General features: G+C 60.5%; 57 protein-coding genes (1 of these 57 running past the window's edge). 11 read left to right on the top strand and 46 right to left on the bottom strand.

Annotation, left to right across the window (positions count from 1 at the left end):
- Together B9Z49_RS17790 and B9Z49_RS17785 are read left to right on the top strand one after the other, a co-directional pair.
- Positions 1-984 carry the 3' portion of a D-amino acid dehydrogenase gene (locus B9Z49_RS17790; protein ID WP_108354779.1) on the top strand. The gene continues 276 nt to the left of window position 1, outside the view, so the window shows 984 of its 1,260 coding nt (coding positions 277-1,260); the start codon falls outside the window, past its left edge; the stop codon is at positions 982-984.
- 2 nt (positions 985-986) lie between these two features.
- Positions 987-1,469, top strand: coding sequence for a GNAT family N-acetyltransferase (locus B9Z49_RS17785; protein WP_108354778.1), 483 nt, complete (start codon positions 987-989; stop codon positions 1,467-1,469).
- Here the strand turns inward: B9Z49_RS17785 and B9Z49_RS17780 are convergent.
- Entirely contained in the window at positions 1,450-2,667 is a 1,218-nt protein-coding gene (locus B9Z49_RS17780) for a hypothetical protein (protein WP_233254697.1), read from the bottom strand. The two genes, B9Z49_RS17785 and B9Z49_RS17780, sit on opposite strands and share 20 nt — an antisense overlap.
- 98 nt (positions 2,668-2,765) lie before the next feature.
- Here B9Z49_RS17780 and B9Z49_RS17775 point away from each other — a divergent pair, with 98 nt between their 5' ends.
- Positions 2,766-4,691 carry a radical SAM protein gene (locus B9Z49_RS17775; protein WP_108354777.1) on the top strand — a complete coding sequence of 642 codons (1,926 nt, stop codon included), beginning with the start codon at positions 2,766-2,768 and terminating at the stop codon, positions 4,689-4,691.
- A 23-nt stretch (positions 4,692-4,714) separates the two neighbouring features.
- On the opposite strand, the gene B9Z49_RS17770 is transcribed toward B9Z49_RS17775, so the two are convergent.
- The 5 genes from B9Z49_RS17770 to B9Z49_RS17750 are packed head-to-tail and all read right to left on the bottom strand — an operon-like array spanning position 4,715 to position 7,881.
- Positions 4,715-5,410 (bottom strand): SDR family NAD(P)-dependent oxidoreductase, encoded by a 696-nt coding sequence (locus B9Z49_RS17770; RefSeq protein WP_199225099.1) that lies wholly within the window; start codon positions 5,408-5,410, stop codon positions 4,715-4,717.
- Positions 5,410-6,186: a formylglycine-generating enzyme family protein gene (locus tag B9Z49_RS17765; RefSeq protein ID WP_108354775.1), complete on the bottom strand. Its 777-nt coding sequence runs from the start codon at positions 6,184-6,186 to the stop codon at positions 5,410-5,412. The genes B9Z49_RS17770 and B9Z49_RS17765 overlap by 1 nt, the downstream gene beginning before the upstream one ends.
- On the bottom strand, positions 6,186-6,569 hold the full coding sequence (locus B9Z49_RS17760; RefSeq protein WP_108354774.1) for a thiol-disulfide oxidoreductase DCC family protein: 384 nt from the start codon (positions 6,567-6,569) through the stop codon (positions 6,186-6,188). Before B9Z49_RS17760 ends, B9Z49_RS17765 begins: the two co-directional genes overlap by 1 nt.
- Positions 6,566-7,210, bottom strand: a complete 645-nt coding sequence (locus tag B9Z49_RS17755; protein ID WP_108354773.1) for a histidine phosphatase family protein — start codon at positions 7,208-7,210, stop codon at positions 6,566-6,568. The genes B9Z49_RS17760 and B9Z49_RS17755 overlap by 4 nt, the downstream gene beginning before the upstream one ends.
- A gap of 14 nt (positions 7,211-7,224) precedes the next feature.
- The gene (locus B9Z49_RS17750; protein ID WP_108354772.1) at positions 7,225-7,881 is read right to left on the bottom strand and encodes a DsbA family protein; all 657 of its coding nucleotides are present in this window, start codon (positions 7,879-7,881) and stop codon (positions 7,225-7,227) included.
- Between the two features lie 122 nt (positions 7,882-8,003).
- On the opposite strand from B9Z49_RS17750, the gene aroQ reads away from it, so the two are divergent.
- Complete coding sequence (aroQ, locus tag B9Z49_RS17745) at positions 8,004-8,441, top strand: type II 3-dehydroquinate dehydratase (protein WP_108354771.1); 438 nt, start codon at positions 8,004-8,006, stop codon at positions 8,439-8,441.
- A gap of 40 nt (positions 8,442-8,481) precedes the next feature.
- On the opposite strand, the gene B9Z49_RS17740 is transcribed toward aroQ, so the two are convergent.
- Entirely contained in the window at positions 8,482-10,065 is a 1,584-nt protein-coding gene (locus B9Z49_RS17740) for a glycerol-3-phosphate dehydrogenase/oxidase (protein WP_233254696.1), read from the bottom strand.
- 134 nt (positions 10,066-10,199) lie between these two features.
- On the opposite strand from B9Z49_RS17740, the gene B9Z49_RS17735 reads away from it, so the two are divergent.
- Positions 10,200-11,000 (top strand): DeoR/GlpR family DNA-binding transcription regulator, encoded by an 801-nt coding sequence (locus B9Z49_RS17735; protein WP_108354770.1) that lies wholly within the window; start codon positions 10,200-10,202, stop codon positions 10,998-11,000.
- 49 nt (positions 11,001-11,049) lie between these two features.
- Here the strand turns inward: B9Z49_RS17735 and B9Z49_RS17730 are convergent, their stop codons facing one another.
- The 6 genes from B9Z49_RS17730 to B9Z49_RS17705 form a co-directional block, all read right to left on the bottom strand.
- Complete coding sequence (locus B9Z49_RS17730; protein ID WP_233254695.1) at positions 11,050-11,676, bottom strand: AAA family ATPase; 627 nt, start codon at positions 11,674-11,676, stop codon at positions 11,050-11,052.
- Between the two features lie 13 nt (positions 11,677-11,689).
- Positions 11,690-12,028, bottom strand: coding sequence for a hypothetical protein (locus B9Z49_RS17725; RefSeq protein WP_108354769.1), 339 nt, complete (start codon positions 12,026-12,028; stop codon positions 11,690-11,692).
- 245 nt (positions 12,029-12,273) lie between these two features.
- Positions 12,274-14,679 (bottom strand): YgiQ family radical SAM protein, encoded by a 2,406-nt coding sequence (locus tag B9Z49_RS17720; RefSeq protein ID WP_108354768.1) that lies wholly within the window; start codon positions 14,677-14,679, stop codon positions 12,274-12,276.
- A 106-nt stretch (positions 14,680-14,785) separates the two neighbouring features.
- Entirely contained in the window at positions 14,786-14,977 is a 192-nt protein-coding gene (locus B9Z49_RS17715) for a DUF2783 domain-containing protein (protein ID WP_108354767.1), read from the bottom strand.
- Positions 14,974-16,704 (bottom strand): FAD-dependent monooxygenase, encoded by a 1,731-nt coding sequence (locus B9Z49_RS17710; RefSeq protein ID WP_108354766.1) that lies wholly within the window; start codon positions 16,702-16,704, stop codon positions 14,974-14,976. The genes B9Z49_RS17715 and B9Z49_RS17710 overlap by 4 nt, the downstream gene beginning before the upstream one ends.
- Before the next feature lie 72 nt (positions 16,705-16,776).
- Entirely contained in the window at positions 16,777-17,640 is an 864-nt protein-coding gene (locus B9Z49_RS17705) for a helix-turn-helix transcriptional regulator (protein WP_233254694.1), read from the bottom strand.
- A gap of 124 nt (positions 17,641-17,764) precedes the next feature.
- Between B9Z49_RS17705 and B9Z49_RS17700 the strand changes: the two genes are divergently transcribed.
- The 3 genes from B9Z49_RS17700 to B9Z49_RS17690 are packed head-to-tail and all read left to right on the top strand — an operon-like array spanning position 17,765 to position 19,584.
- Positions 17,765-18,364: a YigZ family protein gene (locus B9Z49_RS17700; protein ID WP_108354764.1), complete on the top strand. Its 600-nt coding sequence runs from the start codon at positions 17,765-17,767 to the stop codon at positions 18,362-18,364.
- 24 nt (positions 18,365-18,388) lie between these two features.
- Positions 18,389-18,985 carry a chromate transporter gene (locus B9Z49_RS17695; protein WP_108354763.1) on the top strand — a complete coding sequence of 199 codons (597 nt, stop codon included), beginning with the start codon at positions 18,389-18,391 and terminating at the stop codon, positions 18,983-18,985.
- A complete protein-coding gene (locus B9Z49_RS17690) occupies positions 18,982-19,584 on the top strand; it encodes a chromate transporter (RefSeq protein ID WP_108354762.1) in 603 nt (200 codons plus the stop codon). The genes B9Z49_RS17695 and B9Z49_RS17690 overlap by 4 nt, the downstream gene beginning before the upstream one ends.
- A gap of 22 nt (positions 19,585-19,606) precedes the next feature.
- On the opposite strand, the gene B9Z49_RS17685 is transcribed toward B9Z49_RS17690, so the two are convergent.
- The 3 genes from B9Z49_RS17685 to B9Z49_RS17675 all read right to left on the bottom strand — a co-directional run bounded on the left by B9Z49_RS17685 (position 19,607) and on the right by B9Z49_RS17675 (position 21,702).
- The gene (locus tag B9Z49_RS17685) at positions 19,607-19,957 is read right to left on the bottom strand and encodes a hypothetical protein (RefSeq protein WP_108354761.1); all 351 of its coding nucleotides are present in this window, start codon (positions 19,955-19,957) and stop codon (positions 19,607-19,609) included.
- 42 nt (positions 19,958-19,999) lie between these two features.
- Positions 20,000-20,734 carry a 23S rRNA (guanosine(2251)-2'-O)-methyltransferase RlmB gene (gene rlmB / locus B9Z49_RS17680; RefSeq protein ID WP_108354760.1) on the bottom strand — a complete coding sequence of 245 codons (735 nt, stop codon included), beginning with the start codon at positions 20,732-20,734 and terminating at the stop codon, positions 20,000-20,002.
- A gap of 278 nt (positions 20,735-21,012) precedes the next feature.
- Positions 21,013-21,702 (bottom strand): ABC transporter ATP-binding protein, encoded by a 690-nt coding sequence (locus tag B9Z49_RS17675; RefSeq protein ID WP_108354759.1) that lies wholly within the window; start codon positions 21,700-21,702, stop codon positions 21,013-21,015.
- Between B9Z49_RS17675 and B9Z49_RS17670 the strand changes: the two genes are divergently transcribed.
- Both B9Z49_RS17670 and mnmH read left to right on the top strand, forming a co-directional pair.
- Complete coding sequence (locus B9Z49_RS17670; protein ID WP_108354800.1) at positions 21,701-22,351, top strand: arylesterase; 651 nt, start codon at positions 21,701-21,703, stop codon at positions 22,349-22,351. The two genes, B9Z49_RS17675 and B9Z49_RS17670, sit on opposite strands and share 2 nt — an antisense overlap.
- Positions 22,348-23,403, top strand: coding sequence for a tRNA 2-selenouridine(34) synthase MnmH (gene mnmH, locus B9Z49_RS17665; RefSeq protein ID WP_108354758.1), 1,056 nt, complete (start codon positions 22,348-22,350; stop codon positions 23,401-23,403). Before B9Z49_RS17670 ends, mnmH begins: the two co-directional genes overlap by 4 nt.
- Positions 23,404-23,418: 15 nt before the next feature.
- Here mnmH and B9Z49_RS17660 read toward each other — a convergent pair whose 3' ends face one another.
- The 22 genes from B9Z49_RS17660 to B9Z49_RS17555 form a co-directional block, all read right to left on the bottom strand.
- Positions 23,419-23,640 (bottom strand): hypothetical protein, encoded by a 222-nt coding sequence (locus B9Z49_RS17660; RefSeq protein ID WP_108354757.1) that lies wholly within the window; start codon positions 23,638-23,640, stop codon positions 23,419-23,421.
- A gap of 10 nt (positions 23,641-23,650) precedes the next feature.
- Positions 23,651-24,520 (bottom strand): DUF2189 domain-containing protein, encoded by an 870-nt coding sequence (locus tag B9Z49_RS17655; protein WP_369913777.1) that lies wholly within the window; start codon positions 24,518-24,520, stop codon positions 23,651-23,653.
- A gap of 126 nt (positions 24,521-24,646) precedes the next feature.
- Positions 24,647-25,903, bottom strand: coding sequence for a PLP-dependent transferase (locus B9Z49_RS17650; protein ID WP_108354756.1), 1,257 nt, complete (start codon positions 25,901-25,903; stop codon positions 24,647-24,649).
- 72 nt (positions 25,904-25,975) lie between these two features.
- Entirely contained in the window at positions 25,976-26,500 is a 525-nt protein-coding gene (locus tag B9Z49_RS17645) for a phosphoribosyltransferase (protein ID WP_108354755.1), read from the bottom strand.
- A 56-nt stretch (positions 26,501-26,556) separates the two neighbouring features.
- Positions 26,557-27,885, bottom strand: a complete 1,329-nt coding sequence (locus B9Z49_RS17640; RefSeq protein WP_108354754.1) for an adenylosuccinate synthase — start codon at positions 27,883-27,885, stop codon at positions 26,557-26,559.
- A 17-nt stretch (positions 27,886-27,902) separates the two neighbouring features.
- Positions 27,903-29,063, bottom strand: coding sequence for an ATP phosphoribosyltransferase regulatory subunit (locus tag B9Z49_RS17635; RefSeq protein WP_108354753.1), 1,161 nt, complete (start codon positions 29,061-29,063; stop codon positions 27,903-27,905).
- Between the two features lie 142 nt (positions 29,064-29,205).
- Positions 29,206-29,391, bottom strand: a complete 186-nt coding sequence (locus B9Z49_RS17630; RefSeq protein WP_108354752.1) for a DUF2065 domain-containing protein — start codon at positions 29,389-29,391, stop codon at positions 29,206-29,208.
- Between the two features lie 3 nt (positions 29,392-29,394).
- Positions 29,395-30,294 carry a protease modulator HflC gene (gene hflC / locus B9Z49_RS17625; RefSeq protein ID WP_108354751.1) on the bottom strand — a complete coding sequence of 300 codons (900 nt, stop codon included), beginning with the start codon at positions 30,292-30,294 and terminating at the stop codon, positions 29,395-29,397.
- 11 nt (positions 30,295-30,305) lie between these two features.
- Positions 30,306-31,685 (bottom strand): FtsH protease activity modulator HflK, encoded by a 1,380-nt coding sequence (gene hflK / locus B9Z49_RS17620; RefSeq protein WP_108354750.1) that lies wholly within the window; start codon positions 31,683-31,685, stop codon positions 30,306-30,308.
- Between the two features lie 56 nt (positions 31,686-31,741).
- Positions 31,742-32,935, bottom strand: coding sequence for a GTPase HflX (gene hflX, locus B9Z49_RS17615; RefSeq protein ID WP_108354798.1), 1,194 nt, complete (start codon positions 32,933-32,935; stop codon positions 31,742-31,744).
- 46 nt (positions 32,936-32,981) lie between these two features.
- The gene (gene hfq / locus B9Z49_RS17610) at positions 32,982-33,245 is read right to left on the bottom strand and encodes an RNA chaperone Hfq (protein WP_040506060.1); all 264 of its coding nucleotides are present in this window, start codon (positions 33,243-33,245) and stop codon (positions 32,982-32,984) included.
- A 70-nt stretch (positions 33,246-33,315) separates the two neighbouring features.
- Positions 33,316-34,656 (bottom strand): ribosome biogenesis GTPase Der, encoded by a 1,341-nt coding sequence (gene der, locus B9Z49_RS17605; RefSeq protein ID WP_108354749.1) that lies wholly within the window; start codon positions 34,654-34,656, stop codon positions 33,316-33,318.
- Between the two features lie 19 nt (positions 34,657-34,675).
- Positions 34,676-35,800, bottom strand: a complete 1,125-nt coding sequence (bamB, locus tag B9Z49_RS17600) for an outer membrane protein assembly factor BamB (RefSeq protein ID WP_108354797.1) — start codon at positions 35,798-35,800, stop codon at positions 34,676-34,678.
- Between the two features lie 5 nt (positions 35,801-35,805).
- Positions 35,806-36,486: a tetratricopeptide repeat protein gene (locus tag B9Z49_RS17595; protein WP_108354748.1), complete on the bottom strand. Its 681-nt coding sequence runs from the start codon at positions 36,484-36,486 to the stop codon at positions 35,806-35,808.
- Between the two features lie 24 nt (positions 36,487-36,510).
- Complete coding sequence (gene hisS, locus B9Z49_RS17590; protein WP_108354747.1) at positions 36,511-37,848, bottom strand: histidine--tRNA ligase; 1,338 nt, start codon at positions 37,846-37,848, stop codon at positions 36,511-36,513.
- Positions 37,845-39,134, bottom strand: a complete 1,290-nt coding sequence (gene ispG / locus B9Z49_RS17585) for a flavodoxin-dependent (E)-4-hydroxy-3-methylbut-2-enyl-diphosphate synthase (protein ID WP_108354746.1) — start codon at positions 39,132-39,134, stop codon at positions 37,845-37,847. The genes hisS and ispG overlap by 4 nt, the downstream gene beginning before the upstream one ends.
- A 2-nt stretch (positions 39,135-39,136) precedes the next feature.
- Positions 39,137-40,114: a helix-turn-helix domain-containing protein gene (locus B9Z49_RS17580; RefSeq protein ID WP_108354745.1), complete on the bottom strand. Its 978-nt coding sequence runs from the start codon at positions 40,112-40,114 to the stop codon at positions 39,137-39,139.
- Entirely contained in the window at positions 40,092-41,258 is a 1,167-nt protein-coding gene (gene rlmN / locus B9Z49_RS17575; protein ID WP_108354744.1) for a 23S rRNA (adenine(2503)-C(2))-methyltransferase RlmN, read from the bottom strand. Before rlmN ends, B9Z49_RS17580 begins: the two co-directional genes overlap by 23 nt.
- 39 nt (positions 41,259-41,297) lie before the next feature.
- Entirely contained in the window at positions 41,298-41,723 is a 426-nt protein-coding gene (gene ndk / locus B9Z49_RS17570; protein WP_108354743.1) for a nucleoside-diphosphate kinase, read from the bottom strand.
- A gap of 161 nt (positions 41,724-41,884) precedes the next feature.
- Positions 41,885-43,090 (bottom strand): pseudouridine synthase, encoded by a 1,206-nt coding sequence (locus B9Z49_RS17565; RefSeq protein ID WP_108354742.1) that lies wholly within the window; start codon positions 43,088-43,090, stop codon positions 41,885-41,887.
- Positions 43,087-43,881, bottom strand: coding sequence for an SMC-Scp complex subunit ScpB (scpB, locus tag B9Z49_RS17560; protein WP_108354741.1), 795 nt, complete (start codon positions 43,879-43,881; stop codon positions 43,087-43,089). Before scpB ends, B9Z49_RS17565 begins: the two co-directional genes overlap by 4 nt.
- Before the next feature lie 104 nt (positions 43,882-43,985).
- The gene (locus B9Z49_RS17555; RefSeq protein WP_108354740.1) at positions 43,986-45,017 is read right to left on the bottom strand and encodes an RluA family pseudouridine synthase; all 1,032 of its coding nucleotides are present in this window, start codon (positions 45,015-45,017) and stop codon (positions 43,986-43,988) included.
- Between the two features lie 98 nt (positions 45,018-45,115).
- On the opposite strand from B9Z49_RS17555, the gene B9Z49_RS17550 reads away from it, so the two are divergent.
- Entirely contained in the window at positions 45,116-45,877 is a 762-nt protein-coding gene (locus tag B9Z49_RS17550) for an outer membrane protein assembly factor BamD (protein WP_369913776.1), read from the top strand.
- Here the strand turns inward: B9Z49_RS17550 and B9Z49_RS17545 are convergent.
- The 8 genes from B9Z49_RS17545 to B9Z49_RS22285 all read right to left on the bottom strand — a co-directional run.
- Positions 45,846-47,981 carry an ATP-dependent DNA helicase gene (locus tag B9Z49_RS17545; protein WP_108354738.1) on the bottom strand — a complete coding sequence of 712 codons (2,136 nt, stop codon included), beginning with the start codon at positions 47,979-47,981 and terminating at the stop codon, positions 45,846-45,848. The genes B9Z49_RS17550 and B9Z49_RS17545 overlap by 32 nt on opposite strands.
- On the bottom strand, positions 47,978-48,220 hold the full coding sequence (locus tag B9Z49_RS17540) for a DUF465 domain-containing protein (protein WP_108354737.1): 243 nt from the start codon (positions 48,218-48,220) through the stop codon (positions 47,978-47,980). Before B9Z49_RS17540 ends, B9Z49_RS17545 begins: the two co-directional genes overlap by 4 nt.
- Positions 48,217-48,657 (bottom strand): hypothetical protein, encoded by a 441-nt coding sequence (locus B9Z49_RS17535; protein WP_146188556.1) that lies wholly within the window; start codon positions 48,655-48,657, stop codon positions 48,217-48,219. The genes B9Z49_RS17540 and B9Z49_RS17535 overlap by 4 nt, the downstream gene beginning before the upstream one ends.
- On the bottom strand, positions 48,654-49,751 hold the full coding sequence (gene zapE, locus B9Z49_RS17530) for a cell division protein ZapE (RefSeq protein ID WP_108354735.1): 1,098 nt from the start codon (positions 49,749-49,751) through the stop codon (positions 48,654-48,656). The genes B9Z49_RS17535 and zapE overlap by 4 nt, the downstream gene beginning before the upstream one ends.
- A gap of 112 nt (positions 49,752-49,863) precedes the next feature.
- Positions 49,864-51,291 (bottom strand): dihydrolipoyl dehydrogenase, encoded by a 1,428-nt coding sequence (gene lpdA / locus B9Z49_RS17525; protein ID WP_108354734.1) that lies wholly within the window; start codon positions 51,289-51,291, stop codon positions 49,864-49,866.
- Positions 51,292-51,351: 60 nt separating this feature from the next.
- Positions 51,352-52,596 carry a 2-oxoglutarate dehydrogenase complex dihydrolipoyllysine-residue succinyltransferase gene (gene odhB, locus B9Z49_RS17520; RefSeq protein ID WP_108354733.1) on the bottom strand — a complete coding sequence of 415 codons (1,245 nt, stop codon included), beginning with the start codon at positions 52,594-52,596 and terminating at the stop codon, positions 51,352-51,354.
- Positions 52,597-52,687: 91 nt separating this feature from the next.
- Positions 52,688-55,555, bottom strand: coding sequence for a 2-oxoglutarate dehydrogenase E1 component (locus tag B9Z49_RS17515; RefSeq protein ID WP_108354732.1), 2,868 nt, complete (start codon positions 55,553-55,555; stop codon positions 52,688-52,690).
- A partial coding sequence (locus tag B9Z49_RS22285) for a hypothetical protein (RefSeq protein WP_233254691.1) occupies positions 55,542-55,931 on the bottom strand: 390 nt, incomplete at its 5' end. The genes B9Z49_RS17515 and B9Z49_RS22285, both read right to left, overlap by 14 nt.

The raw sequence follows: 55,931 nt of genomic DNA, 5'->3' as shown, positions 1-55,931 counted from the left end.
GAGTTTGTGGCGGCTATTCCCCGGTACAAACACAACACCATCGCCACCGCCCGGCTGGCCATCGAATCGCGCGAGCACCACTTTGCTTGGGCCAAGGCCGAGGGCATTGACTTTGACCATAAGCGCGAAGGCATTCTGCACATTTACCGCGACAAAAAAGGCTTTGACCACGCGGGCGAAGTATCCAAGCTGCTGGCCCAGGGTGGCCTGCCACGCCGCGCCGTGACGCCCGACGAGATGAAGGCCATTGAGCCGACGCTGCAAGGCCAGTACTACGGCGGCTACTTCACTGAGAGCGACTCCACCGGCGACATCCACAAGTTCACCGTTGGCCTGGCCAAAGCCTGCGAGCGCCTGGGCGTGAAGATCCTGACCGAGCATCAGGTTCTGAATGTCGCATCGAACGGCCAAACCGCCACCGTGCAAGTTCAGCACGCGGGCCAGACCGAGACGCTGAGCTTTGACGGCATCGTGATATGCGCCGGCGTGCATGGCCGCCGCTTGGCCGCGCAGCTGGGTGACCGCCTGAACATCTACCCCGTCAAGGGCTATTCGATCACCGTGAACCTGCCCGATGGTGCGAGCCAGGCTGCCGCGCCGCAGGTCAGCCTGCTCGACGACGAGACCAAGCTCGTCACCAGCCGCTTGGGCGATGACCGCTTCCGCGTCGCGGGCACAGCCGAATTCAACGGCATCAACCTGGACATCCGCGCTGACCGCATCCAGCCCTTGATTAAGTGGGTCAACCAGTGCTTCCCTGACATCGATACCCGCAAGGTCGTCCCTTGGGCGGGTCTGCGCCCCATGATGCCCACCATGCTGCCGCGCGTGGGTGCGGGCAAGAAGGCCAATGTGTTCTACAACACCGGCCACGGCCACCTCGGCTGGACGCTCTCAGCCATCACGGCACACCAATTGGCGGGCCATGTGATGGCCGGGATGCAGGACAATGTGCGCTCCTTCTTGACCCCTGCCACCGCCTGACCATGACGCTTCACATCCTGCCCGTTGACTACCAAAACCCAGTCCACCGCTCTGCACTGGTGATGCTGCTGGACGCCTACGCCCAAGACCCGATGGGCGGGGGCGAAGCGCTGGCGCAGGATGTGAAAGCGCGCTTGTGCGATGACCTGGCCGCACGCACCGATGCGGCCAGCTTCATCGCCTGGCTGGGTAATGCGCCTGTTGGACTGGTCAACTGCATCGAGGGGTATTCGACCTTCAAAGCGCAGCCCCTGATGAACATCCATGACATCGCAGTGCTGCCGGGACACCGGGGCGCAGGGGTGGGTCAGGCCTTGCTGGCGGCAGCCGAGCAACACGCCAAAGAGCGCGGCTGCTGCAAACTGACCTTGGAAGTGCTGACGGGCAATGGCCGCGCCCTCAAAAGCTACTTGGGCTTTGGTTTTGAGCCCTATGCGCTTGACCCGGCAGCGGGACAAGCCAGCTTCATGCAGAAGTGGCTTTAGCCAGCTGCCACTGCTCTTTGAGCCAGCGCTTGAGTTCAGCGTCGTTCTGAATGCGGCGTAAATCGGCCGCCAGGCTATCGGCGCTGTGCCGCTGATCGGCCTGGATGCGCTGCAGTGACTGGCTGAGGGCGGCTTCATCGGCATCCGCGCGAACCGGCACACACAGCTCGCGGCTCAGGCGGCTTTCCAACTGGTCCAGGTCTTCTTCCAAAGCAACCACCTGCTCCTTGAGCAACAAAGACATGGCGATCAACTTGTCGTCGGCCATGTGTGTCGTGCCTGCGGTGTTTTTGGGGTTGCCCTGCGACACCTGCATTTGCAAACGCAGCAGCGTGGTCAGGTCGTTTTTTTCATAAGCGGCGTTAACCTCGCTCATCAAGCCGGTTTTGCGCAGGCGTTCTTGTTCATCCGGTTCACGGTCCGGGTGCAAGGCGCTGGCCAGTTGCCGAAAGATGGTGCGGATGGCGCTCTTGGCGTCCAGCTCGCGTATCAGCGCAGCGGGCACTTCGCCTTTTTCTGCGGCAGCACTTTTCTTTTGCGCCTGTTTTCCCGCTTTTCGGGCCGCGCGCTTGGCGTTCTTTTTAGCCTCATTGGCCTCTTGTTGTTGTTGCCACTGGCGCATGCCCGCTGCCATCATCTCTTCAGGCGTCTGGTATTGGTTGGGTTTGTTGAGCGGCTGGCCCAGCGCTTCTTCGATGCGCTCACGCAGCGCCTGTGCTGCTTCGGCCTGCTCCTCGGCGGCTTCTTGCTCGTCTTCTTCGCACACATACATGTCACCCAGGGCCTGAACCTGTGGGTCGTGGGTGGCGGCCAAATGCGCCATCAAACCCCGCACAAGCCCTCGGGCCATGCGCTGCTGCCGATCGGAGAAATCTGCTGTTTGCAGGCGTTCATGTACGAAAAGCAATAGGCTTTTGCGGTGTGACTGCGACAACTGCACCGACTCGCGCAGGGCCTGAATGTGCGCATAACGGTGCTTGTCTGACCAGGCTTCCAGGCGCTCTATCTGCCCCGAAAGCCGCTCGATTTGGGCCAGCAAGTCGTTAAAGCGCTGTTGTGCGGGGGTGAGTTTTTCTTGCACCGAGGCCTGGACCATCAGGGCAGACAAGGAAGGCGCGGATTCTGGTGGTGTTTCGGGCAAAGCAGGCGATGGAGGCATCGGAGAGAAATCGTGGGTGGCCAAAGGGTGCAGGCGCATGTTAACGCCTACCTCATCGAAGGTCGCTCCTGCGACCCAATGCTGCAGGCGCAGCAGCCGTTGATAATCCCCCATCTGACCCGACAAGCCACCGCCTGATGCCCAGCCCCATCCCGTTCAAAGTGCTCAGCCTCATCCCGCCGATGACGCAGCTCAATACGCCCTACCCGTCTACGGCCTACCTGACGGGTTTTTTGCGTTCGCGGGGGTTTGATGCGGTGCAAGAAGACCTTGCGCTGGCCACGGTGCTGGCTTTGCTGAACAAAAAAGGCCTGACCGATTTGCGTGATGTGGCGCTGGCTTTGCCTGTTGAAGAACGCTCCAGCCCCGTGAATTTTTTCCTCGACCACTTCAACGATTACGCCATCAGCATCGACCCGGTGATCGCCTTCTTGCAGGGCCGCGACAGTACCCTGAGCCACCGCATCGCTGGCCGGGGCTTTTTGCCCGAAGGCCCGCGCTTTGCCGCGCTCGACGCTTATGAAGACGATGGCACAGGTGACCCGATTGGTTGGGCCTTTGGCGCTTTGGGCCAAACCGACCGCGCCCGGCACCTGGCCACGCTTTACCTGAACGACCTGGCCGATGTGCTGCGCGATGCCGTCGATGAAGGCTTTGAGTTCGTGCGATACGCCGAGCGCCTGGCCGCGAGCCAACCCAGCTTTGACGCACTGGCCGAGGCGCTGGCCCAGCCCCCCAATTTGATCGACACCACGCTGGAGCGATTGGCAATGGAGGCGGTGGAGCGCCACCAGCCCACACTGGTGTTGCAGTCGGTGCCCTTCCCCGGCTCGGTCTATGCGGCCTTTCGCATCGCCCAGTGCATCAAGCGGGGTCACCCGCACATCCGCATTGGCTTGGGCGGCGGTTTTGTGAACACCGAGCTGCGCGAACTCAAAGACGCCCGCGTGTTTGACCATGTGGATTTCGTCACGCTCGACGGCGGCGAGCGCCCGCTGTTGAGCCTGATCGAGCACCTGCAGGGCCAGCGCAGCTTGCAACGACTGCAGCGCACCTTTATCAAGAACGACGCAGGCCAAGTGCAGTACATCAATATGCAAGAGCCCGACATCGCTTTTGAAGAGGTGGGCACGGCCACTTGGGATGGTTTGCCGCTGCATCAATACCTGTCATTGCTGGACATGCTCAACCCGATGAACCGGCTGTGGAGCGACGGGCGCTGGAACAAGCTCACCGTGGCGCACGGCTGCTACTGGAAAAAATGCAGCTTTTGTGACGTGAGCCTGGACTACATCAGCCGCTACGAAACCGCGCAGGCCAGCACCCTGGTAGACCGCATCGAGCAGATCGTGGCCGAGACGGGCCAGACCGGCTTTCACTTTGTGGACGAGGCCGCGCCCCCGAAAGCCCTGAAAGCACTGGCCGAAGAGCTGCTGCGCCGGGGCGTGCAAATCTCGTGGTGGGGCAACATCCGTTTTGAGAAAACCTTCACGCCAGAGCTTTGCGAACTGCTGGCACAAAGCGGCTGCATCGCCATGTCGGGTGGCCTCGAAGTCGCGTCTGACCGCTTGCTCAACCTCATGAAAAAAGGCGTCTCGGTCGAGCAGGTGGCGCAAGTGACCAAAGGCTTTGCCGACGCGGGCGTGATGGTGCATGCCTACCTGATGTATGGCTTTCCCACGCAGACCGTGCAAGATACGGTGGACGCGCTCGAATACGTGCGCCAGCTGTTTGAAAACGGCTGCATCCACAGCGGCTTTTTCCACCGCTTTGTGTGCACCGTGCATTCGCCGGTAGGCAAAAATCCAGAGGCTTACGGCGTGACGCTTTTGCCCCTGCCCGAAGGGACGTTTGCCAAAAATGATGTGGGCTTTGTCGACCCGACGCCCATGCCTGCGGGCGTGGACCACGACCTGCTGGGCCAAGGCCTGAAAAAAGCCATCTACAACTTCATGCACGGGGTAGGCGTGGAGAACGATGTGCGCCAGTGGTTTGAGCTGCCCAAGGGACAGTGCCCCAAAACCACGGTGCCGCGCCACAAGATTGCCAAGGCACTGGGCTGATCAACGCCCTATGCTTGGGCACATCACCAAGGGATGTGCTGCCCCTGATGGTCCACAAACTGCGCACGCCCGGTGGGCAGCAAGCCATCGAGCGTGGCCAACAAGCGCTGGGCTGACTCGGTTGGGTGCAGGGCATCTTGGCCGACAAACGGCTGACTCAATGACGATTGCACCGTGCCCGGCTGTAAAGCGGCCACCACCGCCAATGGCCTGCGCCGCGCGATTTCGATGGACGCTGTTTGCAGCAGCATGTTGAGCGCGGCCTTGGCCGCCCGGTAACCGTACCAACCACCTTTGCGGTTGTCTTCGATGCTGCCCACCCGCGCCGACAATTTGCCCCAAATGACCCGCTCACCCGAGGCCAACAAAGGCGAGAAGTGCTTGAGCAACAAAGACGGCCCGACAGCGTTCAGGTGCAAGGCGTGAAGTAAATGCGCTGCGTCCAGTTCGTCCAGTCGCTTTTCGGGGCCCCGCCCGTTCAAGGTCAGCGCACCTGTGGCGTCCAGCACCAAATGAAAAGGCCCCTGCGCGGCCAAATCTTGGGCGCAAGTGGCCATGCTGGACTCGTCCAGCAAGTCCAAGCCAGGCAAGCTTTGACGCGAAACGCCGCACACCTTGGCGCAACGTGGGTCACTTTGCAAGGCTTGCACAAAAGCTTGGCCAATCGCACCACTGGCGCCGAACACCAAAGCCCGGTAGCCCTCGGGCAAGGACAGCATCATGAGGGTGCCTTGCTCGGGTTGGCGCCTTTTGGCGTAAGGTCATAAGCACAGCGAAAGCCGAGGTAGACCACATAAACGTCAGGGGCTTTGAAGGCCTGCACATCGGCCTTCATGTTGAACGCACCGTACCACCAGGAACCACCCACGGTGCGCCGCTGGCCGCCCTGCTCATCGGTGGTCCACTCCCACACATTGGCGCCCATGTCGTACAAGCCATTCACGCCTTGGCGCGTGGCGCCCGCAGGGGCTGCGCGGGGCCAGGGGTCTGGGTCGCTGGTGTTGGCGCCTTGCGGGCTGTCACCCGTGCTCCAGGGATAAGTTTTGCCTTTCACCCAAGGCGCTGGGGGGGTGTCACGCAACTCGGTGAACCCCGCCTTTTGCCATTCCGCGCCTGTGGGCAAGCGGCCCCCTGCCCAGCGGCAGTAAGCCTGCGCCTCGGCAAAGTCCAGGTGCACAGCAGGCAAATCGGCACTTGCAGGTACGCCATCCGGTAAGCGCCAAGACCAGCCGGGACGGCGTACCCATCCGCCCACATACTCAAAACCACCGCCCTCTTTTTCGGCGCGGGTCACGGTGCCGGTGGCTCGCACGTAGCGCTCAAACTGGCCGATGGTGACTTCGGTGCGGTCGATGGCCCAAGGGCCCAAAGTCACCTTCTCGCCAACTGGGCTGGGTGCTTGCGCAAGGGCATGGGGCAGACCCAACACAGCCAAAGCGCCAAACAGACCCAACCCCACCCATACGGGCAAAGCGCCCGACAAGCTTCTGGTCATCACGATTTCTCCTCACCCAAGCTGCGCCTGACCCACTTTTGCAAAGTGGGTCGCAACGGCAAAAACAAACGGTATGCGGCCTCGAACAGCCAAGACAGCGGAGGCCAGGCCGACAGCCAACCCAGCCAACGCCAGCCCGGAAACATGCGCCACATTTGCGAGAACGCTGCCGCGCCGCTGTACAAGCGCCCGAGGCTGTCGCGCACATGGAAACGGGCCATCGCCTGCGCGCAGCTGAGCGAAGCGCCCAATTCGGCCCCAGCACTCACATCCACCCAATCGATGGCAGCAGACTCTGGCAAACGCCGGTAAATGGCAATCTCGCGTCGGCACATGGGGCACGAGCCGTCAAAGTACACCGTCAAACTGTGCAGACCGCTCATGGGGCTAGCTCCGCTCGGGCCAGCAAACGGCCTTGTCGGTCCACCAAAAACCCCTCGCCCATGCTGGGGTAGGCCCCTGTGAGGCCGGTCATGTTCACTTGGTGTGTGACCCACACCTCGGTGCGTCCTTGAGGCAATACCCGCAAACGGGCCAACAAGGCCTTTTGCTGCGCAGCCGGATCGCCTTGTCCGGCGAAGGTGCTGTTCAATGCTGGCCAGTCTTCGAACTGGCCAAAAGCCAGTCGCGCCGTGTCTTGGCAGCGACACCACTGGCTGCTCAGCACCGCATCGGGCTTAAAGTTTTGCGCTTGCAGCCAGGCCCCAAATACCTGAGAGGCTTGTTTGCCCGCATCGCTCAAATTGCGTTGGGTGCGGCACTGTCCCAAAGTGAATCCGGCCGGGTCGCCCAGGCCCGATTCGGTCGCGGCATGGCGAATCAGCAGCGCACCACCACTTTGCCGCCACAGGCGCAAAAGTTCAGCTGCGGCAGCCTTGCGCTCAGGCTGAGCCCGCACACCAACCGACATGCCCATCAGGGCCAAGGCCGCCGCCGCAGGCCACTGGCCCAAAAGTCTGCGCCGAGAGGTGCAGACCTTCGGCGTCTCGGGGTTTGCAGCTGGCTGCTTGAACTGAGGGTTCATTTGCAAGGCTCCGTTCAACCCACTTCGCCCAAGGCGATTCGCCGAAGCGCCTGCTCGAAAACCTCGACCGGCTGGCCGCCCGAGATCAGATGCTTGTCGTTGATGATGACCGCTGGCACCGAACGGATGCCCGCCTGGGTGTAAAACAGCTGGCGTTCGCGCACTTCGGCGGTGTGGGCGTCGCTTTGCAACACCGCGCTGGCAGCCGACACATCCAAGCCTGCGGCGGCCACGCTGGCCAACAAAACCTGCGGGTCTTCCACGCACTCGGCGCGGCCTTGGTAAGCCTCCAGCAGGGATTTTTTCAGGGCATGTTGTGCCCCGTCGCCTTGCCCTTCGGCCCAGTGAAGCAAGCGGTGCGCGTCAAAGGTGTTGTAAACCCGGCCGCGCCCGTTGGGGTTGAACACAAAGCCCACCTCGGCCCCACGTTCGGTGATCGTCTGGCGAATCTGGGCTTGTTGCTCAGGGGTAGAACCGTATTTTTCGGTCAAATGTTCGCCCAAGTCTTGGCCACCTAGCGGCATGTGCGGGTTCAGCTCGAAAGGCTGAAAATGCAGCTTGGCCTGCACCTCGCCTTGCAAGCGCTCCAGCGCTTGCTCCAGCCCGCCCAAACCCACTGCGCACCAAGGGCAGGCGATGTCGGACACAAAATCAATTTTCAAAGGGGTCATGGTCAACTTTCGGAGAAAACGTGCCGCTCAAGGCGGCAGACGCATGATCTTGCCGCATATCACCGACAATCGCAGATCTTGGCCCCAATTCCCACGATCCTTAGAGCAATAGAGCCTTTACCATGAACATCCTTGTCCTGCACGGCATCAACCTGAACATGTTCGGCAAACGTGACCCGGCCCAATACGGCACCACCACGCTGGACGAAATCAACACCCAATTGACCGCCCTGGGCCTTGAACTGGGCGCGCAGGTCGAGTGCTACCAAACCAATTACGAGGGCGAAATGGCCGAGCGCATCCACCGCGCCCACGGCGATGGCGTGCAGGCCGTGGTCATCAACGCTGGGGCTTGGACGCATTACAGCTACGGCATCCGCGACGCACTGGCCATCCTGAAGTGCCCCATCATCGAAGTGCACATGTCCAACATCCACGCCCGCGAAGAGTTTCGCCACCACTCGGTGATCGCCGACATCGCCAAAGGCCAAATCGCAGGTTTTGGTGTGGACAGTTACCTGCTGGGCCTGCGGGCCGCTGTGTCGGCCACCCGAAGCTGATTTGGCTGATCTGGCTAATTTGACCAAATCAGTGTCTACATCAATCGCCCATCGTGTAACGCTGGCACAGCGCCAAAAATTCGTCCAAACGGGGCTCTAGCCCGGTCTCTTCTTGCAGCAAAGCGGCCACGGCCGGGGCCATGGTCGCGGCCTGGCGCGCATCCAGAAACAACGCCCGCCAACGCCTGGCGAGCATGTCTTCTACTGTAAAAGCCCATTCGTGGCGTGCGGCAAAGCGCACCATCCCCTCGGTCAAGCCCAGGCCCAACTCGCTCTGCGCACCGGGCATGGCCAGTACCTGTTCGGCTTGGCTGCCCCACAAGTGCAAGCCGGGGGCAACGCTCAAGGGGTGCAGCGCCGAGCCGCCCTCTTCAGGCGCACCTACCAGGCGGTGCTGGCGGGTGTCCACCGGTCCATTGGGTGCAGGCGGCACATCGCCATGGGCCTGCAGGGTGTGCAAGACCTCCTCGGCCATGCTGCGGTAAGTGGTCCATTTGCCACCGGTCACCGTGACCAGCCCCGGGGCTTCACGGCGGATCAGGTGTTCGCGCGACATCTGACTGGTCGATTGCGCGGCTTCGCCCTGCCCTGCGCTCCCCACCAAGGGGCGCAGGCCCACCCACACACTGCGCACATCACCGGGCTTCAGGGCCAAGCCAAACGCGGTGTGTGTTTCGCGGAACAAAAAGTCCAGCTCTTCGGCCATGGGCTGCGGCTCGCGTGGCGCATCGGTGCGCGGGGTGTCGGTGGTGCCAATCAAGGTGGCCCCCAGCCAAGGTACGGCAAACAACACCCGGCCATCAGCGGTGCGGGGAATCAGCACCGCTTCGCGCAGCGGCAAACACGCTCGCGTGACCACCAGGTGCACGCCCTGACTGGCCGTGACCAGAGCCTTGAGCGGCGGCCCTCCGGCCTCGGGCGGCAAGGCCATACGGCGAAGTTCATCCACCCACACCCCCGCCGCGTTGACCACGCAGCGCGCCTGCACCGTGCGCAATGTGCCCCGTCGCGCATCGAGCAGGCGCACTTGCCAACCGTTCTGTACTGGAATCAGCGCAGTCACGCGGGTGTGGTTGTGCATGCGAGCGCCTGCCCTCCGCGCGGTTTGGGCCAAGGCCAGCGCCAGACGGGCATCTTCAAACTGGCCATCCCAATAACGCATGCCCGCCACCGAGCGCCCGACCTGTCCCGCCATACCCGGTAAACCCCAAGCCAGCGCCTGGCGCGACACGGCCACGGTATCCCCCAAGCTCAAACGCCCTGCCAGCCACTGGTACAGCTTCAGGCCCACGCCCGTGAAGGCCCAGTTCAGCCAACCGGCAGCAGGCACCACAAACGACAGCGGTTGCGCCAAATGAGGGGCCAAATGCAGCACGGTGGCGCGCTCGCGCAGGGCCTCACGCACCAGACGCAGCCGCCCTTGCGCTAAATAACGCACCCCGCCGTGCAAGAGCTTGGTGGACCGCGAGGATGTACCGCTGGCAAAGTCATTGGCCTCGACCAGCATGACACTGCGCCCTTCCAGCGCCGCCTGCAAAGCCACCCCCAAACCGGTGGCCCCACCGCCCACCACCAGCAAATCACAGACCTCTTCCGCTGGATGCTCAGACTGTAAATTGGTCAAAATAATCCTTCAAAACATCAAGAATACATGATTACAATGATTCGTTTTTGATTGTATCGATGAAGACAGCGTGAAGCCACACCAAGACATTGGCCTTCGTGAAGACTTTTAATCTCCATTAAAAAGCAAAAAACATGGCCTTAAACCCCCGACAACTCGCCATCTTGCAATCCGTCAAAGAGCAAGGCAGCGTCAAGACCGAAGAACTGGCCGAGGAGTTCGGGATCACCCTGCAAACCGCCCGGCGCGACATCCAACGCCTGACCGAAGCGGCCGAGTTGGAGCGCTTTCATGGCGGTGTGCGGGCCGTGGACTCTTCCACCCGCAACATCACCTACACCGAACGCAAGCGCATCCAGGCCAGCGCCAAGCAAGACATTGCCCGGCAAGTGGCCGCTGCCATTCCGCACGGGGCCAGCCTGTTCATGAACATCGGCACCACCGTGGAGGCCGTGGCCAGCGAAATGCTGCACCACCGCGATTTGCGTGTGGTGACCAATAACCTGCATGTGGCCCGCATTTTGGCGGCCAACCCACAGTGCGACGTGGTGGTGGCAGGCGGCACCCTGCGCCACGAAGACTTGGGGGTGGTGGGTGAAGCCGCCTTGAACTTCATCCGCCAATTCAAGGTGGACATTGGCCTGATCGGCATCAGCGGCATCGACGCCGACGGTACCCTGCGCGACTACGACATGCGCGAAGTCATGGTGGCCCGCGCTATCGTGGCGCAATCGCGCCAAGTCTGGCTGGTGGCCGACCACAGCAAATTCGAGCGCCCCGCCATGATCGAAATGGCTCCGCTGAAAGTGGTGCACACCCTGTTCACCGACCTGGCACCTGCGTCTTCGCGGCAGCGGTTGATGGAAGAGTTGGGGGTGCGGTGCGTGGTGGCGCAAATGGGGGCCAACTCGGCGGATGCAAAAGACGCCACCTGAGGCAACAACAACTTGCGGGCCAGCGTTGCGCCAGCATGCCAAGCCGGGACTACGCGACCGACGGTGTGGGCGGTTTGGCAGGCTGAATCTTTTTCGCCCAAGTCGGAGGTCTTGGCACTTGCCAATGCCAGACGCCTTGACGCCAACGGGCCACCAGCTTGGGGCCAGAAATTCCGTGTCGGCCCACACCGGATGTGTCGTACAGCAAAGCCAGATCAGCTAGGGGCATGGCCTGCTGCAAATACTGCAAGGTCCGTGGATAGCGCGCCAAAATGCGCTCGGACGGCACGTCGTGACCGCCCTCGGCCACACGCTGCGCCACCCTGCCCAGCAACTGACGCGGGTCATTCACACACACCACCAACAGCACCACGGCAAAACCCGCCGCTCGCGCATCTCGCATCAAGGCCAGTTTAGACGGGTGCGAAAACACCGTCTCGCTCACAAACGATTGGCCCTGCGCCAGACAAGACGAGCGACGCGCATCGGCCCAAGCCCGGGCTTGGGCAGAACGCAGCTCGGGATCGGTGATGTGCTGCAGGGCGTGAGCTTCGTGCAGGTCCGCATTCACAAATTCGGCATCGGACGGTAGCAAACCCGAAGCAATCGCTGAGCGGTACAGAGTGGATTTGCCTGCACCATTGGGGCCAGCGAGTAAATAGAAAACGGGTTTCAAAAGCAGCAATTGCTCAAGCGGCCTTCACCACCTGACGGCGGTTGCTTTGCACCGTCTGGCGCACCGCCTGGGCCAGGCGGGCGGTACTTTCTGCGGCCACAAAATCCGCCTCTATGGCGTCCAGGGGGTCAGCATCAGACACCGTCGAGCTCTGACGCACATCGTAGAGCGCGATGGCCTCTCGGGCCTCAGAGATGGTCAAGCCAGAAGCCTCGGCAATGCGCCCCAGCGTAGCCCAATACTCGATCTGCCCTGCTACAGAGCGGCGCATGGGCGTGGCCGCTTCGCGGGCCTGGGTGACCAAACCAGAGGGCAATTTGACGGATGCAAAAGAAGAAGGTGATGCAGACATGAGAAGCTCCTTTATGGCGCATTTTGCGCCATAAAGGACCAATCGGGCCATGCGGCTTGAATAAATCCCCATCGAAGCAGTGAAAACACCTGCATCCATCCACACCACCCGTACCCAAGGCTGTGGATAAGCCCCGGGACAAGTGCGCCAAGACGCATGCTTGTTGGGCTGGCGGGGTGCGCTTAATAAACAGGCAAAGCCAGAAGCCCACAGCCCTGGCGCCACTCTAAAAAGCTGGCCGCAAGTTAACTCTTTGCTCGTGGTGGCAAGCCGGTGTGCTGCGTCAACAGTTGGCCTTTTTTAGGCTGCCCAACTCGCTTGGGACTCGTGGACAGAGACACCGAAGACTTGGCCCCCGCCCCAGTGCTGTTTTTGCGCCGAGCACTTTGGTAGCCCTCTTCAGCAAGAGGTTGCCAGTTCGGAATCAAGTGGTGTTTGCCGTTGCCGATCAAATCCGATCGGCCCATGGCCTTGAGCGCTTCGCGCAGCAACGGCCAATTGGTGGCGTCGTGGTAGCGCAAAAACGCCTTGTGCAGGCGGCGGCGTTTGTCGCCTTTGACCACGTCCACTTTTTCACTGTCGCGGGTGATTTTGCGCAGCGGGTTGCGGGTAGAGTGGTACATGGCCGTGGCCGTGGCCATAGGGCTGGGGTAAAAGGTTTGCACCTGGTCGGCCCTGAAACCGTTCTTTTTGAGCCAGACGGCCAAGTTCATCATGTCTTCGTCGCTGGTGCCCGGGTGGGCGGCGATGAAGTAAGGAATGAGGAACTGTTTTTTGCCCACTTCTTCGCTGTACTTGTCAAACATCGACTTGAAGCGGTCGTAGGTGCCAATACCCGGCTTCATCATTTTGGACAGCGGCCCGCCCTCGGTGTGCTCGGGCGCAATCTTCAGGTAGCCGCCCACATGGTGCTGCACCAGCTCTTTCACATATTCGGGCGACTGCACGGCCAGGTCGTAACGCAGACCGGAGCCAATCAAAATTTTCTTGATGCCCTTGAGGTTACGCGCCCGGCGGTACATATTGATCAGCGGGCCATGGTCGGTGGTCAAGTTCTGGCAAATGCCTGGAAACACACAGCTGGGTTTGCGGCAAGCGGATTCGATCTCGGGGGTTCGGCAGCCCAGGCGGTACATGTTGGCGGTGGGGCCACCCAAGTCAGAAATGATGCCGGTAAAGCCTTTGACTTTGTCGCGGATGTCTTCCACCTCGCGGATGACCGATTCTTCGGAGCGGCTTTGGATGATGCGGCCTTCGTGCTCGGTGATGGAGCAAAAGGTACAGCCGCCAAAGCAGCCACGCATGATGTTCACGCTGAAGCGGATCATTTCCCATGCGGGAATTTTGGTCGCGTGGTCGTGGCTGCCGTTCTCGTCGGCATAGCGCGGGTGCGGGCTTCGGGCATACGGCAGGTCGAACACATGGTCCATCTCGGGCGTGGTGAGAGGAATGGGCGGCGGCGTGATCCACACGTCGCGTGCGGTGGTGCCTTCGCCGTGCGCTTGCACCAGGCAGCGGGCGTTGCCGGGGTTGGTTTCCAGATGCAGCACGCGGTTGGCGTGGGCATAGAGCACGGCGTCTTGCTTGACCTGTTCGTAACTAGGCAGGCGGATGACGCTTTTGTCGCGGGGCGGGACTTTGTGGGTGCCTTTGCCGCGCAGCTCGGGTAAAGCTGGCATGGATTGCCGCGCTTCGCTCGCAATGACAACACTTCCGTCATCGCGAGGAGCGAAGCGACGTGGCGATCCAGTGGCGGCGTTGGGCACAAACTTCAAGGTCTGAACCTTCTGGTTTTCGCCCTCGGCCACTTCTTTGGCTTCTTCCTCACGGGCGCAAGTGGCGCCCTGCTCCCGCGCTTGGTCCGAAATCATCAAATACGGGTTGATGTGTGCCTCAACGTGCCCGGGCGTGTCCACGCTGGTGGAGTCGATCTCGAACCAACCCTCTGGGGTTTCGCGGCGCACAAAGGCGGTGCCGCGCACGTCGGTGATTTGCTGCACGGGCTCGCGGGCGGCCAGGCGGTGGGCGATCTCGACAATGGCGCGCTCGGCGTTGCCGTAGAGCAGCAAGTCGCACTTGCTGTCCACCACCACCGAACGGCGGACTTTGTCAGACCAGTAGTCGTAATGCGCGATGCGGCGCAAGCTGCCTTCGATGCCGCCCAACACGATGGGCGTGTCAGGAAAGGCTTCGCGGCAGCGCTGGCTGTAGACGATGGCGGCGCGGTCAGGGCGCTTGCCACCCACGTCGCCCGCGGTGTAGGCGTCGTCGGTGCGAATTTTGCGGTCCGCCGTATAGCGATTGATCATGGAATCCATGTTGCCGCTGGTCACGCCCCAAAACAGATTGGGTTGGCCCAAGGCCTTGAAGGCCTCGGCGCTGGTCCAATCGGGCTGGGCGATGATGCCGACCCGAAAACCCTGGTTCTCCAGCATGCGGCCGATCACGGCCATGCCAAAACTCGGGTGGTCCACGTAAGCGTCGCCGGTGACCAGCACAATGTCGCAGCTGTCCCAGCCCAGTTGGGTCATTTCTTCCCGGTTCATTGGCAAAAACGGGGCCGTGCCAAAGCGCTGCGCCCAGTATTTTCGGTAACTGGTCAGCGGTTTGGCGTCACGCGGAAAGAAAGAGACGTCTACAAAGGCGTTCATGGGCGGGCACTCGGGATAACCCGCTAGTGTAGGGGCACTGCGGTGGGCCTGAAGCTGGCGCGGTTATTCGACCGGCACCGTAGTTGCCTATGAGCGAGTCCCCGCGTCAAAGGTCTTTTTGGGCGCGCTCGATGAGATCCACAAAGCTTGGGGCGTCGCCCAAGGCTTGAGCGGCCAGCAAAGCCAGTTTGACCAAAAAGAGTTCGGATTTTTCGGGGCCTGCGGCATCAATGGCAAAGGCCAGTTGGTCATAGGCTGTTTCCAGACCTGCAATGTCCAGACCGGTTGAGGGTTTCATGGGGCTTCTCCGGTGGTGGCTTGGACAAGGGCAGCATTCAGGCGCTGGGCATCAAGGTGCAACCAGCGGGCGCAAATGTGCTGGTCGGGACGCAACAGGTAGGCCGCGCCTGGATGAGTCACGCCGTAGCGGCCGTGCACCTGACCTTGAGGGTCGGACAGCACCTGCAACCAAGGCGCATCGGTCGGTCTTTCCAACAGGCCCGCCTCTGAGTGGCCAGACGGCGTGATGCAAGTGAGCCGCAATGGGAAACCCTGTGCATGCCATTGGACAACGCCGTCGCGCAGCTCGGCGGGCAAGGCGTCGGCCGCACCAAACCACAGCAGGTCAAAGCCGCCGCCCAGGTGGTCCAGCAAAAACTGCGTGTCCGAAAGGCGCACATTGAGCGGTGGCGCGCCGTGCGCGGGGCCGTCCTGGAACTGCGCGTTGTCGTCCACACGGCAATTGAGGCTGGAATGGCTGTAGGCGTGCGGGCGCGAGGTGCGCCAGTGGTAGAGCGGGCGCACAAAGGCTTCGGTGAGCGAGAGCGACAAGACGGCGTCGCGCAGCAAGCGAAAGCCGCGCGTGGGCGGGGTCATGAAACGGGTGCTTTTGCCCGCTTCTTCGATGATTTCCCAGGCCGCGCCCACGCGTTCGGCGCTGTAGTTGGCCAGCAAGGCCGAAGAAGCATGCCCCCGGCACACCAGACCCAGACGCCAGGCCAGGGCCTGCGCGTCCTGAAAACCGGTGTTGGCCCCCCGCACACCAAAAATTGGCAGCAAATGGGCGGCGTCGCCCATGAACAAGGTGCGCCCCACCCGGTAGTCGGGCAAGGTGAGCGTCCGGGCCGAATACACCGAGCTCCAGTCCATCTCCCAAGGCTTGTCTGCATGGCCGATCATGGCCAGTTGGTCGTTGATGCGGGCTTTGAGCGACTCTGAAGACAAGGCCTGCTCGGGTGTTTCGCCCTCGGGCAGTTGGTAGTCCACACGCCAGATGCCCAGGGGCTCGCGGTGCAGCAGCACGGTGTTGCCGGGGTTCCATTCGGGGTCAAAAAAGGCCAGGCGCTCGGTGGGCAAAGGCAGGTCGATGCGGATGTCGGCAATGACAAACCGGCCTTCGTAGGATGCGCCTTCGAGCTTGAGGTCCAGCATGCTGCGGATGCTCGAGCGGGCACCGTCCGAGGCGACCAGCCATTCGGTCTGCAGGGTGTAGGGGCCTTCGGGGGTGTCCACTTGCAGTTGGGCGTGGTCGGCGTGTTGCGTCACCGCCGTGACGCGGTTGCCCCAGCGCAGATCAATCAAGGGGTTGGCCTCGCAGGCTTCGACCAGGTACTGCTCCAGAAACTGCTGCTGCAGGTTGATCATGGGGCCAAATCGGTCGTTCTCGTCGTGTGGGGCTTCCATGCGAAACACGCGCTCGCCCCGGTAAAACGAGTTGCCAAAGCGCCAGGGCAAGCCGTTTTGCGTGACACGATCAGCCACACCCACTTGCTGCAGGATTTCCATGGAACGGCGCGTGAACACGATGGCGCGGCTGCCCTCGCTGACCTGCAACTCCGACTCCAGCAACACGCAGGGCACCCCAAAGCGCGCCAGCTCCAAAGCGGCCGTCAGACCCACCGGACCGCCGCCCGCGATCACCACCGGGTGCAGCGGCTGCCCCGGGTGCTGAGAAGGCAACCAGGGCTGGTGCACGGTGTAGTCGTAATAAATCGAGCGGCGGGGCGCGCTGGCCGGTTGGTGCATGGTGCCTCCAGGGATGGGAACTTCACTGACTCAATGGGGGCCGAGTTTAGACAAGGTCTGGCAAAAAAGACGTCACCTTTTGGGGACAGACTCCAAGCTCTGCGGGGCAAGCAACCAGGCCACCAAGGCTTTGTGGCCAGCCAAGCCCAGCTTGCGGTAAATGCGTTTGGTGTAGGTCTGCGCACTGGCCAGCGTCAGGCCCAGGCGCTCGGCCAATTGTTCGGTGCTCAGGCCTTCCAGCAATCCACGCACCACATCCAGATCACGCGGGCTGAGCGCCGGGCCCCGCAGGGCCAAGCGGTCCAGCAACAAGGCCATCAGATCCACGCTGAGCACTTGCCCGGTGTAGTGCAAGCGCACCGCCTGCACGATCAAAGGTGCCAAGGCTTGTACGTTGGCCAGCTCGGCATCCGTCATCAAGCCGTGCTCCAGTCCCCGGTACAGGTTGACCGACAGCCATCGCCGGCCCTCGTGCAGCGACAAAATGGCCAGCCGCTCAGCCACGCGGGGCCATTCATAGCAAATTTGCCGGTAATCCGGGTGCTCGACAGCGTGTGCGGCTTGACGGTGCAGCACGATGTGCGGATGCTGGGGCGATGCCCTCAGGGCGGCCTGGTGGTGCGCTTGCATGGCCTGCTGCGCGCCGTCCAGCCTGTAAAAACGCTGCACATAGGCCTGCGAGATGTCGGGCAAAGCGAGGGTGCGCGCCCGGTCGCCCACCGCCAGGGTGCGCGGACGCCCTGCTCCCTCGAAGGAAAAAATCGTGCACTGCGCCATGGGCACCCAGGTGGCCAGCAAGCGCAAGATCTCTTCGGCCACGGCGTGGCGGTCGGAAGCGCCCAATTTGCCCATCAAAGCCGCCATTTGCCAAAGCGGCACATTGGGCGAGGCCCCAGGGTTGACAGGGCAAACCCAATGGTCCGCTGGCGCGGACACGGGGGAGCAGTCTGGACAGGTCATAGGTCGATGTTAGCCGGGGCTGTGCGGCGGCAGTGAGCGCCGGTTTTCAGGCATCAGAACACTTTGTCAGAACGCATGGCCCTTGGGGTATTCTTGAACGATGCCTTTTTCTCTTGCCTGCCCTGCCCACCACGAACTGGTCATCAAAAAAAGCCGCTTCATCGCCTGCGTCGAGTCGATCGCCGGACGCGACGAGGCGCAGGCACGGGTGGCGCAACTCAAGGCCGAGCACCCCGATGCCGCCCATGTGTGCTGGGCGCTGCTGGCAGGAGGCCAGTCGGCGGCTAACGACGATGGCGAGCCCGGCGGCACCGCAGGCCGACCCATGCTGGAAGTGCTGCGCCATCAGGATCTGCAAGGCGTGATGGCTTCAGTGGTGCGTTACTTTGGCGGCGTCAAACTAGGCGCAGGCGGTCTGGTGCGGGCCTACACCGATGCGGTGGCCCAGGCACTGCTCACCGCAGAGAAAATCCCACTGATCAAGCAGGCACAACTGGCGTGCAGCTTTCCCTATGCACTTGAAGGCCTAGTGCGACGTGAACTGGAACTGGCGCAGGCGCAGCTGTTGGAGGTGACCCATGGCAACGTGGTCACTTTGCGCTTTGCCCTGCCCGACACGCTGGCAGCGGCCCTGATGGCGCGGTTGAGCGAGAGCGGTCGGGGCCAACTGGTGTGGCTGGACGGTGACACCTCTGATTGAGCCCACGCAGAGATAATCCGAGACATGCCCGAACACCAGCCCCTGCAGCAACCGCGCTCCAAAACCGATCTGTTTGTCTCATTCACCCTCTTAGCCCTGCAAGGCTTTGGCGGCGTGCTGGCCGTGGTGCAGCGCGAGCTGGTCGAAAAAAAACGCTGGATGACACGCGAGCAATTTGTCGAAGACTGGGCGGTGGCGCAAATTTTGCCGGGGCCGAATGTGGTCAATTTTTGTCTGACGATCGGCGGTCGGTATTTTGGTTTGGGCGGTGCCCTGGCCTCTTTGGCGGGTTTGCTGATGGCCCCTTTGGCTGTGGTTTTGCTACTGGCCATGGCATTTGGAGGCGTATCGGATGCCCCTTGGGCGCAAGGCGCCTTGCGTGGCATGGGCGCTGTGGCGGCCGGTTTGATTGCCGCCACTGGGATCAAACTGATGAGCGCCTTGAAACGCAACCCCATGGGATTGCCAGTGTGCGCGGCCGTGATGCTGTCAACCTTCGTCTGTGTGGGCGTTCTCCGCTGGCCGCTGATCTGGGTGCTGTTGGGGGTGGGCAGTGCCGCTTGTGGCTGGGCTTATCTTCAGTTGACGCGCCAAATGCTGAACAAAGGGGACGCCGCATGAGCCTTGCTGTATCACTGAGCGTCAGCGATTGGCTGGCGTTTTTCAACCACTTTTTGTCCCTGTCCTTGCTGGCCGTGGGCGGCGCGATCATCACCGCGCCCGACATGCACCGTTTTTTGGTGGACGAGCACCAATGGCTGAGCGACGAACAATTCAGCTCCTCCATCGCGCTGGCGCAATCTGCGCCCGGGCCCAATGTGTTGTTTGTGGCCGTGATCGGCTGGAACGTGGGACTGAACGCAGGCACTGGCATGGGAGGCGGGTGGTTCAGCGTGGGCTTGTCGGCCTTGGGCGTTGTCCTGAGTTTGCTGGGCATCATGCTGCCCTCGTCCATCCTGACTTACAACACCACGCGCTGGGCCCAGCGCCACCGGGACAAGTTGGGCGTGCGGGCCTTCAAGCTGGGCATGGCACCTGTGGTCATTGCGCTGCTGGTGTCCACCGGTTGGCTGCTTACTGCGGGCCACAACCAGCCAGCGAAAGACTGGCCGCTGTGGATGCTCACGTCCGTGGCCATGCTGCTGGTCTGGCGCACCCGCATCCATTTGTTGTGGTTGATCGGAGCGGGCGCTGTGATCGGCGGATTGGGCTGGATCTGAGGCCTCAGGGCTGGGCAGCCCGTCAGCGCGGGTTCTCGAAAAAGACCGTGTTCGAGTAATCGCTTACCTCGAAATACACTTTTTTCTCGCCCGGATCGACCTCGAAGTTGAAGTTTTCATCGAGCACGCCGTAACCATAGCGGTAAGCGCGTGGTGATTTGTCATCAGTGCCCAAAGCGGTGCTAACTTTGTCGACCTTGATAAAGCGGCGCACCAACTTCTCGCCTGCGTAGACCTCCATCACACCGTTGGTGCCAGTCCAGTTCTGGATGCTGCGACCAATTTTGTTTTGCTGCTCTTGTGTGCAAGCGGCCAGCAGGCAGGCCGAACCGACGGCGAAGATCAAGGCGATTCGGGAGGTGTTTTTTGACATGTCACGTTCCTTATTTGAATGGTTGGTTGCTTAAAAAGAATCTCAGCTACGCTGACGCAGAGCCTCATAAAGGCACACGCCACTGGCCACCGACACGTTCAGGCTTTCCACTGCGCCGCGCATGGGGATGCTGACCAGCTCGTCGCAGTTCTTGCGCGTCAACTGGCGCATGCCCGCTCCTTCGGCCCCCAGAACCAAGGCGGTGGGCACTTTCAGATCGACTTGATAAATGGTACGGGGCGCATCATCGCTGGTGCCCACGATCCAGATACTCCGCTCCTTGAGTTCGCCCAAGGTGCGTGCCAAGTTGGTGACCATGAAATAAGGCATGGTTTCGGCCGCGCCGCTGGCCACTTTGGCCACGGTGGCATTGATGCCGGCCGCGTGGTCTTTGGGGGCGATCACGGCATGTGCGCCAGCACCGTCGGCCACGCGCAAGCAAGCACCCAGGTTGTGCGGGTCGGTCACACCGTCCAGCACCAAGAGCAAAGGTGGGCCTTCTACGGTATCGAGCAAATCATCCAACGAATGGTTTTGGGGCATGGGCGCGACCATGGCCACCACACCCTGGTGGCCGTGACCACCGGCCAGCTTGGCCAGGCGTTCACCGTCCGATTCGATCATTTTCATGCCCGAATCGCGGGCCTTTTCGATGAACTGGCGCATGCGCGCATCGCGGCGCGTGACCTCGTAATGGATTTCAACAACGGATTGGGGGGCGATCTTGAGGCGAACGCCCACGGCATGGAAGCCGAACAGCACTTTGTGAGATGACATCCCCGGATTATCGTTGGTCACAACCATCCGGCTGATCAAAGACTCATGCCAAAGGCATAAAGGCCTTCTATTGATCCGGCCTCTTGAAGTCTTGAGTGACAGGCAAGGAATAGATTTTTGTAGAAGCCCACCCCTGTGGGCGATGGGCGTGGCACACGCCCTGCAAGCCATCGCCCACGGGGTGGGCTACTACGGGGACAAGAACATACACATGCAAGAGCTGTCAGAGGGAATTGCAAATCGCATGGGACAAATCCATAAATGTCCCGTGCGGGTTTTCAGGACGGTTGCGCGATTGCCTCGGACAAACGCCCTGCCTGAATCAGCAAGCTGCGCTCGCACTTGGCGGCCAGCTGGCGGTCGTGTGTGACCAAGACCAAGGTCGTGCCATGCTCGCGGTTGAGCGCAAACATCAAGTCCATGATGGCCTCGCCGGTGGCGTGGTCCAAACTGCCGGTGGGCTCGTCGGCCAGCAGCACATCGGGTTGCACCACAAAGGCTCGGGCCAGCGCCACACGCTGTTGCTCGCCGCCACTGAGCACTTTGGGCAGGTGCTTTAGGCGTTCACCGAGGCCCACGCGCTGCAATATGGCCGTGGCAGTGCTGCGGGCATCGGGTCGATCGGCCAACTCCAGGGGCAGCATAACGTTTTCGAGGGCTGTCAGGTTGGGCATGAGCTGAAAGCTCTGGAACACAAATCCCACATGTTGGGATCGCACGGCGGCGCGCTCGTCTTCGGACAAATCAAACAACGATTGCCCGGCCAACACCACCTGCCCGGTGCTGGGTGTGTCCAATCCGGCCAGGATCGCCAGCAGTGTGCTTTTGCCCGAGCCGGAAGCACCGACAATGGCGGCTGTTTCCCCCGCGTTCAATGAGAAGTCGATATCGCGCAAAATGCGCAGTTCGCCGCTGGCGTCTTGCACCGTTTTGGAGACGCCACGCACGGCAATGATGGATTCAGGCATGCACAAACCTTTGTTGAGACGACGCCACTTTAACTGGACCTTGCTGGCCCTGGTCAGTTGGGGCCTTGCCGCGCCAGTGACGGCGGCCTCCGGGCAGCGCATTTTGGTGTTAGGTGACTCACTCAGCGCCGAATACGGCTTGGCCCGTGGCTCCGGTTGGGTAGCCTTGCTACAAAAACAGCTGGCCGCCGAAAAGCCAGGCGTGCAAGTCATCAACGCCAGTATCAGCGGCGACACCACCTCGGGAGGTCGCTCTCGCCTGCCCGCCTTGCTGCAACGTCACCAGCCCAGCCATGTGGTCATCGAGCTGGGTGGCAACGACGCCCTGCGCGGCCTGCCGATGAATATGACGCAAGACAATTTGTTGGCCATGACGAAGCAAGCCCAAGCGGCTGGGGCGCAAGTTCTGCTGTTGGGCATGCAAATGCCCCCCAATTACGGCCTCGACATGGCGCGGCAATTTGAAGCCGCCTACGCGCAAGTGGCCAAAAGCCAAAAGGCGGCGCTGGTGCCATTCTTTTTAAAAGGCGTGGGCGACGACCCCGAACCGCTCAAATGGTTTCAGAGCGACAGCATCCACCCCAACGAAGCCGCGCAGCCGCGCATGCTGGCCAATGTTTGGCCCACCCTCAAGAAACAACTGAAATGAGCCTTCACCTGATCTCGGCCGCTGATGCCATGGCCCAACTGAGTCAGTTTGACGCCATTCTGGATGCGCGATCCGAAGGCGAACACGCCGAGGACCACCTGCCCGGCGCTTTGAGCTGGCCATCGCTCAACAACGAAGAGCGCATCAAGGTGGGCACGCTGTACAAACAGGTCAACCCGTTTGAGGCCCAAAAAGTGGGCGCAGCACTGGTGGCCAAAAACATCGCCCGCCACATCGAAACTCAGGTGATGGACAAGCCGCGCAATTGGCAACCTCTGATTTATTGCTGGCGTGGGGGCAAGCGCAGCAACTCGCTGGCGCTGATCTTGGGGCAAATCGGCTTCAAGGTTCACCTGATTGAGGGCGGTTACAAGGCCTTTCGCAAAGAGGTCATGGAAGACACGCCTCGCCAAGCCCAGCGCCTGCAGTTCAAGGTGTTGTGCGGGCCCACCGGCTCGGGCAAAACGCGCTTGCTGCAGGCTTTGGCGCAAGAAGGTGCTCAGGTTCTGGACTTGGAAGCCATTGCATGCCACCGCAGTTCGGTGCTGGGCTTGATTCCGGGCACGCCGCAGCCGACGCAAAAAGCCTTTGACACGCAGGTCTGGGATGCTTTGCGCGTCTTCAGCGCAGACCGTCCGGTGTTTGTGGAAGCCGAAAGCAAAAAGGTGGGCAATCTGGCAGTGCCGGACGAGCTGATGGTGGCCATGCGGGCAAGCCCCTGCCTGCGGGTGGACCTGTCGCTGGAGAATCGGGTGAATCTGCTGATGGAGGATTATGCGTTTTTCACGCAAGACCGCGCCCTTTTTGCCGACCGGTTGGAGCGGCTGACGGCCCTGCGCGGCAAGGCTGTGGTGCAAGGATGGCAAGAAAGAATAGAGCGGGATGAAATGCGTGAGGTGGTGACCGAGTTGCTTTCAGGCCATTACGACCCTGGTTACGAGACCTCCACCGGCAACAACTTTGTGCATTACGCCCAAGCCCCGCGAGTGACACCTGCGAGCCACAGCATGCCAGACATGCTGGTTTTGGCGCATGGATTGGTGCAAAGGTGATCTGCGGCCGATGATTCAAGCAGCAGGCGTGGAAGAGTCGACCGCACCGGGCGTGGACGAGTCAGCAGCACCGGGCGCTGCATTGTTGGCGTCGCCCTCTTCGCCCTCGATTTCGGAGCCGTCTTCAGCAAACAGGCCCGATTTGCGGTCGGACTTGGCTTTGAGCTTGTCTTCTTTTTTGCGTTTCTTCGCCAGTTCTTTCTGGCGTTTTTCGAATCCGTAGTTGGGTGTGGCCAAGATGGCTCCTTTAATTTGAGCTGCCCAATGTAACAGCTTCTTCAGGCTTTTCTTCCCACTCGACGCTGCCCCGGTAGGCATGCCAGCTGGCGTGACCCAGCCACGGCCCCACCACGATGATGCCCAAGGCCCAAGGCCACAGGGCCGCTATAACCAACACGCTCAGCAGCAAGCCCCACAGCAGCATCACACCCGGGTGCAAAAAAACCACCCGCATGCTGGTGATCACGGCCGAAATGGCATCGGTGTCGCGGTCCAAAATCATGGGAATAGACACCACTGACAGGCCATAAACCAGGGCTGCAAACACGCCGCCCACGGCCAAATAGACCATCAAAAATTCGATGTTTTGTGGGTTGAACACCGCCTCGATCACGCCAGTGGTCGAGGGCATACCGGTGTTGAAGAACACCGCAAACACCACCAGCGACGCCCTGCCCCACAGCAGCTCCAGCACCATCAGCACCAGCACCAACATGGCCATGCTTCGGATGTGCTGGTCCCAGCACATCAAGGAACTGGCCATGTCAGGCAATATGCCCTGCTCGCGTTTGCGGCTGACTTCGTACAAGCCCATGGCCAAAAACGGGCCGACCAGCAAGCAGCCTGAGACCAAGGACAAGGCGTACTCTGGCTTGTGCTTGAACACCAAGGCCAAGACCTGAGCCATGCCCCAGAAACAGAGGCCATAAAACAAGGCAATGCCCGGGTGTTGGCGCATGTCCCTCAAACCCCGAGCCAGCCAGCGAAAAGGATCAGCAAAGCCCAAGGGCCGCATGTGCGAGCGCGGCCCCATGGGCGGCGGTGGCACATACGGCGTGGTCATGGTGGGCAGGACTGACTCGCGGGCAGCTTCAAGGGACTTGGCGTCGGCGTTCATGTGAAAAGTCCGTCTGAAAATACAAAGGTTTTCAGATTACCCCCTCCGTAACGCTTTGCACAGTCTGGAAACCACCAACTGCGCGAGTCCTGGGCCACAAAAGTGACCACACTGTCACCCGCGTGATCAGGCCATGGGCAAATGCGCCTGCACGGCTTGATGCAAGTCAAGAATCAAGTCCTGCGCCGACTCCAGACCGGTTGAAAAACGCACCAGCGTGCCAGGCTTCAAATGACCAGGCCAGGCCTGTCGCATCGAGGCAATGTTGTAGGGCACCACCAGGCTCACAGGGCCTCCCCAGCTGTAGCCGATCTTGAAGAGTTTTAACCCATCGCAAAACGCGTCCACCTGGTCTTGGCTGAAACGCGCGTCGATCATGACGCTGAACAAGCCTGCGGCCAAGCCTGTGCCGGGAACGCGATCGCACAGGGCTTGCCAATGGGCGTGGCCGGGCGCGCCTTCAAAGGCCGGGTGCATCAGTTGCGCGCATTGCGGCTGGGTTTGCCACCAAGCGGCCAAAGCGCGGGCGGTCTGGTCGTGTGCCGCATAACGCAGCGCGATGCTGGGCAAAGAGCGCAGCACGGTTTCAGCGTCGTTGGCCGCCACACCCAGACCCAGGCGCATGTGGCAAAGTTTGATTTGCAGGTGCAAAGTTGCGTCGCGGGTGATGACGCTGCCCATCAGCACGTCGCCGCCGCCGCTGGGGTATTTGGTAAGCGCATGGGCGCTGATGTCCACGGCCAGGCTACCTACCCCATCTGCACCATCGGCCAACAAATCAAAAGGCTTGAACGCCAGGCCCGAGCCCCAGGTGTTGTCCAGGGCACACAAGACACCGCGCTTGCGGCAACGGCGCACCATTTCGGGCAAATCGGGAAACTCCATGCTCACCGAGCCGGGCGCTTCAAGCCACACCAGGCGGGTTTGGTCCGTGATCTGGCGAGACAGATCCTGCGGGTCCATCGGGTCGTAAAACCGGTGCGTGATGCCAAAGTGGCGCAACTCGCCATCGGCCAATGCCTTGTTAGGGCCGTAAGCGTTGTCCGGAATCAGGACTTCATCGCCGGTTTTCAGGACGGCCAAGGCCACCAAGGCCAAAGCCGCCAGCCCACTGGGCACCAGCATGCATTGCAATCCCCCCTCCAGCGCGCACAAACGCTCCTCAAGCAAGTAGGTGGTGGGCGTGCCGTGCAGACCGTAGGTGTAGGCCGATTTGTCTTTCCACTCGCGCTGGCGCATGTCGGCCACTGTGGGAAAGTAAACCGTTGAGGCCTTGAACACGCCCGGCTGGGGCGCGTCAAAACCACCCGGCGGTGTGTAGGGGTGGTGAATCAGGCCGGTGACGCTGGGCACGGCGGGAAGCTTTGGATGGTCTTTTTGCATCCGGACATCCTAATACAAACAGCCTCCCAAAGGAGGCTGTTGGAGGTCAACTGAGGGAAAGTCCGAGTTGGATCAAACGCGCCACTTTTCCATCAACTTCTCGGGGCGCATGTTGTCGTACGGCTCAAAAGGCTGGTGAATCCAGGGGTTGGTGGGCAGGTCCTCGATCGAGTAATCGGGCTTGAAGCTGGACACGCCCTTGGTCCAGATCACGGCGGTGCGCAGCTCGGTGATCGGCTTGTAGTTGTTTTTCAGCTGGTCCACCACCGCACGAAGGGTGTGGCCGGTGTCGGCCAGGTCGTCCACCAACAGCACTTTGCCAGCGATCTCGCCTTTGGGTGTGGTGATGAAGCGGGCGATGTCCAAGTGGCCCTGCACCGTACCAGAGTCAGCGCGGTAAGAGCTGGTGGACATGATGGCCAGCGGCTTGTCGAACACGCGCGAGAGAATGTCGCCGGGGCGCATACCACCGCGGGCCAGACACAGGATGGTGTCGAATTCCCAGCCGGACTGGTGAATTTTGATCGCGAGTTTTTCGATCAAATTGTGGTACTCGTCGTAGCTCACATACAGGTGCTTGCCGTCTTCGGTCAACATGGGGTCACTCCAAAAAATCAGGGTTTGGGATCGATGTGTTTTGCTGAATCCGGGGCTCAGACCGCAAAAGGGTTGTGCAGCAAGATCGTGTGGTCACGGTCAGGGCTGGTGGACACCACATGCACAGGCACGCCCGTCACTTCAGCAATGCGGTCGAGGTAATAACGGGCCGTGGAGGGCAGTTTATCCATCTCGGTCACGCCCACGGTGGTTTCTGTCCAGCCGGGAATCACTTCATAAATGGGTTTGCACCGGGCGATCTCGTCTGCACCCATGGGCAGGATGTCAATCGTTTCGCCGTCCAGCTCGTAGCCGGTGCACAACCACAACTCTTTCAAGCCGTCGAGCACGTCGAGCTTGGTGATGCACAAACCACTCAAACCGTTGACCTGCGCGCTGCGCTTGAGCAAGGCCGCATCGAACCAGCCGCAGCGGCGTGAACGGCCGGTGGTGACGCCTTTTTCAGCGCCCACGGTGGACATGTGGTAACCGGGCGTGCCGGGGGTTTCCCAATCCAGCTCGGTGGGAAACGGGCCGCCCCCCACGCGGGTGCAATAAGCCTTGGTGATGCCCAAAATGTAGTGCAGCATGCCCGGGCCCACGCCCGCACCGGCAGCGGCATTGCCCGCCACGCAGTTGCTGGACGTCACAAACGGGTAGGTGCCGTGGTCCACGTCGAGCAAGGTGCCTTGCGCGCCTTCGAACAGCAAATTGGCTCCCGCTTTGTGGGCTTCGTTCAACTCGCGGGACACGTCGGCCACCATGGGCAGCAGCTCTTTGGCATAAGCCATGGCTTCGTTGTAAGTCGCGTCAAAGTCAACGGGGGCAGTACCCAGGATGTTGACCAGAATTTCGTTGTGCAGCGCCAGGTTTTCGCGCAGCTTGGTGGCAAAACGCTCGGGGTATTTCAGGTCTTGCACGCGCAGGGCACGGCGAGCTACTTTGTCTTCGTAAGCGGGGCCAATGCCGCGGCCGGTGGTGCCGATTTTGGCGGTCCCGGCTTTTTCCTTGGCGGCTTCGCGGCCCACATCCAATGCGACGTGGTAGGGCAAGATCAGCGGGCAGGCTTCGCTCACGCGCAGGCGCGAACGCACCTCAACACCGGCTTTTTCAAGACCTGCGATTTCTTCGAGAAGCTTGGGCACGGACAGCACCACACCGTTGCCGATGTAGCACTTGACGCCTGCGCGCATGATGCCGCTGGGGATCAGGTGCAAAGCGGTTTTAACGCCGTTGATTACCAAGGTATGGCCCGCATTGTGACCGCCCTGAAAACGCACCACGCCGTGGGCGCTTTCGGTCAACCAGTCGACCAGTTTGCCTTTGCCCTCGTCGCCCCACTGGGTCCCGACAACGACAACGTTACGGCCTTGTTTTATGTTCATGCTTGAAATGTTCTTTCTCAAAGAGCCTGTACCAACCACTGCCCTGCCGCTTCGATCAACTCGCGGTCGCAATGGAATTCGTCCACTTCGCTTTCGTGGCCAGGCAGAACGCACAACACGGTTTCACCCCGGCTGCGCAGCGCTGCGATGGCCAAACGCAAGGCATCCGATTGGCCCCATGGTGCGCGAATGGCTGCACGCAAAACAAGTGGCTGAACTGCGGCCACCAATTCTTTCAAATCCAGGCTGAATCCCACGGCTGGACGGTCGCGGTCGATGCGGTGCCCAAAGACAGCGCCCACACCGTCGTAGCGCCCGCCACGGGCCAGGGCGTCAGATGCGCCTTTGGCGTAAATGGCAAAGCGGGTGCCGCTGTAATAAGCGTAACCACGGGAGTCTCCCAGGTCAAAACTGACGGACACGCCTGGGATCTGCTCGGCCAACCAACGCAGCTGAGCCAAGGCCTGGGTGATTTCAGGGTACTCGGGCAAGCGCGATGCCGCACGGTCCAGGACGCTGATGTCGCCATACAAATCGACCAGGGCCAACAGTCCCTCTTTGACGGCGGGCATCAAACCGGCACTCAAACGGGTCAAGGCCGAGGCGTCTTTGCTCGCCAAGGCGGCATGGATAGCGTGGCGCTGCGCTTCGCTCAAAGGCTGGGCCTGCAACAAGCAGTTCACGATGCGGGCATCGGCCAGGTCAACCTGCAGCCCAGTGGCGCGCCCAGCAGACAAGCAGTCCAAGGCCAGCTGCAGGATTTCCAGATCGGCTTCGGGGCCAGCGTGTCCGTAAATTTCAGCGCCCAGTTGCAGCGGTTCGCGGGTGGCGTGTGGGCGTGCGGGGCGGGTGTGCAGCACCGGCCCGCAGTAGCAAAGACGGGTCAGAGATGTGCGACCGAGTAAGTGGGCATCGATGCGTGCCACCTGGGGGGTGGTGTCGGCACGCAAACCCAAGGTGCGGCCCGAGAGTTGGTCCACCAGTTTGAAGGTCTGCAAGTCGAGGGCTTCACCCGTACCGGTCAGCAGGGATTCCAAATGCTCCAGCAGCGGCGGCATCACCAGCTCGTAGCCATAGCCACGGGCGGTGTCAAGTAGTACGCGGCGAAGTTCTTCGATGTGGCGTGCCTCGGAAGGCAAGACATCGGCAACGTGATCCGGGAGGACCCAAGCAGACATGAGGGGATGGGGGAGACGGTTAAAAACGAGATTTTACCGGGTTGACAGGCGTATTTCCGGCAAAAAGATGGGCAAATTATCCAAATCCAGAACCAAAGATAAGAATGGACACAATCTGATCAGCCGCACCATCATGAGGGTGTCAGGCCAGCAGCCAAATCACCACCAGACCGAATAACACCATGAGCATGCCGAAAAACCGGATCTGCCCCTCCTGAAGCTTGAGCATTTGCTCAAACAGGCCTCGCCATCGGCGAGGCGAAAGCATCGGCAGCAACCCCTCCAAGATGAGCATCAGACCCAAAGCCATCAGGAGGGTGTCGAGCAAAATTTACTTCCGGGCAGGCGCACCGCCCGGTGTGCCGCGCATGCCCTTGAAGAACTCGGAGCTGCCGGGGTCGAGCACCATCACGTCACCCTTGCTGTTGAAGCTGGATTTGTAGGCTTCGAGGCTGCGGTAGAACTGGGCAAACTGAGGGTCGCGGCCAAAGGACTCTGCATACATACGAGCAGCTTGGGCATCGCCCTCGCCCTTGATTTTCTGGGCATCGCGGTAAGCGTTGGCGATCGTCACCTCGCGCTGGCGATCGGCGTCGGCACGAATTTTTTCACCTTCTGCACCACCGGTAGAGCGCAGCTCATTGGCCACGCGCTTGCGCTCGGCTTCCATGCGGCGATACACCGATTCGGTGATGGTGTCCACGTAATCGGCACGGGTGATTCGCACATCCACCACGTCCACGCCCCAAGGCTTGGCTCCTTTGACCACGGTCAGCACGGCGGCTTTGACGTCGTCCATCAGCTCTTCCCTCTTGAGAGACAGCAACTCGTTGACGGTGCGTTTGTTGATCTCCTCTTGGAAAGCGTTGCGTACCACACGGTTGAGCTGGTTGGTCCCTGCCTTCTCATCCAGACCCACGTTGCGGATGTAGGCCTGCGGGTCGGTGATGCGCCAGCGCACATACCAGTCAATCACCACACGCTGCTTTTCGGCCGTGAGCATGGGCTCGTTGTCGGGGCTGTCCAGCGTCAACAAACGCTTGTCGATGTAATTGACGTTTTGCAGTGGCGGCGGCAACTTGAAGTGAAGTCCCGGCTCGGTGATCACTTCCTTGATCTGACCCAAAGCGTAGACCACGCCAAACTGGCGCTGGTCCACCACGAACAATGTAGAGCTGAGCAGCGCGAACACCACCAGCAAACTCGATATCCACAATCCGATGCGATTCATTGTTTTATTCCTTATCGTGGATCGCGGCTACGCGAACGCTCGAGGTCTCGTGAGCGGGTGTCCGCAGCACCGTTGCTGCCGGCATTGGCGGGGACTGCGGGCACATCCATGGCGGGCGGGGCCACTTGCGTGACCTGTTGCATGATTTTGTCGAGCGGCAAGTACAGGAGGTTGGAGCCTGACTTGCTGTCCACCAGCACCTTGGTCACGTTGCTGTAGATCTGTTGCATGGTGTCGGTGTACATTCGGTCGCGCATGACCTGGGGCGACTTCTGGTACTCGGGCAAGATGGTCTTGAAGCGCTGGGCATCACCCTCGGCTTGCGCCACGATGCGTTCGCGGTAAGCATCGGCCTCTTCCTTCAAACGCGCGGCGGCACCTACGGCACGGGGGATCACGTCGTTGGCATAGGCTTGCGCTTCGTTCTTGGCGCGTTCGCGCTCCTGACCGGCTTTAAGCACATCGTCAAAAGCAGCCTGAACCTGCTCAGGTGGACGCACGCCCCCTTGCTGCAAGTTGATGCCCACTACCTCAATACCGACTTTATAACGGTCCAAGATGGTTTGCATTTTTTCACGCACGCGAGGCGCGATTTGGTCGCGCTCTTCGGCCAGAGCTGAATCCATTTTCATTTTGCCCACCACCTCGCGCACGGCGGTCTCAGCCGTCTGCACCACAGCTTCGGTCGGATTGCGACTTTCGAACAGGTAAGCACGGGCATCGTTCAATCGGTACTGAACCGCAAACTTGATCTCGACGATGTTCTCGTCTTCGGTCAACATTGCCGACTCACGCAGGCCAGTGGCTTTGACGATGTTGTCGCGGCCAATGTCCACCGAACGGATTTGCGTCACAAAAACGAGTTCGTGGCGCTGCACTGGGTAAGGCAAGCGCCAATTGAAACCAGCGGTCACGGTCGAGTGGTATCTGCCAAACTGGGTGATCACCGCCTGCTGACCTTCTTGAACGATGAAAAAGCCGGTGGCCAACCAAACCAGTAAGGCACCGCCCAAAATGACCCCAATGCCCAGGTTCTTGATGAAGGCCGGGATTTCAGGCCCTCCCGATCCACCGCCACTGCCGCCGGGGCCTTGGGGACGCTGAGGCCCCCCCTTGCCGCCAAAAATCTGACCGAGCTTGCGGTTGAAGTCGCGCCACAACTCATCCAGATCAGGCGGGCCACTTTGCTGTTGCTGCGGACCGCGTCCGGGCGGTTGTTGCCAGGCTTCTGGCTTGGGGCCGGGTGGTGGCGTCTCGCCCGATGGCTTAGTGCCTGAGTCACCGGAAGATTTGTCATCGTCACGACCCCAGCGTGGATCGTTCAGGTTGAACATGCCTCGTATCTTTGCGGGCAGCAAGGACCATCGCAGGGCTGGCAGGTGAAAATTCATGATTCTTTGTCTTTGTCTGGGTGACGAAACAGCATTGTGCCGAATTTAAGGGGCACTCAAGGCGGGTCACCGGGATATTCCCGGTACAACTCACGGGGATCAGGCGCTGGTGACTGGGCTGCAGGCAGTGCTGCCTTCACGATGTCAGACAACGCCGTGCGCAATAGGGCGAGACCCTCGCCGCTTTGCGCACTCAGGAAAACACGTGGCACGGGCACGCCATCCAGCTCGTATTGGTCTTGCATCTGCAAGGGGTAGCGGTCGGTGGTCAGGGCATCGAGTTTGTTGAACACAAGCAATTGTGGCACCTGATCAGCACCAATCTCGGTCAGTACCTTTTGCACCTCGGCCATCTGCTCGGGAAAATCCGGGTTGGCTGCATCGACCACATGCAGCAGCAAATCCGCCTCTGTGGCTTCCTGCAATGTGGCCTGGAAGGCCTCGACCAACCCATGCGGCAAATCACGGATAAAACCCACGGTATCGGACAAGGAGACCGAGCGCCCTGCTTCGCCCAAATAAAGCTGACGTGTGGTGGTGTCCAAGGTGGCAAACAACTGGTCGGCGGCGAAGGCGCGGGCCTTCACCAGGGCATTAAACAGCGTGGATTTGCCAGCGTTGGTATAACCCACCAGAGAGATATTGAAGGTGTCGCGCCGATCGCGCTGACGCCGCTGGGTGTTGCGCTGCTTTTTGACCTTGACCAGGCGCTCCTTGATGCGCTTGATCGAGTCGTTGATCATGCGGCGGTCCAGCTCGATTTGGGTTTCCCCCGGGCCACCTCGCATGCCGATACCACCGCTTTGGCGCTCCAAGTGCGACCAGCGTCGCACCAGGCGGGTGCTCAGGTACTGCTGGCGTGCCAGCTCCACTTGCAGTTTGCCCTCGTGGCTGCGCGCACGTTGGCCAAAAATTTCCAGGATCAACAAGGTTCGGTCATTCACCGGCAAACCAATGTGGCGCTCCAGATTGCGCTGCTGCGCCGGGCTCAGGGACTGGTCGAACAAGACCTCGACCGCCCCGTGCATCAGGGCCAAGGCCTTGATCTCGTCGGCCTTGCCGCTGCCGACAAAGAACGCTGGGTCCGGGGCCTTGCGTTTGCAGGTCAGGCGCGCTACCGGCTTTAAGCCGCCAGACTCGGCCAAAAGGCCAAGTTCTTGCAGTTCGCCGTCAAAATGCGGGAGCCCAAAGTCAACGCCGACCAGTAAGGTCGGCGCGGCTTGTGGGGAAGATGTTTCAGACAATGTCAGCAACCTGCAAAGGCGGTGTCACACCGCCGGGCGAGCAAAACCCGCATCAAGCGGTGATTTCACCCGTTTCAGGGGTGCTGAAAGTAACGGAGCGACCTGGAACGATGGTTGAGATGGCGTGTTTGTAGACCATCTGGGTCACTGTGTTGCGTAAAAGCACAACGTACTGGTCGAACGATTCAATCTGGCCTTGGAGTTTGATGCCGTTGACGAGGTAAATTGACACCGGCACGTGCTCTTTGCGCAGTGCGTTCAGAAAGGGGTCTTGCAAAAGTTGACCTTTGTTGCTCACGATATTCTCCGTGTTCAGAAGTTTTGAAGCCTTGACCTTACCACAGGGAAAGGGGTGCCATTTTAGGAAAATATGAATTCCTCAATTCTCAGCTGGATTGTTTGTCTGCAAAAGGATTTGTAGATGTTTTCATTTCAATTCGCATCGGCGTGCCGGCCAAACTGAAGGCTTTGCGAAAGCGTCCTTCCAGAAAGCGCTTGTAGGTGTCGGTGACGTGCTCCAGCGAGTTGCCGTGGATCACGATCACGGGCGGGTTCATGCCACCTTGGTGGGCATAACGCAGTTTGGGGCGGAACATGCCGCCACGTTGGGGGCTTTGGAACTGCACGGCCTCTAGCAACAAACGCGTCAAAATGGGCGTGCTCATTTTGCACATGGCCGACTTGTGCGCCTGCACAATCGAGGCCCAGACAGGGCCCAGACCCTGACGTTTTTTGGCCGAGATGAAGTGCATGTTTGCAAAGCTCAAAAACGGCAAGCGGTTTTCAATCGAGCGCTGCACCAACTGGCGCTGGTATTCGTCGATGGCGTCCCACTTGTTGATGGCCAGCACCATGGCTCGGCCGCTTTCCAGTGCATAACCAGCAATGTGGGCGTCCTGGTCGGTCACGCCCTGCTCTGCGTCGAGCAACAACAAAACCACGTTGGCCGATTCAATCGCTTGCAGGGTTTTAACCACCGAAAACTTTTCAATGGCTTCAAACACCTTGCCTTTTCGGCGCAAACCAGCCGTGTCGATCAACTCGAACTTTTGGCCTTGGCGCTCAAAGGGCACGCTGATCGCATCCCGCGTGGTGCCCGGCATGTCAAAAGCCACCAGGCGCTCTTCACCCAACCAGGTGTTGATCAGGGTGGACTTGCCCACGTTGGGGCGACCGGCCACGGCCAGCTTGATGACCGAGGGGTCTTCTTCGGTCTCCTCGGGTTCGTCGGGCAAATTCAGCGACTCGAAAGCCAGCTCGACCAGACCGCGTGTGCCCTGCCCGTGCGCGGCCGAAATGGCGATCACCTCGCCCAGACCCAACTCATAAAACTCGGTCAGCTGAATGCCTTCGAGCATGCCTTCGGCCTTGTTGGCCACCAACAAACAGGGTTTGCCAATCTTGCGCAAGTATTTGGCGATGTCGTGGTCTTGTGCTGACAGCCCACCACGGGCGTCCACCACAAAAATCACCATGTCAGCCTCGGCCACGGCCTGCTGGGTCTGCTTGGCCATCTCTTTGTAGATGCCGCTGGTGGCATCGGGCTCAAAACCACCCGTGTCGATCACAATAAATTCTTGGCGACCTTGTTTGCCATTGCCGTAATGACGGTCTCGGGTCAGGCCCGCAAAATCGGCCACGATGGCATCCCGGCTCTTGGTGAGGCGGTTGAACAGCGTGGATTTGCCCACATTCGGGCGGCCGACAAGGGCCAGTACAGGTTTCACTTAAAAATTTTCCGATCCATCATTCAGGGCGAAATCCGAAGACGCCCCCGGTGCGTGTCACCACCACCAAAGTCTGACCCGCGGCCACAGGGCGGCCGGTAATCGCGCTGCCATCGGTGCCGATGCGCTGCAGAGGCTGCCCGTTTTGGGGGGAGAGTGCATGCACCCAGCCCTCCTGATCACCCACGACCAAGGCAGGACCCCAAACCAAAGGCATGCTCACGCCCCGAAAACGCAAAGCCTCTTGAGTCCAAAGTGGCGCACCCGAAGCGCGTTGCCAGGCGAGCAGCTTGCCGTCAGACTCGACACCCCACAGGGTTTGGGCGTCACCGTCCAGGCCTTGATGACCATTGGCAGGGCGGCTCCAAGCCATGCGGCCATTGGTGCCCTCGACACAGGACACAGATGTCTGGAACGCGCGCACGCAAACCGAATTGCCCACACGGCTGGGACCCGCCACCAAGTCGACCAGGCGCTCCACTTCGTTGGTTCCACGGGTGCTGCCCACCAGGGTTTCCCAGCGCACAGCGCCAGACAAAGGGTTCAAGGAGACCAGACGCCCACCCCAGCCGACCAGCAACTGATCGCCCACGGGCATCAGCAAACCGGCTTGGCGCAAGACCAGCGGGTCACCCGGTCGCTGTTGCGTCCAGAGTTTTTGGCCCGTAGCCCCATCAAAAGCGCTCACGGACCGATCGCCCGTCAAAACAAAGACACGTTCACCGGCCACCAAGGGAGGCGTATACGACAAAGCCGATAAGGCCTGACGCCAAAGGATCCGCCCGCCTTCAACGGTCACCAGTTCGTTGTTGCGTGTGACCACTGCAAAGCGCTGGCCATCACCGCCAACACCCGCCTGGATGGGGGCGCCCAAGTTCAGCCGCCAGACATCGCGGCCATTGGCTGCATCGATCAGGGCCAACTGACCTGCTGTAGAGGCCACAGCCACTTGCTGACCATGGGCAGAGGCCATGAGGGGGGTGCTGACCTCGCCAATTTGGTTGGTCCAGGCCTTTTTCACAGTCCAAGAGCCACTGACACTGGGCAAAGGTGAAGGCTGTGGCTTGTCGGGGGCACTGGAACAAGCCGACAACACGCACAAGCTGACCACACCCAACCAGCGGCCGCATAGAGAGTTGAGCAAACGTTTCACTTGGTGCTTCCTGTCGCAGTAGCCGGGCTGGCAGTTTCTGGATCCAAGCCCAAAGCATTGAGTTTGGCTTGCACCAAGCGCCTGTAATCAGGACTGTCACTCAACAGTTGCCAAGCGCTTTGATAAGCACTGACAGCTTCGCCTTTTTGGCCTTTGACCTGCATGACATCGCCACGCAAATCAGCGGCCAAACCCGCCATGGACGGGGTAAAAGGCGCACTCAACTGGGCCAGAGCCTCGTCGTTGGAGCCGGCATCGAGCAAGAGTGCAGAAAGTCGCAAACGCGCAATGTCGCGATACGCAGAATCGGGTGCCACCTCAGCGACCCACTTCAAAGCGGAGCGGGCGGCTTCAGCCTTGTCTTTGGCCTGCAAAGCCTTGGCCGCCAGCAAGGCAGCTTGGTGGGCGTATTGCGTACCACCGAACTTCTCTTTCATGTCGGCAAAACTGCGCTCCACACGGACCACATCCCCGGCAGTGACGGCGCGCTCGACCTCGTCAAACAGCACAGCTGCCTTGGCCGCCTGGTCGCGTTGCCAGTATTGGTAGCCGTTCCAAGCCGCATAGCTGCCCAAAACGACGATCAGCACCCAGGAAATCAGGTTGCCGTATTTCTTCCAGAAGTGTTTGATCTGGTCGAGTTGTTCTTGTTCTTCAAGATCGAGGGCTTTGGCCATGGTGTGAGTAATGAGTTGAGCGCTTTAAAGCGCGGATTGTAGGCTGTGGGCCCACGCGGCCACAGTATTCAGCGGCTCGGTGCGCTGGGCTCCTTCGCCGTCACGCAGCGATTTGACCGCGACCAGGCCTTGGGCCAATTCTTCGGCACCGAAGACCAGGGCGAAACGCGCACCCGAGGCATCGGCTTTTTTGAACTGGGACTTCATGCTGCCCATGCTGTCCCCGCTGCCCGCATGCATTTGGGCCGACACGCCACAGGCGCGCAAGCTCTGCAGCAGCTGCATGGCCACCGGCAAGGCGGCGGTTTCGGGGATGATGGCATATACATCAGGGGCCAGATTGGGCAAGGCCTCGCCCTGCTCCTTGATGAGTTCGAGTACGCGTTCCACACCCAAGGCCCACCCCACCGCAGGTGTTGGCTTGCCGCCAATTTGCTCAATCAGGTAGTCGTAGCGACCACCGCCGCAAATCGTGCCCTGCGAGCCCAAGCTGGTGGTGATGAACTCGAACACCGTGAGGTTGTAGTAATCCATGCCGCGCACCAAACGCGGGTTGATGCTGTAGGTCACACCATTGGCGTCCAAGATGGCCTTGACCGCATTGAAGTGGGCCAGCGAGGCCGCACCCAAAAAGTCGAGCAAACGGGGGGCGGCCTCAACCACGCTTTGCATGGCCGGGTTCTTGGTGTCCAGGATGCGCAAAGGGTTGCTGTGCAGGCGGCGCATGGCTTCTTCGTCCAGCACATCGCTGTGCTTTTCAAGGTGAGCAATCAAGGCTGCGCGGTGGGCTTGGCGCTCTGCGGGTTGTCCCAAGCTGTTGAGTTCCAGGCGCACATCTTTCAGGCTCAACACCTTCCACAGGTCATTGGCCAACAAGATCAGTTCAGCGTCCACCTCGGCACCACCAAAACCCAGCACCTCGGCACCGACTTGGTGAAACTGGCGGTAGCGACCGCGTTGGGGACGCTCATGGCGGAACATGGGGCCCATGTAATACAGGCGCTTGCCACCTTCGTATAGCAGGTTGTGCTCAACCACAGCGCGCACCAGACCCGCAGTGCCTTCGGGGCGAAGCGTGAGTTGCTCGCCGTTCAGGCGGTCTTCAAAGGAGTACATCTCCTTTTCAACGATGTCGGTTACCTCACCCAAGCCGCGCACAAACAAGGCCGTGGGTTCAAGGATGGGCAATCGCACGTTGCGGTAGGCGTAACGCGCCATCAAGGCGCGCACCTGCTGCTCCAGCCATTCCCAACGCGCCGAGTCGGGTGGCAGGATGTCGTTCATGCCCTTCACGCCGACCAGTTTTTGGGCCTTAATGGCCTTTTCAACTTTAGGGATGTTTTCTTTCAGCGGTTCGCTCATGTTGGTTCTGCAGATCCCGAACCAAAACGGTTCTCAATGTAGTTTTCAACCAGCACCTGAAACTCCTGTGCAATGCCTTCACCGCGCAGCGTCAGGCGCTTTTCTCCATCGATGAAGACCGGGGCAGCAGGAGCCTCACCGGTGCCGGGCAGGCTGATGCCGATGTCCGCATGCTTGCTCTCTCCGGGACCATTCACGATGCAGCCCATCACGGCGACCTTGAGGTTTTCCACCCCGGGGTAATGGGCACGCCACACGGGCATTTGGGCGCGCAAAAAATCGTCAATCTGCTTGGCCAGCTCTTGGAAGGTGCTGCTGGTGGTGCGCCCGCAGCCGGGGCAAGCGGTGACGCTGGGCACAAAAATGCGCAAACCCAAGGACTGCAAAATCTCGGATGCGATCACCACCTCTTGCGTGCGGGCTTCACCCGGCTGAGGCGTGAGCGAGACGCGGATGGTGTCGCCAATGCCTTCTTGGAGCAAGACCGACAAAGCCGTCGCCGAAGCCACCGTGCCCTTGGTGCCCATGCCCGCTTCGGTCAGGCCCAAGTGCAAGGCGTAGTCGGTGCGACGGCCCAACTCGCGGTAAACAGCGATCAAGTCTTGCACCCCTGAGACCTTGCAGGACAGCGCAATCTGCGCGCCATTCAAACCCATGGCTTCAGCCCGCTCGGCAGACGATATGGCCGATGAAATCAGCGCTTCGTACATGACTTGGCGCGCTTCCCAAGGCTGGGCGCGCTGGCTGTTGGTGTCCATCAGATCGGCCAGCAACTCCTGGTCGAGACTGCCCCAGTTCACGCCGATGCGAATCGCCTTGTTGAAACGCATGGCCGCTTCGATCATCTGACCGAACTGCACATCGCGCTTGTCGCCCTTGCCCACATTGCCGGGGTTGATGCGGTATTTCGACAGCGCCTCGGCACACGCAGGGTAGTCGGTCAGCAAGCGGTGGCCGTTGTAATGAAAATCGCCAATCAGCGGCACGTCAATGCCCATCTTGTCAAGCTGGTCACGGATATGCGGTACCGCCTCAGCGGCTTCAGGTGTGTTGACCGTGATGCGTACCATCTCAGAGCCGGCAATGGCCAACTCCTTGACCTGAATGGCGGTGCCGATCACGTCGACCGTGTCGGTGTTGGTCATGGACTGCACGCGCACTGGGGCGCCGCCGCCCACGGTGACCACGCGCGAGCCCCAGACCACTTGGGACTGGCGGCTGCGCCTAACCGCTGGACGGGCGATGGCAATGGGCTCAGGGCTCAGTGGCAAGTTTGCAGATGACATGTTCACTCCTTCACTTCAAAACGAGCCACCGTCACCAGGGTGTGGGGCTTGAGGTCAAAAGCTTGGCCGCGAAGAGTCGCTGTGACCGCCTGGGCACGGCCGACCACAACACTCACGGGCAAAGGGCTCTGGATCCGGGTACTTTCGCCGGCCTTGACCACGCCACTCCAGATCACCGCTTTTTGCGCGTTGCGCACTTCCAGCCAACTGTCGCCCGAAGCGGAAAACACCCATTCGGGGGATGCATCAGAACGGCCTGCAGAAGATGATGCTGTGGCTGTCACTGGATTGGCAGGAATCACTTGCGAACTCTTGGTTGCCACGGGCTCTGTCACCACAGCGGTCGTTGCAGCATTAGGAACATTCGAGACAAAAGACGCTGGCGACTGCGTGGTTTTGGCATCAGAAGCTTCAAAGGTTGGCGATGTCGCGCCAATCACAGGCAGCGAGACAGGTTCTCCGACTTCTTGAGAAACCACCTGGTCAGCCATCAAGGATTTGACGTCCTCCAACCAAGCCCAGTGGGACGGACCGGGCAGCCAGAGCAGCGCGCCTGTCATGAAAAGCATAAAAGTGGCACTCCAGACCACTTTGGATGAAGCCATTCGGCCCCAAGGCAGACCAGCGATGCCCATAGAAGCCTCGTCCTCCAAAGGCTTGATGGAGCTTCGCAGAGGCTCCAACTGGAAGGACGTTTGCGGTAATAAGGCCAAAATCGGTGCAGCGTCGGTATGCAAGTGACGGCAAACGCTGGAAGCCAGGCCCCGGTAAAAAACGGGGCCTTTGCCAGGGTCAAGCTCATCCGCCTCCAAAGCCTCCAGTTGGCGCACTGGCACTTTCAAGGTGATCGATAAAACGGCCAGGTGGATGCCAGCCTTCAAACGCGCTTTTCGCAGCAACTGTCCGGCTGTCACGGCCAAAACAGGAGGCTCAGAACTACCGGACTGGGTTCCGGACTCAGTTTTTAGGCTTGGTGTCATGTCGAGGCTCCGAGAAAGTCACAGCAGAAAGGGGCACCCAGTTGAGGGTACGCTGCTCGGCCATACGCGATTGCACTTGGGTGCGGTCTTTCACATCACCAGCCAACTGGCCACAGGCAGCATCGATGTCATCACCACGGGTTTTGCGCACCGTGGTAACCAAACCGGCCTCTTGCAACTGCTTGGCAAAGGCCTGTACGCGGGTCTGGGGTGAGCGAAGCAACCCGGAAGCCGGAAAGGGGTTAAAAGGAATCAGGTTGAACTTGCAACGCAAGCCCTGGCGGGCGTGTCTTTGAACGAGGTCAATCAAGGCGCTGGCGTGCTCGGGCTGGTCGTTGACGCCGTCGAGCATGCAGTATTCGAAGGTAATGAAGTCACGCGGCGCATGGGCCAAGTAACCGATGCAGGCCTGCATAAGTTCGTCGAGCGGGTATTTCCGGTTGAGCGGCACCAAATTGTCACGCAGCGCATCAAAAGGCGCGTGCAACGAGACGGCCAGCGCGACAGGGCAATCGCCTGACAAGCGCTCGATCATCGGCACCACGCCCGAGGTGGACACGGTGACGCGTCGGCGCGACAGGCCATAACCGTGGTCATCGAGCATGGCGCGCAGCGCAGGAACCAAGGCCGAATAGTTTTGCAGAGGCTCACCCATGCCCATCATCACCACGTTGGAGATGACACGCTCATCGGTCTTGACGTGTTGGCGCAAAAAGTGCTCGGCAAACCACAATTGGGCGAGGATCTCGCCAGTGGTGAGGTTGCGGCTGAAACCCTGGTGACCCGTGGAACAAAAACGGCAGCCCACGGCGCAACCCGCTTGGGACGAAATGCACAAGGTACCCCGGTCGTCTTCGGGGATGAACACCGACTCGATGGCGTTGCCATCACCGACGTCAAACAACCATTTGATGGTGCCGTCGGCTGAAATGTGTTGACTGATGAGGGGGAGAGGCGCGACATGCGCATGAGACAAGAGTTTTTGGCGCAAGGACTTGGCCAAATCACTCATGTGTTCAAAATCTGCAGCGCCACGCTGGTGGATCCAGCGGAACAACTGGGTGGCCCGAAAGCGCTTTTCGCCCAGACCCTCGCAAAAAACGGCCAAACCTTCCAGGTCGAATTCGAGAAGGTTGGTCGTCATGGGGTCAGGGCGCAGGAGCGCGTGCGGTCCGCGACGCGATCAGCGTGCGTACACGTTCAAGCCGGCAAAAAAGAATGCAACTTCAGCGGCTGCAGTTTCAGGCGCGTCTGAGCCATGCACGGCGTTGGCGTCGATACTGTCAGCGAAGTCAGCGCGGATGGTGCCTGCAGCGGCTTTCTTGGGATCAGTAGCGCCCATCAGGTCACGGTTTTTGGCAATGGCGTTCTCGCCTTCCAGGGCTTGGATCATGACAGGGCCGGAGATCATGAAATCCACCAGGTCCTTGAAGAAAGGACGCTCTTTGTGCACGCCGTAAAACTGCTCGGCCTCGCCGCGCGAGAGGTGGGCCATTCTGGCAGCGACCACTTTGAGGCCAGCGGCTTCGAATCGGGCATAGATTTGGCCGATGACGTTCTTGGCGACAGCGTCGGGCTTGATAATGGAGAGGGTGCGTTCGATGGCCATGGTTTTTTCCTGTTAAGAGGTGATTTCTAACTATTTTTGCACTGCGGCAAAGCTCACGATTCTAACCTGAGTGGGTGACAAAATGGCCCCGCCAGCCGATGCACCGGCAGGGAAAACGGGATTTGACCATTCTGGACTGCCACGACGGTCAAAGCCCTTGTTCAGCGGCTGCGTCCACCACCGCCTCGGCCACCTCGGCCCGGGGTGGCCGGCGCTTTTTTCAAGCGATTGAAGCTTTCGGCGCCAATGTACTTGGCCTCGCTTTTGGGGGCATCAGATTGGGCGTGTAAGCCGGACCCCCCCGGGGCCTGGTTGGGCTTGGCGGCCGGTTTGGCGCGGGGCACGGCCGTGCCCGCGCGGCCTTGTCCACCGGTGCGGGGGCGCCGGTCATTGCGATTGGTGCGGGTCGGCTGCTCTGTGACGGGGCGGGGACGCTCGCTCGTGCCCGCCGCCCGCATCAAGGCCCGAATATCGGCCTCGTCGAGTTCAAGCCATGCGCCACGGCGCAAACCGTGCGGCAGCACCATCGCGCCATAACGGATGCGGATCAAGCGGCTGACCGCATGACCGACCGATTCCATCATGCGGCGCACTTCGCGGTTGCGGCCTTCAGAGATGGTCACCCGGTACCAGCAATTAGAGCCCTCGCCGCCACCGTCTTCTATCGAGCCGAACTGGGCCGGACCGTCATCGAGCATCACGCCGTCCAACAGCTTTTGCTTTTCGTCTTTGCTCAGGGCACCCAGTACACGCACGGCGTATTCACGCTCCAGGCCAAACCTCGGGTGCATGAGTTGGTTAGCCAGCTCACCCGAGCTGGTGAACAGCAGCAAGCCTTCAGTGTTCAGGTCCAGACGGCCCACGGATTGCCATTTGCCGTTTTGCAGGCGCGGCAGTTTGCGAAACACCGATGGGCGATTTTGCGGATCGTCGTGGCTGACGATCTCACCTGCAGGCTTGTGGTAGGCGATCACACGTGCGGGCGGCGGGTCGATGCGGATGCGGATCGGCTTGCCGTCGACCTTGATTTGGTCGCCATATTGCACACGCTGGCCCACATGGGCGAGTTCGTTGTTCACGGCAATGCGGCCTTCGGTGATGAGTTTTTCCATCTCGAGGCGCGACCCCATGCCGGCTTGGGCCAGCACCTTGTGAAGTTTGGGCGAGTCGGTTTGGGGCGCGAGCACGCGCTTGCCCAGGTCTTGCGCCACCGCTTCGGCTGCGTCCTCGTCATCGAACTGACCAGAGACCACATCGGCCAGGTCAATCGCTTTGTAAGGCGTCAGAGCCGTTGTGGCTGCACCCGTTTTGCGAGAAGCGTAAACGCCAGAGCGCTGGCCCTGCGCGTTGGAGGAAGAATCGTTCATGTGGGGGTGTTTTCTTGGCCGTGGCCGGGGTTGGCGGGGTCCACGTCGGGCAAATTGGCGTCCGAGTGGTGATCGCTGAATGGGCCGATCAATGCAGGGCTGGAAGGATCGCTGGAAAGCTCAGTTTGGGGGTCGTTGGGAGCTTCGGTAGAGGGCGCGGCTGAGCTGGGTTCACCCGCCAAGGTTGATTCGGCAGACTCGGCCAGAGCCTCTTCGAGCGAAAGGCTGGCCTGCGCCGGGGACTCGTCCAGCATGCCGGCAAGGGCCGACATGGGCGAATCGACTTGGGAGAGCAAGGGCAATTGGTCCAAGGAGGCCAGACCCAGATCGTCCAGAAACTGGCGGGTGGTGGCAAACAAGCTGGGGCGGCCCACCGTTTCGCGATGGCCAATCACCTCGACCCAGCCACGGTCCTCCAACTGCTTGATGATTTGCGAGCCGATGGTCACGCCCCGGATGTCTTCCATGTCACCACGAGTGACCGGTTGGCGATAGGCGATGATGGCCAGGGTCTCCAACACAGCTCGGGTGTATTTGGGGGGTTTTTCAGGGTGCAGGCGGTCCAAGTAAACACGCAACTCCGGGCGGCTCTGAAAACGCCAACCGCTGGCCACGCGGGTCAACTCGAGGCCTTTGCCCACCCATTCAAGTTCCAGGTCTTGCAGCATCAGCCGCAGTGTGTCGGCCCCGAGCGCATCGTCAAACAGCACGCGCAAATCGCGCAGCGACAAAGGCTGGCCCGCTGTGAGCAGGGCCGTTTCCAGGACACGCTTGGCTTGCGCCGTATTCATGGTGTCGGTCTTTCGGAAAAAAAAACGCCTCACGGCGAAGTAGCAAAACGCCTCACGGCGTGTGGACAGGGCAGTTCAGAACTGCCAAAGACCCTACAAGGAGGTCAGGGCCAACGGCCAAAGCGACTCATCAAGGGGTTTTTATTGTAACTGAGGCCCGAATTTTGCATGGCCTGGGCCATGTCCTCAGGCATAGCCGATGTCAGGTCGATGCTCTGGCCGGTGATCGGGTGCTCAAAGGCCAGCCGCCAAGCATGCAAAGCCTGGCGCGCCATACCGCCCATGGGGACGCCGCCGTAGACCGCGTCGCCCAACAAGGGGTGCCCCAGGTGCGCCATATGCACCCGGATCTGGTGCGTGCGCCCGGTGTGCAAGGTGCATTGCACCAGGCAGCAGCGCTCGCCTTGGTCCAGCAGGTTGAAGGTGGTGGCCGCAGTTTTACCCGATTGGTGGGCCAGGTCCACCACGGCCATGCGCAGGCGGTTAGCCGGGTCACGGCCAATGGCGGCTTCAAGCGTGCGCGGTGAGGGGCCGGTCCAGTTTTTATGGCCCAAGGCCAAGTACTGGCGGTGCACTTTCCGCGCTGCAATTTGAGCCACCAGCGCGTCCATGGCCTGGCGCGTGCGGGCCACGACCATCAGGCCGCTGGTGTCCTTGTCGAGTCGGTGCACGATGCCCGCACGGGGCACTTCGCTGGCTTGCGTGTCCAGGGCTAGCAAGCCATTGAGCAGCGTGCCGCGCCAGTTACCTGGAGCCGGGTGCACCACCAGACCAGCAGGTTTGTGGATCACGCGCAGGTGCGCATCTTCGTACACCACGTCAATGGGCATGGCCTCGGGCACAAAGGCTTGCGACTGCGGCGTGGCCCGCAAGGTGATTTGCAGCAGGTGCCCCAGCCGCACCTTGGCCGACACCTTGGTGGTCACACGGCCATCGATCAGCAACTCGCCTTGCTCGATCAATTGCTGCAAATAGCTGCGCGAGAACTCGGGCACCAACTGTGCCAATACCCTGTCCAACCGCTGGCCATGCAGCGCCACAGGAACAGCTGCAGTGCGCACCTCTTCTTGCGCTTCTTCTTGCGACGCTTCGAGCGCGTGCTCAGCATCTTCGGCGAGCTCGCCGGAGTCATGCATTTCGGGGTCGGTCGATATAATCAAAGGGTTCAACAATCAAGGTGTCACAGATGCAAAGCTTCAGATTATCAATGGTTCCAGCTGGCCTGGTTTTGACCATGGGACTCCTTCTGAGTGGCTGCGCCAACACCCCCAAGGACCTGACGGCAGGCTGGACCCCTGAAAAGATCTACAGCGAAGCCCGAGACGAGGCGAGTGCTGGCGCCTGGGACAAGGCCATTGGCTATTACGAAAAACTCGAAGGCCGCGCTGCAGGCACTGCCCTTGCCCAACAAGCCCAGATCGACAAGGCTTTCGCCCAGTACAAAACTGGCGACAAGATCCAGGCCATCGCCACGCTGGACCGTTTCATCCGACTGCACCCCACCAGCCCGGCCCTTGACTACGCGATTTACCTCAAAGGCTTGGTCAACTTCAATGACAACCTGGGTTTGTTCGCTTTCATCACGCGTCAAGACCTCTCCGAGCGTGACCAAAAGGCCGCGAAAGACTCCTACGAGGCCTTTCGCGATCTGAGCACACGCTTTCCGGACTCCAAATACACCGCTGATGCACGCCAGCGCATGACTTACATCGTCAACTCGCTGGCCGCTTACGAGGTGCATGTGGCCCGTTTCTATGCCAGTCGGGGCGCGCATGTGGCAGCCATCAACCGCGCGCAGCAGGCCATTGCCGACTACCAGGGCGTGCCTGCCCTCGAAGAAGCCCTGGCCATTTTGATCAGCTCTTACAAGGCCATGGGCATGACGACGCTGAGCAACGATGCCAAGCGTGTGCTGCAAAGCAGCTTCCCGAAGTCGGCCTTTTTGCTCACCGATGGCGCAGAGGTCAAGCGCTCGAGTGGCTGGCGTCTGTGGTGAGCTGACGCAGCGCTTCCAGAAAAGCCGCGTGGTCCTCCAGGCGGCGCATGGCGGGTAAACCCCGCACCAACCGCCGGCCGTAGGACATGGTGCTCAGGCGGTTGTCGCACACCACCAAAATGCCGCGATCGGTTTCGCTGCGGATCAAGCGCCCTGCCCCTTGTTTGAGTGAGACCGCCGCTTCGGGCAGAGCGTGGTCAGCAAAAGCGCTCTTGCCCTGCTGCGTGATGCGCTGGCTGCGCGCCTCAAACAGCGGGTCACCGGGGGGCGGGAAAGGGAGCTTGTCGATGACCACCAGTTGCAGCGCATCACCGGGCACATCGAAGCCTTCCCAAAATGAGGCCGAGGCCACCAGCACGCAACCCGTGCGGCCTTGCGCGTCACCGTGCCCTCCCCCTTCGCGAAAACGCTCCATCAATCGTCGTTTGGGGCTTTGGCCCTGCACCAACACCTCGATGCCGCCGTCGCTCTGCGCTTGCAGTTGCTCGCCAATGCTGCGCATCGCGCTCAAGGTGGTGGTCAACACCAGGGTTCGGCCGCCCAAAATCGCCAGCGCCTCCAGCACCAAAGTGGCCACCTGGTTGGCGTGGCCCGGGTCACCCGGACGAGGCAAGTGCGGCGGCACGTACAGGGCCGCTTGTTGTGCATAGTCAAAAGGGCTATTGACCTGCATGACTTCGGCTGAGCTGAGGCCGCAAGGATCGGTGAACCAGCGCAAACTCGGCTCGTCACCCAAAGTGGCCGAAGTGAAAATCCAGGCCCGCTGACCCACACTGGGCGCATGCCCTGCCGAAGCAGGGTTGCTTACAGCGAGTCGCGGATCCCCAGCAATCAAGGCCTCTAATGAGTCGGCGTCAGCGGGCGATTCGGCCTCGAAATCGGCCTCGGGTTGCGGTGTCACTGACACAGGGCGGGTCAGGGCAGAAAAGGCCTGCGCGATGTCCAATGGCGACTCGATCAGGCGCAGTTGCGCACTCACCTCAGCCCAGCGCACGCCCTCAGGGTTAGGCGTTTCGGTGAACAAGGTGGCGCGCTGCATCAGCTCACGGGTGCGCTCGCCCAGTCGCTGAAAATCGGGGGCCAGCTCGCTCACCATGTCCAAACCGTTTTGCAAATCCTGCAAGGCGATCGACACCGCTTGCAGCGCATCTGACCACTCATCTGTAGCCACCCCCTCGGGGTGATGGCCCGTCCAACGCAGTCGAACAGAGCCCCTGTGTATGCCTGCAGCCAAGCGCCAATCGCGGGTGGCTTTTTCCAATTGGGCCGTCAAACTTTGCCAATCGACCAGGCCACGCGCCAACTGCAAACCGGTGGCCAGCACGTCGCGCACCAGCTCGTGCAACTGCACCGTGGACAGTTGCTTGCCCAAAAAATTCACCCCAATCTCGTTGAGCTGGTGGGCCTCATCAAACACGGTCACGCGCACGGTGGGCAGCAACTCGGCCACACCCGACTCGCGCACTGCCATGTCCGCAAAGAAAAGATGGTGGTTGATGACCACCACGTCCGCGGCCATGGCCTCTTTGCGCGCCAGGTTGACGTGGCAAGCGCGAAAGCGTGGGCAGGTTGAGCCCAGGCAGTTGTCGCGGGTGGAGGTCACCAACGGCCACAAGGACGAGCGCTCGTCCAAACCTGTCAGCTCGGCCATGTCGCCGCTGCGGGTGGATTGTGCCCAGGTCTCGATCTTGGCCAAGGCCTTTTGTGCCCCGGGTTGGGCCGATTCTGGGCTGTGCCGGGCTTGCTCCATGCGGTGCAGGCACAGGTAGTTGCCTCGGCCTTTGAGCAAAGCCACCCGAATGGGCAAACCCAGCACCTCCACCAAACGCGGAATGTCGCGAGAAAACAATTGGTCTTGCAACGCCTTGGTGGCCGTGGACACCAGCGCCCGCTGGCCACTCAGCAATACCGGCACCAGATAGGCGTAGGTCTTGCCCGTGCCCGTGCCTGCCTCCACCACCAGCTGGCCGCCGTCTTGCACCGTGCGGCTGACCGCCATGGCCATATCGGTCTGGCCCTGCCGAGGCTGAAAACCCGGCACGGTTTGCGCCAACACCCCGTGGCTGGACAGGGTTTCGGCCACCCGCTGATCGAGCAAATTCAAGCGGGTTCCTTGGGGGACAACTGAGATTGCAGCTGAACAATCTGGTCACGCAGGGCCAAACGGCGTTTTTTCATGCGACGCAAGCGCAGTTCGTCGAGATGAACGGGCACAGACACAGCTTGGTCAATCAACGCATCCAGGTCGGCGTGCTCGATTTGCCACTCAATCAGCTGGCGTTGGGGTGAACGCAAATCAACTGACGGTGTCTTGGAAACATTGCTGGAGCTGTCTTCGCTCATGGCGCCCCCCGAGTCTCGGTTTGTTTGACTTGCAAACGCCGTTCGCGTTGCTCGTTGCGCCACGACCGCTCTTGCGCATTCAAGGCCAACTCCTGCTGGCGCAAGGGCGCCAACGCCTGTCTTCGGGTGAGCCGCGCATCGCTCAAGCAGGCATTGACGGCAAACTTTTGCCAACACGCCGCTTGCTGCATCTGCTCGGCTTGCACGATGGCACTTCGTTGTGCGGCCAGTGCCTGTCGTTGGCGCTTGATGGCCTCGGGCACTTCATCCGGGATTGGGTCCGAAGCCAATGGTGTCTGCGCGTCCAGCACGGGGGGGGCCGGATGCGTCATCGGGGCCGTCAAGGTTTCTGTCTGGACGGTTTGCGCCTGAACGCCCCAGCCCGACAACAGGCTTAGCGCCAAACCGCAACACCCGCTCAAAAGTGCGCGTGTCATGTGAGCTGCGTGTCCACCGTGCGGTGTTCCAACGCCAGAAACTCGCTGGACTGCATCTCATGCAAGCGCGAGACGGTGCGTGGAAACTCGTGCGACATCGGACCCGAGGTGTACAGGCCCTCAGGAGGCACGGCGGCCGACATGATCAGCTTGACCCGGCGGTCGTAGAGCACATCGATCAGCCAGGTGAAGCGCCGCGCTTCAGACGCCATGCTCACGGGCATATGGGGCACGTTGCTGAGCAAAACCGTGTGGTACTGCGTGGCGATTTCCAGGTAGTCATTTTGCGAACGCGGACCGCCGCAAATGGCGCGGAAGTCAAACCAGACCACATCCCCGGCGCGGCGTTTGGCGGTGATATCGCGCGCCTCAATGTGCAGCACCTGGTCTTCATCGGGGCCCGTGGCGAGGCGGTTGAAGGCATCGTTCATCTCGGCATCGGCCTGCTCACCCAGTGGCGAGTGGTAAAGCTTGACCCGCTCCAAGGTGCGGCGGCGGTAATCGGTCCCGTTGTCCACATTAAGCACCTGCATGCGCTGGTTCAACAAAGCAATCGCCGGCAAGATGCGGTCACGGTGCAGGCCCCCGGGGTACAAGCCGTCGGGTTCAAAATTGGATGTGGTGACAAAGCCCACGCCATTGTCAAACAAGGCCACCAGTAGCCGATGCAAGATCATCGCGTCGGTGATGTCGGCGACATGGAATTCGTCAAAGCAAATCAGCTGGTAACGCTTGGCCATGCGCTTTCCCAGTTCGTCCAGCGGGTTCACGGTGCCTTGGATGGCGGTGAGCTCGCGGTGAACCTCGCGCATGAACTCGTGAAAATGCAGCCGGGTCTTGCGCTGAATGGGCAGTGCGGCAAAAAAGCAGTCCATCAAAAAGCTTTTACCGCGCCCCACGCCCCCAAACATGTAAACCCCCTTGGGGATCTCAGGGCGGCTGAAGAACTTGCCCAGCAGACGTGAACGCTTGGATTGGTAGGCGGTCCACTCATTGGCGCACCGCTCCAGCGCCTCGATGGCCCGCAGTTGTGCCGGATCGCTTTGGTAAGCACGTTTTTGGAGCTCTTCTTCGTAAACTTCACGAACGGACATGGCTGGCTTGCTCTTCAATTCAAAAACAAAACCCGGGACCAGGCCCGGGTTTTAGGGATGCAGAACTTTAACCCAACTCACCCGGAACCGCAGTTCCGGGGGCGTCAAAGACTCAGAAGTTCAACGTGCGCTTGTCCACCGCCAAAGCGGCCTCTTTGGTCGACTCACTCAAGGAAGGGTGTGCGTGACAAATGCGGGCGATGTCTTCGGCGCTGGCACGGAATTCCATGGCCACCACGGCCTCGGCGATCAACTCGCTGGCCTGAGGACCCACGATGTGCACGCCCAGGATTTCGTCGGTGGTCGCATCGGCCAGCATTTTCACCATGCCGGTCGTGTCGCCCAAAGCACGGGCACGGCCATTGGCCAAGAAAGGGAACGTACCCGCCTTGTAGGCCACGCCATCGGCTTTGAGCTGCTGCTCAGTACGGCCCACCCAAGCGATTTCGGGGCTGGTGTAGATGACCCAAGGGATGGTGTTGAAGTTGACGTGACCGTGTTGGCCTGCGATGCGCTCGGCCACGGCAACACCCTCTTCTTCGGCTTTGTGCGCCAGCATCGGGCCACGCACCACGTCGCCCACCGCCCAGACACCGGGTAGGTTGGTTTTGCAGTCGGCGTCGACCACGATCGCACCGCGCTCGTCGAGTTGCAAGCCCACGGCTTCGGTGTTCAGACCGATGGTGTTGGGCACGCGGCCGATCGAGATGATCAGCTTATCGGCGTCCAGCACCACGGCTTCGCCCTTGGCGTTGGTGTAGTTGACCGTGACGCCCTTCTTGCCGTTGACGATCTCGCCGACTTTCACGCCCAACTCGATCTTCAGGCCTTGTTTGTCGAAAGCCTTCTTGGCTTCCTTGGCGATTTGCTCGTCCACGGCGCCCAGGAAGGTGGGCAGGCCTTCAAGGATGGTGACTTCTGCACCCAGACGACGCCAGACCGAACCCATTTCCAGACCGATCACGCCGGAACCGATCAGGGCCAGCTTCTTGGGCACTGCGCCCACGCGCAAAGCGCCGTCGTTGGACAACACATTGACTTCGTCAAACGGCGTACCAGGCAAGGCACGGGCGTTGGAGCCGGTGGCGATGATGATGTTTTTGCCGGTGATCGATTCTTCTGTCTTGCCAGCAACCTTGATCTCGTAGCTGCCTTCCGCCTTGCTTGCAAAGCTGCCGCGACCGTGGAAGAACGTGACCTTGTTCTTTTTCAGCAAGTACAAGATGCCATCGTTGTTTTGCTTCACGACAGTGTCTTTGCGGGCCAGCATCTTGGCCACGTCCATCTTCACGTCCTTAGCCGTGATGCCGTGGTCTGCGAAGTGGTGGTTGGCGTGGTCAAAGTGTTCGCTGGACTGCAGCAAAGCTTTGGACGGAATGCAACCCACGTTGGTGCAGGTGCCGCCGGGGGCTGGGCCACCGGCTGCGTTTTTCCATTCGTCGATACAGGCGACCTGGAAACCAAGTTGTGCTGCGCGAATGGCCGCAATGTAGCCACCGGGGCCACCGCCGATGACAACGACGTCGAATTGTTTGCTCATGGGATAGGTCTTCTGGATGGAAAACGCCCCCTGGGCAGGGGGCATTCATAACAAGGGGATTTAGATGTCGAACAGCAAGCGGGCTGGATCTTCCAGCGCTTCTTTCATGGCGACCAAGCCCAAGACAGCTTCGCGGCCGTCGATGATGCGGTGGTCATACGACATAGCGAAGTAGTTCATCGGGCGAACCACGACTTGGCCGTTTTCCACCATGGCGCGGTCTTTGGTCGCATGCACACCCAAAATGGCCGACTGGGGCGGGTTGATGATGGGGGTGGACATCATCGAGCCGAAGGTGCCGCCGTTGGAGATCGAGAAGGTGCCGCCGGTCATTTCTTCCATGCCCAGCTTGCCGTCTTTGGCTTTTTGGCCGAATTCAGCGATCTTCTTTTCGATGTCGGCAAAGCTCATCTGGTCGGCGTTGCGCAAAATTGGCACCACCAAACCACGGGGCGAACCCACCGCGATGCCGATGTCAAAGTAACCGTGGTAAACGATGTCATTACCGTCGACCGAAGCGTTCAAGACCGGGAATTTCTTCAAGGCGTGCACAGCGGCCTTGACGAAGAAGCTCATGAAGCCCAGCTTGCAGCCATGTTCCTTCTCAAATCGGTCTTGCATGCGCTTGCGCATGTCCATGACTGGGGCCATGTTGATTTCGTTGAAGGTGGTCAAGATGGCGTTGGTGGACTGCGATTGCAGCAGACGCTCGGCCACGCGGGCACGCAGACGCGTCATGGGCACGCGTTGCTCTGGGCGCTCGCCCAAATCAACCGCCGGGCCGGAAACCTGCGGCAAGGCCTTGGTGGGCACACCGGTCGGGATCACGGCGGCAGTCGTTTTGACACCACCGGCCACAGCGGCCAGCACATCGCCCTTGGTCACGCGGCCGTCTTTGCCAGTGCCAGGCACCGAACCAGCGGCCAGGCTGTTGTCAGCCATCAGCTTGGCGGCAGCGGGCATGGGCACACCGGCCATGCTGGTGCTGGCCACTGCGGGTGCAGCGGCGGCAGCTGGAGCTGCAGCGGCAGGCGCTGCTGCGGGCGCGGCAGAGGCCACTTTGCCATCGGTGTCAATGCGGGCGATCAGCTGCTCTGCGGCCACCGTGGCACCGTCAGCCTGGAGTATTTCAGACAACACACCAGCGGCGGGTGCGGGCACTTCGAGCACGACCTTGTCGGTTTCGATCTCGATCAAGATTTCGTCGGCGGCCACGGTGTCGCCGACTTTCTTTTTCCACTGCAGCATGGTGGCCTCGGCCACGGACTCGGACAGTTGGGGAACTTTGACTTCTACGATTGCCATGATTTTTCCGTTATTCGTTTTACGTTAGTAATGTGTACTTGAGGATAGAAGTGAAGGGCCTGGCGCTGAACACTCAGCGCCAGAGGCCGTATCACTTGGTCAGCACGAAGCCCTTGAGTTTGGCAAAGGCCGCCTCAATCAGCGCCTTTTGCTGGTCCTGGTGCAGGTGCGAATAACCCACCGCTGGCGAAGCCGATGCGGCACGACCGGCGTAACCGAGCTTTTGACCAACCTGCATGTTCTCGTGGATGTTGTGCTGGATGAAGAACCAGGCCCCCTGGTTTTGCGGTTCGTCCTGGCACCACACGAGGTCGGTGGCGTTGGGGTACTTTTTCAGCTCGGCCGCAAACGCTTTGTGCGGGAACGGGTAGAGCTGCTCCACACGGATGATGGCCACGTCATCGGCACCCTTGGCCTCGCGGTGCTTCACCAGGTCGTAGTACACCTTGCCCGAGCAAGCCAGCACGCGCTTGACCTTGTCGGCCTTGAGCGTTTTGTTCTCAGGGATCACCGTCTGGAAGCTGCCATGCGTGAACTCAGACACGGGCGATGTCGCGTCCTTGTTGCGCAACAGCGACTTCGGGGTAAAGATGACCAAGGGCTTGCGCAGGTTGCGCACCATTTGGCGACGCAGCACATGGAAAATCTGGCTGGCCGTGGTGGGCTGCACCAGTTGCATGTTGGTATCGGCCGCCAGCTGCATGAAGCGCTCGACACGGGCCGAGCTGTGCTCGGGGCCCTGACCTTCGTAGCCATGAGGCAACATCAAGGTGATGCCGTTGACACGGCCCCACTTGACTTCGCCCGAAGCGATGAACTGGTCGATCACCACCTGTGCGCCGTTGGCGAAGTCGCCAAACTGCGCCTCCCAGATCACCAGGGTGTTGGGATCGTTGGATGCGTAGCCATATTCAAACGCCAGCACCGCTTCTTCGGAGAGGATGGAGTCGATCACGGTGAAGGGGGCTTGGTTGTCGGCAACGTTTTGCAGTGCGACATAAGTGCCTGTATCCCATTTTTCACGCTTTTGGTCGTGAATCACAGCATGGCGGTGAGTGAAGGTGCCACGACCGCAGTCCTCGCCCGACAGGCGCACCGGGTAGCCACTGGCCACCAAGGTTGCAAAAGCCATGTGCTCGCCCATGCCCCAGTCCACCGGGATATCGCCACGGCCCATGGCCGCGCGGTCGTCGTACACCTTTTTGACCAGCTGGTGCGGCGTCACCGACTCAGGGATGGTCGAGATTTTTTCAGCCACGCGCCTCCACTCGGCCAACGGGATGGCTGTGTCACCAGCGTCGGTCCACTTCTTGCCAAGGAAGGGCGACCAGTCCACGGTGAACTTGGTCTTGAAGTTGGTCAAAACGGGGTCGGTGGTGTTCTTGCCCGCGTCGAGTGCGGCGCGATAGGCCTTGGCCATCTCATCGCCGAGGTTGTCGCCCAGGCCTTGCGCAGCCAGTTTGTCGGCAAACAGTTTGCGCGTGCCGGGATGGGCGGAGATTTTTTTGTACATCAGCGGCTGGGTCAACGCGGGTGTGTCCTGCTCGTTGTGGCCGAGTTTGCGAAAGCACACCACGTCCAGCACCACATCCTTGCGGAAGGTCATGCGGTATTCGAGGGCCAACTGCGCAGCCATGACCACGGCTTCGGGATCATCGCCGTTGACGTGCAGCACCGGGGCTTCAACCATCTTCACGATGTCGGTACAAAACACGCTAGAGCGCATGTCCCGCGGGTCGGACGTCGTAAAGCCGATCTGGTTGTTGATGATGATGTGCACCGTGCCGCCCGTGGAATAACCACGGGTTTGCGCCAGAGCAAAGGTTTCCTGATTGACACCTTGGCCACCAAAGGCGGCATCGCCGTGCACCAGCACGGGAAGCACCTGTTTGCCTTGCGGGTCACCCCGGCGGTCCATGCGGGCGCGCACCGAGCCCTCGACCACGGGGTTCACGATTTCCAGGTGTGAGGGGTTGAAGGCCAGAGTCAAGTGGACCGGGCCACCGGCCGTGCTCACGTCGGAGCTGAAACCCTGGTGGTACTTCACGTCGCCGGCAGGCAACTCTTCTGGGGCAGTGTGATCGAACTCGGCAAACATGTCGGCCGGCAACTTGCCCATGGTATTGACCAAAACGTTCAAGCGGCCACGGTGGGCCATGCCGATCACGACTTCCTGCACGCCTTGAACGCCGGCCGATTGGATCAGCTCGTCCATGGCGGCGATGAAGCTCTCGCCACCTTCAAGCGAAAAGCGCTTTTGGCCTACGTACTTGGTGTGCAGGTAGCGCTCCAGGCCTTCAGCCGCCGTCAGGCGGTCGAGGATTTGCTTTTTCTTATCGGAAGTGAAGTTGGGCTTGCTGCGGATGCTTTCGAGCTTTTGCTGCCACCAGCGCTTTTCGGCCTGATCGGTGGTGTACATGTACTCGGCCCCGATCGTGCCGCAATAGGTCTCACGCAGCGCATTCAGCAACTCGCGCAAGGACATGCGGTTTTTGCCGAAGAAAGTGTTGCTGGTGTCAAACACGGTTTCTTGGTCGGCGTCAGTAAAGCCAAAGAAAGCGGGGTCGAGGTCAGGAATATTGGGGCGTTCGGTGCGCTTGAGCGGGTCGAGGTCAGCCCAGCGCTGGCCCACGTTACGGTAGGCGGCGATCAGCTGCTGTGCGGCGGTGCGCTTGCGGCCCATTTCGACATCGGCGCTGGCCATGACGACTTTGGTACCGCCGGACTTGGCGCGCTCGGCAAAGGCATTGATGACGGGCAGGTGCGGCACATCTTTGGCGTTGGAGCCGTCGACTGCGGGAACGTGCTGAAGAGCGTCGAAATATTCGCGCCAGGAGTCAGGAACGCTGCCAGGGTTGGTCAGGTAGTTTTCGTACATCTCTTCGACATACGGGGCGTTGCCGCCGAACAAGTACGTATTGCCTTGATAGGCAGCGTAGACGGAATTAGTCTCGCTCATATTTCGCTGACCTCCGTTTCCCTCTGGGAAACATAAGTTGGGTGATTTTTACCTTCCGCGACACGGCTGAACCGGTTGGCGGATGCGACTGTGGCATGGGAAGGGCCTGAGTACAGCTCACATTGTGCCACGGCTTGTCCAATGTATAACTTACAGGCGACTCTAAAAAAAACGCCCCGGCAAAGCGGGGGCCCTTATTGATTCGTTCCCTTGAAGTCTTGTCTTGAAAAGCCTTCAAAAGATGGCTTTTTGTAGACATGATGGATGACCTGCCCACCTGACAAACGTGGGTTAAGTTGATGGGTGCGAAACCTTTATCAACCCAGTGCCATAACTCAGGAGGCAGGTCATGAAACAGTTTAACGATATCTACGTG

The organism is Limnohabitans sp. 2KL-51, assembly GCF_003063645.1.
Taxonomy (GTDB): Bacteria; Pseudomonadota; Gammaproteobacteria; order Burkholderiales; family Burkholderiaceae_C; genus Limnohabitans_A.
Note: the sequence above shows the minus strand (reverse complement) of the source record. Positions and strands in the feature narration are given on the sequence as shown.

What these genes read in the sequence shown, in the direction of transcription:
- B9Z49_RS17785 (WP_108354778.1), top strand. Translation starts at nt 987, where the DNA reads ATGACGCTTCACATCCTGCCCGTTGACTACCAAAACCCAGTCCACCGC.
- B9Z49_RS17780 (WP_233254697.1), bottom strand. Translation starts at nt 2,667, where the DNA reads ATGCGCCTGCACCCTTTGGCCACCCACGATTTCTCTCCGATGCCTCCA.
- B9Z49_RS17775 (WP_108354777.1), top strand. Translation starts at nt 2,766, where the DNA reads ATGCCCAGCCCCATCCCGTTCAAAGTGCTCAGCCTCATCCCGCCGATG.
- B9Z49_RS17770 (WP_199225099.1), bottom strand. Translation starts at nt 5,410, where the DNA reads ATGCTGTCCTTGCCCGAGGGCTACCGGGCTTTGGTGTTCGGCGCCAGT.
- B9Z49_RS17765 (WP_108354775.1), bottom strand. Translation starts at nt 6,186, where the DNA reads ATGACCAGAAGCTTGTCGGGCGCTTTGCCCGTATGGGTGGGGTTGGGT.
- B9Z49_RS17760 (WP_108354774.1), bottom strand. Translation starts at nt 6,569, where the DNA reads ATGAGCGGTCTGCACAGTTTGACGGTGTACTTTGACGGCTCGTGCCCC.
- B9Z49_RS17755 (WP_108354773.1), bottom strand. Translation starts at nt 7,210, where the DNA reads ATGAACCCTCAGTTCAAGCAGCCAGCTGCAAACCCCGAGACGCCGAAG.
- B9Z49_RS17750 (WP_108354772.1), bottom strand. Translation starts at nt 7,881, where the DNA reads ATGACCCCTTTGAAAATTGATTTTGTGTCCGACATCGCCTGCCCTTGG.
- aroQ (WP_108354771.1), top strand. Translation starts at nt 8,004, where the DNA reads ATGAACATCCTTGTCCTGCACGGCATCAACCTGAACATGTTCGGCAAA.
- B9Z49_RS17735 (WP_108354770.1), top strand. Translation starts at nt 10,200, where the DNA reads ATGGCCTTAAACCCCCGACAACTCGCCATCTTGCAATCCGTCAAAGAG.
- B9Z49_RS17725 (WP_108354769.1), bottom strand. Translation starts at nt 12,028, where the DNA reads ATGTCTGCATCACCTTCTTCTTTTGCATCCGTCAAATTGCCCTCTGGT.
- B9Z49_RS17720 (WP_108354768.1), bottom strand. Translation starts at nt 14,679, where the DNA reads ATGAACGCCTTTGTAGACGTCTCTTTCTTTCCGCGTGACGCCAAACCG.
- B9Z49_RS17715 (WP_108354767.1), bottom strand. Translation starts at nt 14,977, where the DNA reads ATGAAACCCTCAACCGGTCTGGACATTGCAGGTCTGGAAACAGCCTAT.
- B9Z49_RS17710 (WP_108354766.1), bottom strand. Translation starts at nt 16,704, where the DNA reads ATGCACCAACCGGCCAGCGCGCCCCGCCGCTCGATTTATTACGACTAC.
- B9Z49_RS17700 (WP_108354764.1), top strand. Translation starts at nt 17,765, where the DNA reads ATGCCTTTTTCTCTTGCCTGCCCTGCCCACCACGAACTGGTCATCAAA.
- B9Z49_RS17695 (WP_108354763.1), top strand. Translation starts at nt 18,389, where the DNA reads ATGCCCGAACACCAGCCCCTGCAGCAACCGCGCTCCAAAACCGATCTG.
- B9Z49_RS17690 (WP_108354762.1), top strand. Translation starts at nt 18,982, where the DNA reads ATGAGCCTTGCTGTATCACTGAGCGTCAGCGATTGGCTGGCGTTTTTC.
- B9Z49_RS17685 (WP_108354761.1), bottom strand. Translation starts at nt 19,957, where the DNA reads ATGTCAAAAAACACCTCCCGAATCGCCTTGATCTTCGCCGTCGGTTCG.
- rlmB (WP_108354760.1), bottom strand. Translation starts at nt 20,734, where the DNA reads ATGTCATCTCACAAAGTGCTGTTCGGCTTCCATGCCGTGGGCGTTCGC.
- B9Z49_RS17670 (WP_108354800.1), top strand. Translation starts at nt 21,701, where the DNA reads ATGCACAAACCTTTGTTGAGACGACGCCACTTTAACTGGACCTTGCTG.
- B9Z49_RS17675 (WP_108354759.1), bottom strand. Translation starts at nt 21,702, where the DNA reads ATGCCTGAATCCATCATTGCCGTGCGTGGCGTCTCCAAAACGGTGCAA.
- mnmH (WP_108354758.1), top strand. Translation starts at nt 22,348, where the DNA reads ATGAGCCTTCACCTGATCTCGGCCGCTGATGCCATGGCCCAACTGAGT.
- B9Z49_RS17655 (WP_369913777.1), bottom strand. Translation starts at nt 24,520, where the DNA reads ATGAACGCCGACGCCAAGTCCCTTGAAGCTGCCCGCGAGTCAGTCCTG.
- B9Z49_RS17650 (WP_108354756.1), bottom strand. Translation starts at nt 25,903, where the DNA reads ATGCAAAAAGACCATCCAAAGCTTCCCGCCGTGCCCAGCGTCACCGGC.
- B9Z49_RS17645 (WP_108354755.1), bottom strand. Translation starts at nt 26,500, where the DNA reads ATGTTGACCGAAGACGGCAAGCACCTGTATGTGAGCTACGACGAGTAC.
- B9Z49_RS17640 (WP_108354754.1), bottom strand. Translation starts at nt 27,885, where the DNA reads ATGAACATAAAACAAGGCCGTAACGTTGTCGTTGTCGGGACCCAGTGG.
- B9Z49_RS17635 (WP_108354753.1), bottom strand. Translation starts at nt 29,063, where the DNA reads ATGTCTGCTTGGGTCCTCCCGGATCACGTTGCCGATGTCTTGCCTTCC.
- hflC (WP_108354751.1), bottom strand. Translation starts at nt 30,294, where the DNA reads ATGAATCGCATCGGATTGTGGATATCGAGTTTGCTGGTGGTGTTCGCG.
- hflK (WP_108354750.1), bottom strand. Translation starts at nt 31,685, where the DNA reads ATGAATTTTCACCTGCCAGCCCTGCGATGGTCCTTGCTGCCCGCAAAG.
- B9Z49_RS17595 (WP_108354748.1), bottom strand. Translation starts at nt 36,486, where the DNA reads ATGGCCAAAGCCCTCGATCTTGAAGAACAAGAACAACTCGACCAGATC.
- hisS (WP_108354747.1), bottom strand. Translation starts at nt 37,848, where the DNA reads ATGAGCGAACCGCTGAAAGAAAACATCCCTAAAGTTGAAAAGGCCATT.
- ispG (WP_108354746.1), bottom strand. Translation starts at nt 39,134, where the DNA reads ATGTCATCTGCAAACTTGCCACTGAGCCCTGAGCCCATTGCCATCGCC.
- B9Z49_RS17580 (WP_108354745.1), bottom strand. Translation starts at nt 40,114, where the DNA reads ATGACACCAAGCCTAAAAACTGAGTCCGGAACCCAGTCCGGTAGTTCT.
- rlmN (WP_108354744.1), bottom strand. Translation starts at nt 41,258, where the DNA reads ATGACGACCAACCTTCTCGAATTCGACCTGGAAGGTTTGGCCGTTTTT.
- ndk (WP_108354743.1), bottom strand. Translation starts at nt 41,723, where the DNA reads ATGGCCATCGAACGCACCCTCTCCATTATCAAGCCCGACGCTGTCGCC.
- B9Z49_RS17565 (WP_108354742.1), bottom strand. Translation starts at nt 43,090, where the DNA reads ATGAACGATTCTTCCTCCAACGCGCAGGGCCAGCGCTCTGGCGTTTAC.
- scpB (WP_108354741.1), bottom strand. Translation starts at nt 43,881, where the DNA reads ATGAATACGGCGCAAGCCAAGCGTGTCCTGGAAACGGCCCTGCTCACA.
- B9Z49_RS17555 (WP_108354740.1), bottom strand. Translation starts at nt 45,017, where the DNA reads ATGCATGACTCCGGCGAGCTCGCCGAAGATGCTGAGCACGCGCTCGAA.
- B9Z49_RS17550 (WP_369913776.1), top strand. Translation starts at nt 45,116, where the DNA reads ATGGGACTCCTTCTGAGTGGCTGCGCCAACACCCCCAAGGACCTGACG.
- B9Z49_RS17540 (WP_108354737.1), bottom strand. Translation starts at nt 48,220, where the DNA reads ATGAGCGAAGACAGCTCCAGCAATGTTTCCAAGACACCGTCAGTTGAT.
- B9Z49_RS17535 (WP_146188556.1), bottom strand. Translation starts at nt 48,657, where the DNA reads ATGACACGCGCACTTTTGAGCGGGTGTTGCGGTTTGGCGCTAAGCCTG.
- zapE (WP_108354735.1), bottom strand. Translation starts at nt 49,751, where the DNA reads ATGTCCGTTCGTGAAGTTTACGAAGAAGAGCTCCAAAAACGTGCTTAC.
- lpdA (WP_108354734.1), bottom strand. Translation starts at nt 51,291, where the DNA reads ATGAGCAAACAATTCGACGTCGTTGTCATCGGCGGTGGCCCCGGTGGC.
- odhB (WP_108354733.1), bottom strand. Translation starts at nt 52,596, where the DNA reads ATGGCAATCGTAGAAGTCAAAGTTCCCCAACTGTCCGAGTCCGTGGCC.
- B9Z49_RS17515 (WP_108354732.1), bottom strand. Translation starts at nt 55,555, where the DNA reads ATGAGCGAGACTAATTCCGTCTACGCTGCCTATCAAGGCAATACGTAC.